The organism is Mycoplasma sp. 1578d (assembly GCF_024582695.1).
Classification (GTDB): domain Bacteria; phylum Bacillota_I; class Bacilli_A; order Mycoplasmatales; family Metamycoplasmataceae; genus Mycoplasmopsis.
Window position 1 is genome coordinate 288,358 of the sequence record NZ_CP102081.1, and the last position, 57,671, is coordinate 346,028.

The 57,671-nt window shown below is 27.6% G+C and carries 13 protein-coding genes (1 of these 13 running past the window's edge); 10 read left to right on the forward strand and 3 right to left on the reverse strand.

The genetic code is table 4. The annotated features are described in order from the left end of the window. Positions 1-69: the 5' portion of a 50S ribosomal protein L33 gene (gene rpmG, locus NPA11_RS01465; RefSeq protein ID WP_257043875.1), read on the reverse strand. 78 nt of this gene lie to the left of the window's left edge; only the first 69 of its 147 coding nucleotides appear in the window; the start codon lies at positions 67-69; its stop codon lies beyond the left edge, outside the window. Between the two features lie 97 nt (positions 70-166). Here rpmG and mnmG point away from each other — a divergent pair, with 97 nt between their 5' ends. The 10 genes from mnmG (at position 167) to NPA11_RS01515 (ending at position 56,467) form a co-directional block, all read left to right on the forward strand. Beyond that, positions 167-2,008: a tRNA uridine-5-carboxymethylaminomethyl(34) synthesis enzyme MnmG gene (gene mnmG / locus NPA11_RS01470; RefSeq protein WP_257043876.1), complete on the forward strand. Its 1,842-nt coding sequence runs from the start codon at positions 167-169 to the stop codon at positions 2,006-2,008. Further along, positions 2,008-2,442 carry a 23S rRNA (pseudouridine(1915)-N(3))-methyltransferase RlmH gene (locus NPA11_RS01475; protein WP_257043877.1) on the forward strand — a complete coding sequence of 145 codons (435 nt, stop codon included), beginning with the start codon at positions 2,008-2,010 and terminating at the stop codon, positions 2,440-2,442. The genes mnmG and NPA11_RS01475 overlap by 1 nt, the downstream gene beginning before the upstream one ends. A 253-nt stretch (positions 2,443-2,695) precedes the next feature. Continuing rightward, on the forward strand, positions 2,696-11,056 hold the full coding sequence (locus NPA11_RS01480; RefSeq protein WP_257043878.1) for a hypothetical protein: 8,361 nt from the start codon (positions 2,696-2,698) through the stop codon (positions 11,054-11,056). A 22-nt stretch (positions 11,057-11,078) separates the two neighbouring features. Further along, positions 11,079-19,490, forward strand: a complete 8,412-nt coding sequence (locus tag NPA11_RS01485) for a hypothetical protein (RefSeq protein WP_257043879.1) — start codon at positions 11,079-11,081, stop codon at positions 19,488-19,490. A 239-nt stretch (positions 19,491-19,729) separates the two neighbouring features. Then, positions 19,730-28,054 (forward strand): hypothetical protein, encoded by an 8,325-nt coding sequence (locus NPA11_RS01490; protein ID WP_257043880.1) that lies wholly within the window; start codon positions 19,730-19,732, stop codon positions 28,052-28,054. 18 nt (positions 28,055-28,072) lie between these two features. Further along, positions 28,073-36,505: a hypothetical protein gene (locus tag NPA11_RS01495; protein ID WP_257043881.1), complete on the forward strand. Its 8,433-nt coding sequence runs from the start codon at positions 28,073-28,075 to the stop codon at positions 36,503-36,505. Between the two features lie 195 nt (positions 36,506-36,700). Further along, positions 36,701-45,181, forward strand: a complete 8,481-nt coding sequence (locus NPA11_RS01500) for a hypothetical protein (protein WP_257043882.1) — start codon at positions 36,701-36,703, stop codon at positions 45,179-45,181. A gap of 14 nt (positions 45,182-45,195) precedes the next feature. Next, complete coding sequence (locus NPA11_RS01505; protein ID WP_257043883.1) at positions 45,196-53,790, forward strand: hypothetical protein; 8,595 nt, start codon at positions 45,196-45,198, stop codon at positions 53,788-53,790. Between the two features lie 233 nt (positions 53,791-54,023). Next, positions 54,024-55,736: an MFS transporter gene (locus tag NPA11_RS01510; RefSeq protein ID WP_257043884.1), complete on the forward strand. Its 1,713-nt coding sequence runs from the start codon at positions 54,024-54,026 to the stop codon at positions 55,734-55,736. Positions 55,737-55,831: 95 nt separating this feature from the next. Next, positions 55,832-56,467 (forward strand): hypothetical protein, encoded by a 636-nt coding sequence (locus NPA11_RS01515; RefSeq protein ID WP_257043885.1) that lies wholly within the window; start codon positions 55,832-55,834, stop codon positions 56,465-56,467. Between the two features lie 57 nt (positions 56,468-56,524). Here NPA11_RS01515 and rbfA read toward each other — a convergent pair whose 3' ends face one another. Together rbfA and NPA11_RS01525 are read right to left on the reverse strand one after the other, a co-directional pair. Then, positions 56,525-56,863: a 30S ribosome-binding factor RbfA gene (gene rbfA, locus NPA11_RS01520; protein WP_257043886.1), complete on the reverse strand. Its 339-nt coding sequence runs from the start codon at positions 56,861-56,863 to the stop codon at positions 56,525-56,527. Between the two features lie 77 nt (positions 56,864-56,940). Then, a complete protein-coding gene (locus NPA11_RS01525; protein ID WP_257043887.1) occupies positions 56,941-57,570 on the reverse strand; it encodes a hypothetical protein in 630 nt (209 codons plus the stop codon). Between the last annotated feature and the right edge of the window lie 101 nt (positions 57,571-57,671).

The window sequence follows — 57,671 nt, forward strand, 5'->3', positions numbered from 1 at the left end:
ATTGCTTTTTGTGGTAATATAGTTTTTTCTGCGACAAATTTCACAAGCGATTGCTACCTTATTCTTCATGTCATTTTATTATACAATAAACAAGCTAAAAATTAGTTTGAAATATTGGAGTTATTTAAGCCTCATTAAGACTGTTTTTTGTTAAAATAGAAATAATATGACATTTGACAAAGAAAAAGAATACGAAATTATTGTTGTTGGTGGAGGGCACGCTGGAGTTGAAGCGGCCTTTGCCTCTGCAAATAAGGGTCATAAAACTGCACTCATTATTTTTGATAAAACTCGAATTGCTATGATGCCTTGCAATCCTTCAATCGGTGGACCAGCCAAAGGAATTATCACTCGTGAAATTGACGCATTAGGTGGAGTGCAAGGTTATTTTAGCGATTTAGCCATGATTCAAATCAAAATGCTCAATGAATCCAAAGGACCAGCTGTACGTGCCATTCGTGCTCAAATTGATAAAGATAAATATTCTAGCTTAATCTTACAAGCCGCTGAAGCACATGCAAATTTAGATATTATTGAAGATACTGCAATTGAAATATTAGTTAACGAGGATAAAGAATTTATTGGAATTAAACTTGAAAATCAAGGCAATATCAAAGGACTAAAAGGAATTGTTACCACTGGAACTTATATGAATTCACGTATATTACGTGGAGAAGAGATAAAAATTTCTGGTCCAGATAATTTAAAAACAACTCCAAAATTAAGTAAATCAATGGAACAACTTGGTTTTGAACTTCAAAGACTTAAAACCGGAACTCCGTGTCGAGTATATGCAGATTCAATTGATTTTTCAAAAGTCGAAAAAGAACAACTTGATGACTCGCAACTTCATTTTTCAAACCGTTCAAATGTTAAACTTGATAAACAAGTATCTTGTTATTTAACTTATACCACTGAAAAAACTCATCAAATCATTCGTGATAACATTCATCGTTCAGCAATGTATTCAGGATTAATTGAGGGAGTTGGGCCAAGATATTGTCCAAGTGTTGAAGATAAAATTATGCGCTTTCCAGACAAAGAACGTCATCAAATTTTCTTTGAGCCAGAAACTGCTGATGGAACCATTATTTATGTTAATGGACTTAGCACTTCTCTTCCAATTGATGTTCAAGATCAAATGATTCGTTCAGTTCCTGGATTAGAAAATGCTCGAATCCAAAAATGAGGATACGCCATTGAATATGATGCAATTAATCCACTTCAACTTTTACCTTCACTTGAAACTAAAGTTATTAAAGGTCTATATACTGCGGGACAAATTAATGGAACTAGTGGATATGAAGAAGCAGCTTGCCAAGGACTTATCGCTGGAATTAATGCAGCTTTAAGTCTTGAAAATAAAGGCCAATTAATTTTATCTCGTTCTGAAGCATATATTGGGGTTTTAATTGATGATTTAGTGACAAAAGGCACTAAAGAACCATATCGTATGCTCACATCTCGTGCTGAATATCGTTTATTACTTAGAAATGATAATCCTGATTTAAGATTAGCTAAACACGGAAATGAAGTTGGGTTAATTTCTGATGAAACATATAAGAAAATTGTGGATAAATACAATTTGATTGATCAGAAAATTCAACAATTGAGCAAAGAATTTATTTCATCTAAAGATCCAGTAGCAACAAAATATGGAATTTTAAATGGAGTTTCTTTACTTAAAGTAATTGCTCGCCCTGATGTGGACCCAAGTTTAATTTTGGGTGATTTTCCATATATTTCTGAATTAACTACTAAAGTTAGACTAGATGGATATATTAAAAAACAAGAATCACATGCTCATAAAATTAGCAAGTTAGATAATTTTAAAATTCCAAGCGATATTGATTATACAAAAGTTCAAAATCTGGCTAGCGAAGCACGTCAAAAGCTTGAGCAAATTCGTCCATTAACTATTGGACAAGCTTCACGTATTAGCGGGATTAATCCGGCCGATATTCAAATGCTTATGTTTCATATTCAAACAATTTATGGTAAGAAATAATGAAAATTAATATTATTGCTGTGGGAACTTTAAGTAAAGAATTTCAATCTCTATATAATGATTATGTTAAGAAAATTTCCTTTTTTGCTAAGATTAATCTAATTCAAATCAAAGAACAAAAATTGGACAATATTAATCAGAAAATTAAAAAGGAAACAGAATTAATCTTAGAAAAAATACCCAAGAATTCCCAAGTAATTTATCTTTCTTTACAAGGCGAACAAGTTAGCTCAGAAGAATTCGGAGATTATTTTTTAGACACAGATAATATCACGTTTGTTATAGGCGGATCCAATGGAGTAAAGGAAGAAAAATTTAAAAATAAAATTTGTTTTTCTAAAATGACCTTTCCTCATCAATTATTTCGTGTCATGTTGGTTGAACAAATTTATCGCTCTTTTACCATTAGACACAATATTAAATATCATAAGTAAAATAATTTATTAGAAAAAATATTAAAATAATTACAGAACTTACTTAAAAAGTAAGTTCTTTTTTAAAAAGCTCAAATTTCTGTTAAAATTTATTTTTTGTTCTTAAATTGTTCTTATTTTTGAAAATAATTCTCTAACGTTAGATTTTATAAATTTTTGATCTTGTATCTAAATTGATAAAAATTAATAAACTATTTTTATTAATTTACCTAAAAATCATCGAAAACTCATAAAAATAACTTTGAGGTGTATTGTGAAAAATCCAAAAAAAGTACTCGCTTACTTAAGTGCGACAACAGGGGTAACTGCAGGTGCTAGTTTGGTATCTGTTGGTGTATTGTCCTCATTACACAGCTCTTACAGAGCTCCGATTAAGCAAACTTATTATTTTATGGAGCTCAAAAATCAAGTAATTAAGACTTCAAATGCATTAAAATTACTTTCACAAAAGAAACAAAATAACGACAAAATTCAAAATCTATCTTCAGAAGTTGATTATGCAAATCAGCTTTTAGAAAATCAAGACGCTAGCATTATCTCAATGCTTGAACAAAGAAACAAACTTAAAAAAGAAACTCTAAAAACACTTTTGAGTATAGAAACTGATCTTGACAAAGTTAGAAATTTAGTTGATCAATATTGTTCACTGGTTAAAGACGAAGATTTTCAAGAATCGGTTTCAACTTTAAGAAATAAAGTGATTGGTCAAATTTCTTTCCAAAGTAACAAATTAAGCACTCTTAATTCATTTTTTCAAGTACTGGATCCACTAATTTCTCAGGGAAATGAATTTTTAATTGGATTAGAAACCAAAATTTGAACTAGTCATGAAGAACTTATTAAAAATAATTCAACTAAATTTAGCACTCAGGAAAAAAGTGCTCTTCTTTCAACTATTGATCAAGTTTTAAATTTATTAGCCCAACCTACATATTCACGTGATGCAATAAATGAGTATGAAAAAGTTTATGATCAAATGGTCGATAAGCTTTCTCAAATTAAAGAACAAGAGAATCAATCACTTAATAAATTCTTAGAAAATGTGATTAGAGTTGAAAATGAATTAAATGATTTAGATATTGATCGTTCAATCATTGATAATTTTCTTCAACAAATTGATAATTACAAAAATATTGCTGTAAACCCAGCCCCAAGTTTGGCTATTGATAAAATTTTAGAAATTGATTATTTAAATGATTTAGTTAATAATCAATTAGACATTTTAATCAAAGCTTCACCAGATATTAATAGACTCAAGCAAACTTTATCCTTAAGTTTGGAAAATTTAAAATCATCTTGTTCGAACGAAAAGGTACAAAAATTACTTAATTTACAAGCTAAAAAGATTTTAAGTGAACCTAAGAATAGCAATATTGATATTTTAAATAGTATTTCTCGTACAATTAATTTAATTAGAGCAGCGAAAAACATTGAAAATTTAAATAAAACTATTCAAAATAAAATTAATCAAAATTTGAGTATCAAAAGTCTCGATCAAGCAACGGCTCAAGCCTTTAATTTAAAATTAAAGGATATTTTTGATTCAGACCTTAAGAATATAGATGAATATTTAATTAAACTTAACAAACTTTACAATGACATTAATGATAATGTTATTTTAACTTCGTTATTTAAAAACTCGATTAATAAATTAAACGATCAAGTTTTAGAATGTCTTGATAAAGGACTTAATGTAGATAAGAAAATTCTTTCTCAAATGTCTTTGAATATTTCAAATTTACTTAATTCAAATCCTTCAGTCAAGCAGTTAAATAATAGTTTAAGAACCCAAATTAACAAATTCAGAAAAATCAATCGTGTTGAATTAAAGAATTGATATGATTTTTCGCTTTCGATTCTTCAGGATAATAATGATATTGATTCTAAAATTAAAAATAAACTTAATTTTCTAAATTCTCAAGCTCTTGGATTTATTTCAAAAAAGACAATTCCTATGAGAGAAGAAATGCAAATTTTGATCAAACAGTATCGAGAAGAATATGCAAAAACCAATATTAGCAAGGAACTTTCCAATGTTTTACTAAAACACGTTCAAACCAAAGAACAAGTTTTTAATGTTTTTGCTGATGAAAACTCAAATATTGTTTCTCAATTTGGAAATCAGATTGTTAATCTAGTTGACGAATTACAAAAACAATCTAAAATTGTGTCTAAAAATCCTAGTTTATCTTCAACCCAAAAACAAGAAGAGTTAGCAAAAATACTAAATCAACTTGAAAATATTCAAGAAACTGCTCAAATTTTCAAAGATATTGAAGAACAAGTATGAATTGCGGATCAATTATTAGCATCTTCAAAAGATAAGAAGTTAGAGCAAGATTATTTAAAAGAATTTACTCTTGAACTTGTACAAATTAAAAGTAGAATACTTGATGCTTTAAAACAAACAACGAACGCAGATAATTTAAATGATTTATTTGCTCAATTAAACCAAGCGATTTCAAATTACAAAGATAAGCAAGTCGAATATTACAGTGGAGAATTCTTAAAAGATAATTTTAAAGAAATTAATAAGGTTTTTCTTCCTTATTCTTTAGGTGGATCTCCGACTCGTATGCAATTAAAAATGATTGAAAAACTTAACTCATACCAGCAAGAATTATCTAAATTTAACTTAACTAACGAAAAAAGAAATGATCTTATTGAGAAAGTTAAAACCTTAATGCAATCATTAAATTCTGCAAAAAATTTAGAGTTAAAACACAATCGATTAAAAGAGTTAGTAGCCAATAATCAAGATAAAGACTATTCTTCATTTAAACCCCAAGCAGAATTTGAAAAAGCAAAGACACTAGACAATAGTTTAGAAACATATATAGCCAATTTATCTGATTCTAAATTTGATAAAACACAAATCCAAACTAAATTAAAAGAAGTAAATGATGAATACCAAAAATTATCATTGAATATTTCAATTGCGTTTTTAAAGAAAATAAATCAAGAAATTCAGCTAAACAAAATTAGCAATTCTCAATTACAAAACGCAAGCCCTTACAAACAAATAAATGCTTCAATCGAGGGAATTGAATTTCAAACTAATAGCTTAATTAACAACTATGATAAAACTAAAGATCAAGTAGATGAATTAACAAACATTCTAAAAAATTATTTGCCCTTAGCCCAAGCACTCAAAGCAAGTGCTGATAAATTAGAAAGTATTAATCAAAGTGAAAATCCAATTACCTATGCTAGTTTAGTTAATTCAATAATTAATAAACCAATTTCTGGGGAATTAAACGAACCAATTAATAGTTTGATTAATTTTGGCGATTCTGCTCAAGTGATTGAATTGAAAAATCAAATTTTAACTAATGAATTAGCAAAAGTTCCTGAACGCCTCGAAGCAGAAAACAAGCTTAAATCATTAGAAAAAGTTTATTTACTCAGTGAACGCAATCACGTTATTTTTGACAGTGCAATTCAAATTTTTGACGATCAAATTGATGATTACAAAGAGAAAATATCAAAATTTTATGCAACCAATGCAAACTTATTGATGTTACGTGATGAAATTGATTTTTATATCAAAAGAGAAACGGCAAATAAACAAACAATTCAAAAACAATGAGACGATGTTGAGTCACTAAAAGAAAGTTTAAAATCAAAATATAATCAACTTGAAAAAGTTAATGGGTTAAACAATCCTAAATATACAAATGAAATTTTTGCTCAGTTTGAAACCCTAAAAAACAATCGTGATCAAAACGGGAAAAATATCACTTCAACTCAACAATTACAAGATAAGCTTAATCAACTTGAACTTGCATATTCCAAAGATCATTTTATTAATTCCTCAAATGAGTTAAATATTCAACTTGCACAATTTAACTCTTATTCAGATGATGTTAAAAACAATTATTCTAATGCTTGGAAAGATTTAATAACTAATTGGAATAATGCTATTAAAAATAAAGTTGAGCAATATCAACAAAGATGAGAATTGGCAAAAATTAATCAAGATTCTCAAAAAATATTAGCTTTAAATGCACTAATTATTGAATTAAAAGTTATTTTTGATTATTTAAACACTAATTCACAAAAATTTAAAAATGCTTTGTTATTTAAACTTAAAGAAAAAACATATTATTCAAGCGATTTTTATAATCAAAGTCCACAGAGTATTATTGCATTGAGAAACGAGTTGAGAGATTTTTATTTTGATAATGTTTCAATTGATCAAGTTCGTTTAAGTCAAGAACTAAAAATCAACCAATATAAAGATTCAATAAATAAACAACTTGATTTATTAAACTCAAAAATTGATTCAAATCTAAAAAATCAAATTAATACAAAATTACATGAACTTGTAAGTAAAAGCAAGCAAATTAATTCTAAAAATGAATTAAGCAATATTGATCAAGAATTATTAAATATTTGATTAAAAGATGAAGATCTCAAAAAACTTGCAATAGTTACAGATCAAGCCAAAAAATTGGTTAACGCAAATAATAATAGTATTTCTTCTGATCAAGCTGGAAAGAAATTAATCATTGATTTAATTTCAAGTTTTTATAATAATTATTCAAATAATTACTTAGCATTAATGCCTTCACAAATAAGTTCAAAAGAAAAAGAACTTGAAGGCAAAATAAATCTATTCAATAAATTTGACCAAGTATATCAACAAGTTAAAAATGCAAAAAATAGTATTTCCAGTGAATATGACAAGATTCCTGATGCTAAAACTAAGCTTCAAGCATATTATGAGCATTTAATTACTAACTTAAATACTGAACCAATTAGTCAAGATAAACTTTTAAATGTTGAAAATTCTCTTGCTTCATTAAACAAATTAATGACTCTTCAAATTGATAAAATCAACATTTACAGCAAGGTCTCGTCTGATCATACATACTCTAATTATGCATATAAAGATTCGCAAACCTTTAATTATGGATTTGCTCAAGATAGTCAAGATCTTAGTCAAGCAATTATTAAGAGTGTTCCGAGAGAACAAGATAATTCCACTGATATTGATACAGTCCTTTATCCAACTTTAATTAATGAAACTAAAAACACATACCGTTTATATATAGCTCGTAAAGATGCATTTAATTTAATTTATAAAAACAATAATCAAGGATTGAAATTTAAACAAATTGCAAAAATTAGTGAAAATAATCAAATTAATTCACAATATTTAGAATTAAAGGCAAAATTAGATGACTTTTACCACTCTCAAGCACAATTAATGGCAAATGCCAAAAGTGTGAATGAGTTAATTAATATTAATTCAAATGTTGCCGAGTTTGATCTTTTCTTTGATCAATATATGGAAATTGGCAATCTTATTAATCAAGCAAAAGCAAAGATTCAAGACATGAATAATTTTTCAAATGACGAAAATGTTCAAGATTCATTAAGCAAACTTAATGAGCAAATCGCTAAAGGTCAAACATATTACTTTAACAATAAAAACAACAAAGAAATCGAGAATAATATTTTACTTTTAGATACATATATTACTCGTGTAGATTTAGCTCAATCAGTAGCTGAAAAGATTTCTCAATTGGATGCATTTAATTCAAATCCAGGTGACCAAGATTTTCTAAGTGAGCAAGCTAAAATTCCACTTAAAAAGATACTCAATCAAGCCTTTCAAGATTTGAAAGAAAATCCAAATCTTGAAACTAAAGAAAGTTATGAATTATTATTAGAAAAATACGTTAATGGGATTTCGAATCATTCATATGCTATTGCTTTGATTAATTCAAAAATCCTCCAAGCTAATATTTATAAAGCTGATCAATATTTACAATCATATAAAAATAAGATTGCTTCAAACCCTGATTATGAGCCTTTAAATATTCAAACCTTATATACAAATCTGGAAAGCAAGATTGATCAAGCTTTAAAAGTTTTACATGATCAAAACCATGATGAAGCAGAAAAATTAAGAGCATCAAGTGAGGTTTATAATACCAACAATGGTACGTTAGATTTAATCTTTCATGCTCAAGAATCTAAAGCCAGAACAGCTTATCAAAAGAATTTAAAATTAAGGGAATTTATTGCCAATAATTTTGCTAATACCAAGGATTCTGTAATGTTAAAGGATTTTCAAAACATTGGATTAGATTTAATTAAAAGCATAGATATTTCTAATCCACAAAGATTAGAGTCATTTAATGAGAATTTAGTTAAAGCTCAAGACAAATACACTGATCAATTATTAGCAATTTTTAAATGAGAAGCAAATCGTTACAATTCATATAAGGAAAAATTTAACCAATTTTATACTTTCTTAAATGATTCGTCAAACAAGCAAGTAGATAAAAAGTTTATTCTTGAAGTAAGCGGAATTAGTCAAAGTGAATTAAATCAATTTTCAAATGCTGCTAATCCAAGTTATTTATTAGATAATTTTCATACAAATGCTCAGGATTATGCTTGAAAAATCAATCAAAGTGATGATGAAATTAAAGCTTGGCTCAAAACATTTAATCAAGACGAACCAATTCACACACTTGCTAGTGTAGCAAATGAATTTGCTAATTATTATTCTAATTTTATTTCAATTAAATCGATTCCTTCAATTTTAATTAAGTGAAGTAACTTGAATAGGGTTAAGGATCAATTAACTGAAGATTCGAATTCTATTAACATTCGCAAGTTTCTTAAAGAAACAAATTCTGAAACTGCGGAATTAAAATCTAAAATCGATTCGTTTCTTTCTGAAGTTAATTCGGTAACAGAAAAAAATCAAAATAGTATAAAAAATGAAACAAGCGAAGATAATGTTTCGTTCATTAATTCAACACCAGAAGATATTACTAATCAAAGAAATACATACTTTAATGCATACAAGAATATTGTCCTTGCTTTAGCAAAAGCAAAACAAAAATTGGTTGATTTAGTCTTTGAAAATTCAAAGTCAAACCAAGATACTTTACAAAAAGTGTTAACTAAATTCATCAAAGGAACCAAAGATTTTGAAGGCCGAGCAAATATCGATAATATCTTAAAATACATCACATCTTCAGAACAAACAAAATCAAGTCACGAAACTGAAACAGATAAATTTAATGCTGTAAAAAAAGAATATAACAAAGTAGCCAAGCCATCGCTAAAAAGTGTAAATGAATTAAATGATCTTTCAAAAGATAGTGCTAGTGATGTAGAGATTTATAACTCAATTACTAATGGATTTAATTTGGCTCATAAATTATTTGAATGAACTAAAGAGTCAAAAAATACTAATTTATTCTTTGATTTTCTAACTCAAAAAGAAGATGATAAAGCTAACTTTGAAAAAATTGTTGCTAAAGAAAGTACTACATTAGAAAAATTCAGAGATGCACTTGAAGATTCAAGTATTGTTGAAGAGACAATCAATATTAACGGAACTAATTATAAAGCTAAGAATATAACTTCGCACTTCAAAAATAATGAATCAGCTAAATTAGGTAACTTGTTTGAAAAATTTAACATCCTTAAAGAGTCTGATTCAATATTTAATACTGAAAATATAAAAGTTTTTATTTATAAATCAGCTAACGAAACTGATGCAAAATATGTCAATCCCCGTTTCACTGCTGAGCCAAGAATTAAAAAAGGATTTATTAATCTTTATTTTAAATATGAAAAACCAAGTTCGCTTACTGAAGAAAATAGTGCCTTCGCAAGTGTTAATAGTTTTGGAATTAAGTTTGAAAATGTTGGAATATCATTTAAGACATTAGATACTTTTATGATTACAAAAGAAAATATTAAAGATTCAGAGAGTTTACAAAAACCTCTATTTACCGCTGAAGAAGCTGGATGGAATAATCTTCAAGCCCCATCTCGTTTATTCAGTGCTTTTAACAAATATTCTTTAGTTAAAGCGATTAATGATAATACAGAATTTTATACTGAAAAAATAGATGAAGACATCAATGCTCCAAAGTCTGCAACTTCAAACTCTTCACCTGAATTTAGGATTAAGGTTAAACTAACTAAACCATATCAAACTTTCAGTCAATATGGCAACAAAATATACTGAAAAACATTAAATCCTAACTTTGTGTCAGACACAGGTCTTAAACATCAAAATACCGATAATTATGTGAATGGTATTATCGGTTGAAAAGATAGATCAACATACAAATGAGAAGAGAAATATCAATACAAATACAACGAAAGTAACGATAAAGACAAAAACTTATTATTCTTACCTTTTATCATTGGAATACCAATGAATAAAGATGGCGGCGAAAGGGTGTTGATGGTAATTTGTTGACAACCTCTAATTCGTTTTGAAAAGAATTTTACTAATAAACCACAAAATATAACACTTGGAAATTCAGAAGTTTTAAGACGCGTCTTTTTCTTTAAAAGAAGTTCAAAAGGATGATCAAACCAATCGACCGCAAGCGATGATGGTTTATTTACTCACATAATGAAACAAATTAAATATAGAGACCTTGATGGATTATCGTTTAGTTCGTTGAATGAAGTGGCACGTAATGGTGGATCACGTCTATGAAGTGCTGATCCTAATATTGTAATGAAGGAAGAAATTTCCGGTAAAGATCGGGGACCTGGAACCAAAGCTTTCTATGACGCCATCGGAGATGACGGATTCTTTAACATTAAATTTAAATTACATTAATTAATAAGTATTAAGGAGAAGTATGATAAAAAACAAGAACAAAAAATTCAAAACATCTTTTTTATATTCGAGTTTATTATTAGTGCCAGCAACATCGGCTGGCTTAGGGACAACTTTATTTACAATTCATTCAAAAGAAAATATGAATCAATCAACAGCGTATGGAAACTTTCTGGAAAGTGAAAGTTTATTTAAAATCTACTCTCCATACATTAACATTGATCAAAGACAAAAAGAATTAATTCAAAATTCATATAATCAAGCCAAAGAACATTGAAAAGCAAAAGATAAAGGATTAGTAGAAAAATTGGCATCTCTTGACAAAGTTCAAAAACTTGTTTTTGATTTTTATATTAATCATTTAAACGAGATTCAATTTCAAGACCAAGATCCTTTAGTTTTTTGGAACAAAATCATTTCCAATCAAGAAGACCGGATTAGAGAATTAGATTTAAAACAACAATTATTGAACCAAAAACAAAATTATCGAGTTCGTTTTTTTAATTTAATAAATACTACTAAAAATAAAGAAAAACAGCATTGTTTAAAAGAGTTGTCGAACCAAATCGATCAATTAGTTTCATCGCAAAACAAAATTTTTGATCCATTTATTAATTTACTTGAGACAACTGCAAATAAGTTAGATCATTTACCTTTTAATGCTCTTAAAAAAGATGTTAATTTAACACTAACTCCATTATATTCTCGAATTATTAGTTCAAATATTCATTTAAACGAAGTGGAAATTGCTTCTCAAAATACTAATGCTCAAGTTGCTAAATTAGATCAAATGCTTTCAAGTTCACAAAATGAGATTGATCAAATTAATCAATATTTAAATTTGATTAAACCTTTTGCAAACAATGTCGCTTATTCACAAAAAGAAAAAGATAATGTAAAAAGTTTTCTGGATTCAACTAAAATGGAAATAGATATGGCTTCAAATAAAGCTGATATCAATCAAATTTATAATAATGTATTGACCTTTTATCAACAAATTTCAGACACACAAAAAAGCGTTGAGGAAATTAAACAAGTTATTTTAAATCTCAGTACTTATGTTGAAAAATTTCATTCTTTACTTAATTACAACAAACAAAAAATTAATTCATTAATTATTAAAATAGGTTTAATTAATAATAAAAAAGAACTAATTTCTGCTAAAAGTGACTTGTTTACTGAATTTTATAATCTACAATTTGCAAATAAATTAATTGATGAATTAAATCAAAAAATTAACCAAGCACTTGAAAACCATATTATTAATAAAGAAAGATCTAATTGGTTTAATGCACAAATTATTGGTATTGTTAATAAAAGAGAGAATGCGAAAAAACTTTCACAGCAATTATTTAGTTTTTATACTTCTTTATCTAAAGAACTTGAAGATTTAACCTTAATAAATAAAGAATTAAAACTCATTCAAACACAAATTTCAAAAGTCAATGGACTTAAGTTTACTAGTGATAATATCAAAAGCAAACTTAACGAATTAAATAATGAGGTTGTTAAAACTTATTCAAATATACTAAATGTTTCGTACTTAAGTGCAATTAAAAAGCAGCTTAACGAAGAGTTGAGAAGTGTTTTAAGAACTAATTTAAAACAAATGATGAGTTTATTCGAAAGCCAAATTAAATTGGTTAAGAATTTAAATGATCCAAATAATAAAAATCTTTTAGCTCAAGCTAAATCATTTAATGATAATTCACTTGAAATAAAGAGCGATTTTAATCCAATTTCTTCAATTGAACTAATTGATAAAATAATTGTTTACAATAGCAAAATTCAAAACCTAGTTAACGTTAATAAACAAGCTCAAGCTCAAAGATTTGCATCTTTTAATGATGATGATTTAAAAGAAGTGTTTTCAAACAATGATGCGAACTATATACCTACAAAAAACGAACAAAAAAGAATTGATTTATACAAAAAATACAAAAAACAACTTGATGAAATTCGTACCCAAATTAGCAAAGGTCAAGGAGACTTTGCTTTAGAGAGCCGACTTGAAAATATTAGTCAAAAACTTTATGATATAACTCATACTAGCATATATTTTCGTAAATTATCACAATTCGAACAACAAGCCAGCAAAATCATTTCCCAAAAACAGAATCAAGCAATTTCGACTCTTATTAAACCTTACATTGATAATGCAATTGCTGCTCATTCTCAAGCAGAAGCTTTATTTGACAATCCCAACGCTACTTTAGAGCAAGTATTAAGTATATATCAGGATTTAGAAAAAGCTTTAAACAATTTAGATCAAATTGATACTAAAATTTTGGTTCAAGCCAAAATTGAAGAATTGAAAACAGCAATTGATATTAATTATCAAGACAATTATTCTAGTTTGAGTGCAAGAGCATTACTTAATCAATATAATCAATTAATTGAACAAATTCAAGAATCATTGAACCAAGACGAAATTCAAAAAATCGCAATTAAAGCTAATCATTTAATTTCGCTTATTCCTGATTTATATCAACTTGAACTCAATTTAAAAGAATTATCTAATGTTATTTCATTTAAAATTTCAGCTCCATATACTGGAACTCGAACGACTGAAATTATTTCTCTTGTTCAAGAAGAGCTTAAAAATGCAAGCGAAATGATAAATTTGATAAATTTATTTCCTAATATTTTGAGTTTACAAGAATTACAAAAGAGCCAAATTAAATTATCTAATTTCAAAAATGAAATTTTACAAATTTATAATCAAGAAAAAATTAACAAAATTAATCAAGAGATTCAAAATACTGCTTCTTCACAAAGTGGTGAAGCCAATGATATTTATAGAGCTAATTTGACAAACTTTGATAATTACGTTAATGAATCAACATCAACTGAATTAGCTGATAAAATGGAAATATTAAAAGAGCTTGCTAATATTTCTTCAGAGCTATTATCTTTGTACAATTTGTATAATGTTGATCAAACCAAAACTTTATCACTACATATTTCAAGCTTATTAGAAAATAATCATTTATCCGCTCAAGATACACGTGAGCAAATTCTTCGGAAAATTAATACTCTTAAGCAAGCTCATCAAATTGTTAAAGCTAAAAAATCTTTTTTAGATGTTGCTGAAAAATTAAATAACATTTTAAAAGAAAACCAAGATTGAAAAATATACCAAGAACTTAAGAATGATGCTGATTTAATATCAGAAAAAATAAAGTCAATTATTAATGACGATAGTTTCACAGTTGAACAAATTCAAGCTCAAAAAGATGAATTTGAAACCAAAATTAAAATATATAAAAATCAAAAAAATAACCTTTTTACTTCATTAAATCAAGCTATTATTCAAGTTGATAATAAACAAACGATTTTAGACAATAATATTGTTAAACTAAGTAGTTCTAATGAAACATATTATTTTAATAATTACTATCAACAAGTTAAAGATCAATATCAAATCGATAAAAATACTTCTCATTGAAGTAATGTTGATAGTAATGATATTATGAGTTATTTAATTAAGCTTGAGATCGGATACTTAAAAGATTTTGCTTTGAATAATCTTAGAGATATTCAATCGATTGCTAATTCAATTCAATCTAGTGATTTAGATTTAAAAAACAAAATTCAAAATAGCCAAACTTCTTTTGTGAATTGAGTAAAATCTAAAATTCAATTAGTTGATTCATCATTATTAGATATTGAGTCAATAAGTCAAAAGATTACTCAATTTTTAAAACTATTATCCCTCCAAAAACGAGTTTTAAATTATATCAACAAAAGCAAAGGTAGCTCGACTCAAAATCTAAAAAATACTATTAATGCTTCAATTGTGGATTTAAATAATTTAAATAATATCAATTCTTATTATTCAGAATTAAATAAAACTTATCTTGATAATGCTCAATCAGACGAGATTAAAACAAATATTCTAGAATTATTGGAAAACGATGATTTATCTAAAGGAGAATATGGGATTGTCAAAAGTTTCAACAATCAAATTGGAAGTACATTTGACCCAGTTTTTATAACTAAATTAAATAGTTATATTGATGATATAAAAAAATCAATAAATTCAGAGACTTTATCAGATAATCTGAAAAGATTGTTAACTAAAGTTAACTGAATTAAAGAAAAAACTCATTTAATTGCTGAACTGGCTATAAATGTGGGAATTAGTTTAAATGCTCTTAGTGGTATAAAAAGTAATAATCCATATTATTCAAAACTCAATGATTTTATTGAACAAGCTCGTGAAAATTATTTTAATGTATCTTCTGAAAAAAGCACTGATTATTACAGTAATCTGAATAATCAAATTCGTTTTACAACTCAAAAGCTAATCGCATTTGATGCTTTAGCTTTAAAGATCAAAGAAATTAAAGATATTATTAATAAATCAAGCTTTAATTTGAGAAGTTTAAATGGTCAAAGTGGATTAGAAAAGCGCAAAGAATTTAATGATTATTTAACTAATTTTGAAAAATTAGCAGTAAATGATCAATATAATCAACTAGCAATTGCTCGAATTAATGATTTATTCTCCAAAGCAAATGAATTCAAAAATCTCGTTCAGGCAGATGAAGATACTTTACTTTTTGCAACAAGTTTAGTAATAAACAATTTTGCAACTTCAAAACAAGATTTAAATGATGCACTTAAACTCGTTTGAGATAGTGTTCCAGAAATTAAAACAAAAAGTGTTCGAGAATACCAAACTTTAGTTCAAAAAAACATTAATAATATTTATAATCAAACAGCATTAATTAAAAATAGAAATATTTATCGTAATGAGAATGATATTAAAATTACCTCTCTCAAAGAAAGTTGATTTGCTCCTTTAGTACATAATGAACTAAAAACAGCTTTAACTATGTTTTTAGATAAACTCAAAGAGCAAAACAGTATTCAAAACACTTTAACAATAGCACCAGATCAATCAGGAGAGTTAAATATTATTCGTAAACAATTGAATCTTGCTCATGAAAAGCTTGAAGCTCTAAAAATTCTAGCAAGTAAAGTTTATCAACTTAATGATTTAACAGATAAAATTAAGAGCAATGAATCATTAGTGAATGATGCGAAAAATAAAGCTCTTGAGCTGATTAAAAAAGCCAAAGAATATTATGGCAATACTGATAAAATGAGCTTGAAAGGTGAAAATTCAATCGAAAGCATTACTGAGCAAGTTGAAAATGAACACCTTAGATTAAGTTTGTTACATACTTATGATAAAGTAAAAAATCAATGTGAAACAAACGATATTTTAAGTGATAATGAGAAAAATGTAATTAGAGCTAAATTAAATGAATTTATCAATTTATATAATGATCCAAATTCAGATTTAAATCAACTATTTAATACTTATTTTGGAAAAATAGAGCAATTTGAAACAAGTAAAGTTAAAAATTCATTAATTCAATATGTACTAGATAATGCAATTAAACTCAAAAAGGAATTTAATAGAGCTTTAAGTTATATCAGTTTTCAAGACTCTTCGCTAGATAATGCAGCAGTAGCTACCAAATTTAATCAAATTAATTCATTAATTAATGGCGAAAGTGGTGTAGTTGCCACGCTTGTTAATACCAACAATAATGAAGAAACTAAAATACATTTATTTAATGTTATCAAGAGTAATATTGATCAATTAATTAGTGCTAAAAGAGATCAATTAAAAGAACAATTAAATTACAATAATGAGCTTAAGAGTTATTTTAATACAACAATCAATAAACTTGAGTCAAACAATAAAATTATTTATGTTGATGGGTTTGAACAGAAAGGAATTGAAGATTTAAAAACAGCGATTAATAAATCAAAAGATCTTTCATATTCGCAAGTAAATGAATACTTATTGCCAGCTAAAGCAGTAGCAAAATCACAAGTTTTTAATTTATATATTAAAGTAAGGAGCCAACTTGAAAATATCCAAAGTGATTTAACCAATTATGTTAATGATTTTGATCCAAGCAAATCAGTATTTTGGCGAGGTGCAAGTTCAGAATTATCACTTTATAATCCTCTTTTGATCCTTAAAGAGAAAATTAACTATGCCTTAAGCTCATATTTTGGTGATGTTAAAAATTATTCAAGAAAAGTTGATTCCTTAATGAATTTAATTCAGCAAGGTTATCAGAAAAATATCGATAAGTTCGTTAAACTTGTAAAGGAAAAATTCACCGAAAAATTTGCCCCAAGCGGTTCAAGTAATGGAACAGGATTTTATGTTGCCTTAATTAGCAAATTAGATCAATTAAAACAAAACACACAAGGAACAAATTCGAACATATACAAACAAAATCAAGCTCAAGAACTCGAAAACCAATACGATAGTTTTAAAAGAGAATACGAAAAGGTTAACAACGTTTATGCTTCGTTAGAAAATAAAAAGGATTCAACATCTCTAGCTAATTTTGCTAATTTACTAGATAAATTGAATTATAGTTTCTTAGATTTACAAAAATCTGTACTAAATACTCTTTGACAAAAAATGTCCATAAATCCACTTGAAAATATTTTTAGTGATCTTTATCAAGATATTGAGTATGAAAATAATTCAGTTTATACTGATGATATAAAAAATAAATTTAATGAGTTGAAAGCTTCAATTCAAGCTAAATATGTACAAATTAATACATCAAACTTTTTTGATTTTGCTTCATTAGATCAGAATAGTGATTTACCACAAAAATTATTCGAATTAATTCAACAAATCAAAGAATATAATGACTGAATTAAGAAAAGCGAGAATAATAGCTTATTATTTAAGCAACTTGAAGTAAATCCAAACAAAGAAAATCCACTTAAACCAATTCAAGAGAGTTTAGATAAGGAATTTGATCAAAAATATAAAGCAATCATCGCTAATGAAGATATTACTAGAAAGAAATTCACTCAAACTTTTGAAGGTTTTGTTTCTAATAAAACTCAAGATGAGCTTGTTGAAATTGATAATAATGATAAGTTTTTACAAATGTTTAAGCAGTTTGCTTTTACGAATAAGGATGTAGAAAAAACAGGTGATTTAAAATCAATTTTCTCTCCATTAAAACTGAAAGTTTATATTAAAAAGTATAACGAAAATGGTTGATTTGATCTCATTACACCAACTCAAGAAGAAGTTGATCGTCAATCTCTTAAAGCTAAAATTGTGTATAAATATGAAACTAATAATTTTGATCTAGGAGAAGTTAAAGTTGAAAAAGAAGTAGTCATTACTTTTAAAACAATTGATACTATCTCTATTCCAAGAGAAACATCGAGCATCTTTATTAAAGATGGCAAAGATGTAGGAATTAAGGCAAAATATGAAGTGATCGATGTTGATGAAGCTGGATGAAATATTCCTCAAGTATCTGATGAGAAAGATTCTAATGCTCAAAATGTAAAAAATCAAGTTATAACTAAAGTTTATAATAAGATGAAAACTGCTCTTTTTGGTTTGAATGGAGATAATTCGCAATCTCTAAAAAATAATACTGATATTATCAAACTTAAAGAAGAGTATCAAAATTCATTTAAAAGCACCAACAAAAACATCAGATACACAGGTTCTCCAGGTAATTCAAGACTAAGTGTATATTTAGACAAAGATAATCGCAACAGTATCACTAAATATGGCTTTGATTTTGAAAATCAATTATCAATTCCGCTAACTTATAATGTTTCATTAACTTCAAACAAAGATTACGAAATTTTAAATATCATTCCACTTGATAATGAAAAAGGATTTTCTTTCTTACAATTAAATGGAGGTTTTATTACTGGATTTCCGACTTATGGAAAGAGAACTACTGTAGGTAAACCCGAAAGATATGAATACCTTTTACGTGGACGTGATGGAACCGATACCTTTGATATTTACAATAATTATGCTTGATGATGAACAACTACTCCAGACAAACTTCCGACAGGACTCAACTTAAATTTATACATCTTTAACATTGATTATGATCCGGTTAAACGTAAAGTTTATTTCTATAATTCCTGAACGCAAAATATTGTTCTATTGATTAACAAAAAAAGATTTGTAGAAGCTCTTAATAAGTACAAGGACGATAATTCGCTTAAGCAAAGTGAAAAAGATTTATTAAAATCCTTGTCAACTAAAATCGGGAACGATCCAAAAAAATATGGTCAATATCGAATATCTCCTGAAGATTTAGCGAAAACGTTTTCAATTTTTGCGTCATTTAGTGACCAAATATTTAAAAATACTCCGCCTTGAAATGGAAACTGATTGGTTTCTTATATCGCCGAATCACTTGGAGGAAATCCAATATTCCCAATTACCGGGGGAGAAAGCACAGTTTATCGAACCGACAAAGATAAACCTGAAACCGCAACTTTAAGAAACATTCCTGCTGCTGATTATCAACAGAAAAGCGGAGAATTAATCAAAGCTTCAGCAAGGCAAGCCCTGTATGCTGCTTGAATCAACAAATTCTGGTTCAAAATTCGCTAATTAAAGCCCATAAAAGTACAACAATTATCTAAACCTAGACAAGTTTTTTGGAAAAATAAATATTTTCTGTTAAAATAGTTTTTTGTTCTTATTTGTTCTTAATTTTGAAAATAATTCTCTAACGTTAGATTTTATAAATTTTTGATCTTATATCTAAACTGATAAAAATTAAACAAACTATTTTTATTGATTTACCTACAAATCATCGAAAACTCATAAAAATAACTTTGAGGTGTATTATGAAAAATCCAAAAAAAGTACTCACTTACTTAGGTATGACAACTGGGGTAACTGCAGGTGCTTCTTTAGGAGCTGTTGGTGTATTGTTGTCTTTACATAATACTAGTCAAGTACCCCGCCAACAAAAATACTATTTCATGGAATTAAAAAACCAAATAAACAAAACTTCAAATGCATTAAAATTACTTTCACAAAAGCAACAAAATAACGATAAAATTAAAAATTTATCTTCAGAAGTTGATTATGCAAATCAGCTTTTGAGAAACGAAAATGCAAGCATTGCATTGATGCTTGAGCAAAGAAACAAACTTAAAAAAGAAACACCTAAAGCACTATTAAGTGTAGTGAGTGATCTTGATCAAGCTAAAAATCTTATCAATGAATATTGTTCATTGGTTAAAGATGTTGATTTGCAAAACGCTATTTCAGCTTCTAAAGATAAAGTTGTAAATCAGTTATCTTTTGAACAAAACAAAGTTTCAGCTCTAAACTCATTTTTCCAAGTAGTTGATCCAATCATTGCGCAAGAAAATGACTTTTTAATCACATTAGAAACTAAAATTTGGACTAATCATAAACGGTTAATACAAGATAGTTCCAGTAAATTTAGTACTAAAGAAAAGAGTGCATTATTATCAACAATTGATCAAATTTTAAACTTATTAGCTGAACCTAATTACTCTAAAGACTCGTTAATTGAGTATGAAAAAGTTTATGATCAAATGGTTGATAAGCTTTCTTTAATTAAAGAGCAAGAAAACAAATTGCTTAATAAATTTCTAGAAAATGTGATTCGAGTGACAAATGAAGTTAGCGATTTAGACATTGATCGTTCGATCATAAATAATTTTTTGCAACGTATCGAACATTACAAAACGGTTGCAACAAGTCCCTGACCAACATTAGCAATTGATAAAAGTGAAGAAATTGCATATTTAAACACGCTAGTTAACAATCAACTTGAAATTTTAATTAAGAAAACTCCTGATACTAACAAGCTATTACAAACTTTATCACAAAGTTTGGAAAATTTGAAATCAGTTTCTAATGATTTACAATTGCAAAATTTAGTTAATTTACAAGTTCGAAAAATTGCAAGCAATCCTAAATCAAGTCATGTTCAAATTTTAAAGATTATTGCTCAAGCTAGTGATTTATCAATTACAATCAAAAATATTGAAAAATTAATTGATACTATTAAAACTAAAATTAATGTTCATTTAGCTGATAAAAACCTTTCTCAATCAGAAAATGAAGCTTTTAAATCCAGATTAGATGATATTATTGGCTCAAATTTTGATCATATTGATCAATATTTAACTGAGTTAAACTCATTATATAATGACATTTACGACAATGTCCTTTTAGGTTCGCTATTTAAGAATTCACTTAAAAAACTTAATGATCAAATCGAAGAATCGCTTAATAAAGGATTTAATCTTGATAAAAGAACCTTAACTCAAATGTCTCTTGAAGTGTCTGATTTTTTTAAATCTAATCCTTCGATCAAGGATTTGAATCAATTTTTAGTCAAGCAAATTGATAAATTGAGAAAAATTAATCGTGCAGAATTAAAGAATTGATACAATTTATCGCTTTCAATTTTGGAACAAAATGATGAAATTGATTCAAAAATTAAGGACAAGCTTAAGTTTTTAAATTCTCAAGCAATAACCTTAATTCCACAAAATTCAACCGCAATTAGAGAAGACTTGCAAAATTTAATCAAACAATACCGATCAGAATTTGACAAAACTAATATTAGTAAAGAACTTTCAAATGCATTAGTAAAATATTCTCAGACCAAGGATGCTATTTTTGAAGTTTTTGCTAATGATAAAAAACAAATTGACTCATCTTTTGGTAATGCTCTTCTTGCTCAGGTTGAAGAGTTATCAAAACAAGCTAAAATAATTGCTTCAAACCCTTCTTTATCAGCATCTGATAAAGAAAAAACATTTATGCAAATTGAAAAACAGCTTAAGCTGATTGAACAAAACGTTTCAATTTTTAAAAACCTTGAACCACAAATATCAAGTGCAGAAGCAACTTTAGCAACTTCAAAAAATAGAAAAGCTGAACAAAGATATTTACAAGAGCAAGCAGATAAAATTAACCAAGTCAAAGCTGTCATATTTCAAGCTTTAAAACAAATTTCAAGCGATCATAATTTATCTGATTTAACACAACAAATTAATCAAGCCATTAATGATTACAAAGAAAAACAAGCTCAATATCAAGGTGGGGTGTTTTTAACTGAAACCAAAAAACAAATTAATCAACTTTTTAATCCTTATTCACTTGGTGGAGCTCCAACTAAAATGCAACAAAGGATTTTAAATCAGCTAAATTCATACCAAACACAACTCAGCTCAAGTTCAATAAGTACCGAGAAAAGAAAAGAGATGAATGATCAAGTGTCTAGCATCCTTGAAGTAGCTAATTCTATAATACAATTAGAATTAGAGCATAATGCTTTAGAAAATTTAGTCTCAGAAAATGATGCTAAAGATTATTCTAAATTTAAACCTAATGCACATTTTACATCTGCAAAAAGTCTCATTGCTAAATCAAATAAATACATAGATAGTTTTTTGACTTCTCAATTAAATGAAAACAAAATTCAAACTCAAGTTAAAGAATTAAAAGATAAAAACCATGAATTATCTTTAGCTATTTCTCTTGCCTTTTTACAAAAGACAAATGCCCAGATTCAAGAATTAAAAACTAATGATTCTAGTTTAATCTCAACCGATCCATATAAGCAGATTAATTCTTCAATTGAAAAAATAAATACTCAAATTGAAAAGGTAATTAGCGATAACAATAAAACTATAGATCAAATTGAACAATTGGAAGAAAGTCTTAAAAACTATCTTAAATTAGCTGAGATACTTAAAACATTTATTGATAGGTTAAAAACTATTAAGCAAAGTGATAATCCAATTACATATAATGTTTTAGTTAATTCAATTATCAACAAGCCAAATTCTGGGACATTAAATGAACCAAAAAATACTTTAATTAATTTTGGAGATTCACTTTCAGTAGTTGAATTTAAAGTTTCAATTTTAAAAGATCAACTTTCAAAGGTCTCTGCACGTATAAATGCAGAAAATGAAGTTAAAAAGTTGGAAAAAATTTATGGACAAGACGAAAGAAACCGTACTATTTTTGATGATTCAATCAAAATCTTTGACAATAAATTATCTGATTATAAGATTAAAATAGCAGATTTTTATGCAAGCAATGCTAATCTATTATCATTAAGTGATGAAATTGATTTTTATCAAAAAAGTCAATTAGTTCATAAAAGCGAAATTGAAAAGACTTGAAATGATGTTATTGATTTAAAATCAAATTTACAAAGCGAATATAATCAGAAAAAAGTTTCTGATGGTTTGAATACGTCAAAACATACTGATGCAGTTTTTACTGATTTTGATGCTTTAAAAGACTCTAAAGATAATAGCGGTAAAAACACAACATCAATTAACCAATTAGAAGAAAAACTCGAACAGCTTGATTTAGCATATCAACAAGATTCATTATTATATGCATCAAGTGAATTAAAAAGTAAGATTAATTCTTCTGATAATTATTCAAATAATGTTAAGCAATATTCCAATTCTTGAAAAAGTGTTATAAATAATTGAAATAATGCCATTGAGCAAACTGTTGATAGTTATAAAGAAGTTTCGGATCTGACTAAAATTAAACAAGATTTTCAAAAGATTTCAGCTTTAAATTCACTTATTGATCAGATAAAAACTATCCTAGATTATTCAGAAAAACAAAAAACAAATGTAAATGTTTTGGATAAATTCAAAATTCAAAATACTTATGCAAGTTTTAAAGCAAGTGATTTTTATAATCAAAGTTCACAAAGCATTATAGCTTTGAGAGATGAATTAAGAAATTTATATTTTGACAATATTTCAATTGAAGATGCTAAATCAATTCAAAAAGAAAAGATCAATGCTTACAAAACATTAATAGATTCTAAACTTGAATCGCTAAAAAATAACATTGATAATAACTTAAAAACTCAAATTGATACTAAGTTACAAGAACTTTTGTCTTCAATTAATACAGTTAAGGATAAAAATGAGTTAATCCAAATTGATAATGAATTAAGTTCAATTCAACTTAAAGATCAAATTCTTCGACAATTGGCAAATACAACTCACAAAGCTCAAAGTCTAGTAAAAAACAATAATATTCCTACAGGAAAAGCAAGTAATGAATCGATTATCAATTTAATTACTAGCATTTACAATAGCTATAAAGATGAATATTTAAGTTTAAGTCCTTTAGAAATTAATTCTAAAGAGAAACAAATTAATGATAAGATCGCTTTATTTAATAAATTTAGCAAAATTTATACCCAAGTTACAAAAGCTCAAAGTGACCTTGAATCAAAATATCTAAAAGATAATAAAACAGATATTAAATCCAAAATGAATGAATATTTTGATGTTTTAATTGTTGATTTAAATAAAGAAATACCAACAATGAATAAACTTTTTGAAGTTGAAAATACACTCAATTCATTGAATAAATTGATCACTCTACAAGCAGAAAAATTGCAAATTCAAAATCAAGTGTTTAATGAAAATACATCTTATAATGACACATATTCAGGTGCACAAAAAACTGATTATGGATTTAAAGATGATGCACAAAATCTTGCTAAAGCAATTTTAAACAGTGTGCCTTCAAAGTCGCAAGATGCTACTGATATTGACGCAATTCTTTACCCTACTTTAATTAAAGAATTTGAAAATGCTTATGATTTATACAAAGTTCGTAAAAAAGCATTAGATCAAATTTATAAAAATTCTAATTTATCTAGTGAACAAGGGATTAAAAATAAAGAGTTTGCAAAACTATCTTCAAATGATAATGCTGATCAAAAATATAATGAACTAAAGGACCGAGGAGAAAAATTCTTCCATACTCAAGCCCAAGAAATTGCTAAAGCACAAAACATTACTCAAATAAATAATGCAATTTCAAGCGTTTCTGAAATTGATGTATTTTTTGATAAATACAAACGCATTGCAGAGCTTATTGATTCTACAAAAAGTCTAAAAACTAGTGCTAATGGATTAATTCAAAATGATAATGTTAAAGCTTCATTAGATATGCTTAATGAGCAAATTATTAAAGGACAAAACTATTATTATAACGAGAAAAATAATGCAAATCTTGATCAAAATATCTCATCATTAGAAACATATACTTTCCGTTTAAATGTAGCAATTCAAGTGGCTAATAAACAAAATGAATTAACTAACTTTAATTCTAATGAAGGGGATGAACAATATTTAGGCACTCAAGCTAAGGTTCCATTAGAAAATATTCTTAATCAAGTTTTTCAAGAATTAAAAGTAAGTTCTTTACTTGAAACTAAAGATAATTATGAACGATTATTAGAAAAATATGTTTCAGGCGTTTCGAATCATTCTTATGCAATTGCATTAATTAATTCTAAAATACTTCAAACTAACATTCATAAAGCTCAACAATATCTAAAATCATATAAGACTAAAATTAGTGCAAATTCAAAATATGAATCAGCAAAGATACAAGTTTTATATTCAAATTTAGAAAACAAAATCAATCAAGCACTACAAGTTCTACATAATCCAATTCATAATGAAAGTGAAAAAATAAAACTAGCTAGCGAACTTTATAATTCAAATGATGGAGCATTAGATTTAATTCTAAAAGCCCAAAGAGATAAATCAAAACATGCTTATCAAACACATTTAAATTTAGACAGATTTATTGCTAATAATTTTAGCAATTCAACCAATTCACCTAAGTTGAACGATTATAGTGATGTTGCATTAAATCCACTTAATAGTATTGATCTTTCTACTCCTGAAAAGTTAGAAGAGTTTAATGATAAGTTAATTAAAGCCCAAGAAAAGTATCAAGATCAAAGAGTAGCTTTATTCAAATGAGAAGCAAACCGCTACAACTCATATAAAGAAAAATTTGAACAATTTTATAATTTTTTAAATACCGAAAATACTGATGGAGCAAGCAAAAATCTTATTTTAGAAACTACTGGAATCACTCAAAATGATTTAGATAATTTTAATAGTGTAATTAATCCTACATCAGGCGATAAAGTTTATGTAAATGCACGTGAATATGCTCAAAAAGTTAACCAAGATGATCAAAAAATTAAATCATGACTTAAAGAATTTGAGCAAAATGATGTAATAAATTTACTTACTACTGTGGCAAATGAATTAAGCAATTATTATTTAAATTTAATTTCAATTAAATCAATTCCTTCAATTTTAATTAAAATTACTAATTTAAACAAGATTAAAGATGAATTGAATGACAACTCAAGTCAAAATCAAAGTCAAAATGTTCGTTCAGCGATAAAAGTTATCGATTCTCAAAATACTTTAGATAATAAAATTAATGAATTTATTAATTTATTATCAAATGTGTCGCAAAATGATATTAAAAGCGATGCAAATGAGAATAATATTTCTTTTTCTAATTCTAAGGATGATAATACAAAATCACAAAGAAATCAGTACTTTGAAAAATACAAAAGCATTGTTATTTCTTTAGCAAAAGCAAAAGAAAAATTAATGGATTTGGTATTTGGTACTTCGAATTCAGAACCAAATACACTTTCGAAAATATTAAGTAAATTTATAAAAGGAATCGAAAATTTTGCAGGTATAGCAAACATTGATAACATCTTGAAATTTATAATTGATAAAAAACAAAAAACTGAAAATTCTGATGAATTTAATGTAGTTAAAACTGAATATGATAAACTTGCAAAACCTTCTCTAGAAAGTGTTGAAGAATTAAATAATTTATCATCTTCAAAAGCTAGTGATTTTGATATTTATAAATCAATAACAAAAGGCTTTGATTTAGCTTTTAAATTATTTAACTGAACTAAAGATTCTAAAAATACTAATTTATTTTTTGACTTTCTGAATCAATCAAAAAGCGGAAAAGCAAATTATCAAGATATTGTGGCTAAAGATAACACTACATTAGAAAAGTTTAAAAGAACTATAGAAGACCAAGATATTTCAGAAGAGGACTTAAATATTGATGGTGTTAATTGCAAAGCAAAAAAAATTAATCAACATATGAAAGATGATACACAAGGAAAATTAGGTAGTTTATTTAATTGTTTTAACATTCTTAAATGTGACAATCCGGTTTTTGACACAGAAAATATAGATGTTTTTGTTTATAAATCAGCTTCAGATATTGAATCAAAATATGTCTCATCACATTTAACTGCTAAACCTGAAATTAAAAAGGGATTTATTAATCTTTACTTTAGATTTAAAAAACCGAGTTCATTATCTAAAGAAAATAGTGCTTTTGGAGAAATTGATAATTTTGGAATTAAGTTTGAAAATGTTGGAATTTCATTTAAAACATTAGATACATTTGAGATCACAAAAGAAAATATTAAAGATACAAATGCATTAAGTCAGACTCTTTTTACTGCTGAAGAAGCCGGATGAAATAATCTCCAAGCAGCGTCTCGTTTATTTAGTGCATTTAATAAACATTCTTTAGTAAAAGGAATTAAGGACAAAATCCCATTTTATACTGAAAAAATTGACGAAGATATAAACGCGCAAACATCTCAAACATCAAATTCATCTCCTGAATTTAGAATTAAGATTAAATTAACTGGTAAATATAAAGAATACACTCAATCTGGTGAAAAAATTTATTGAAGAACATTGAATCCAAATTTTGTTTCAGATACTGGTCTTCAACATCAAAATACTGAAAATTACATAAATAGTCTTATTAAAAAAGCCGAATGAGATGATTGAGAAAAATATCAATATAAATACGACACTTCAAAAGACAAAGACAAAGACCTACTATTTTTACCTTTTATTATTGGAATACCTATGGAAAAAGATAATGAAAAAGTATTGATGGTTATTTCATGGCAGATTCTAAATCGTTTTGATAAAAATAATAGTTCCAATACACAAAACATTTCTTTAGGAAACGAAGAAAAATTACGAAATATTTTTTTCTTTAAAAGAACTACAAACGGACAAAAAGATGACCAAACAAAAGATGACGAAAAATTCTTTCAATATGTAATTGAACGAATTAGATATAGAGATCTTGTTGCATTGTCGTTCAAAAATTTAGTTAATTCAGGTTTATGAAAAAATGATTCTAATATCGAGATGATAGATAAAATTTCCGGTAATGGTGGAGTTGGAACAGATGAGTTTTATCAAGCGATTGGAAATGATGGTTTCTTTAACATTAAATTTAAATTACATTAATTAAGTTTAAGGAGAAGTATGGTTAAAATGAAAAATAGCAAATTCAAAAAATCTATTCTTATTCCCACATTTTTAGCAAGTTCTACATTAGCTACTGGCCTTGGTGCAACATTATTTACAATTCATTCAAATGAACAGATTAATCAAGCAAACGTTTATGGGAATTTTCTTGAAAGCGAAAACTTGTTTAAAATTTATGCTCCGTATATTCAAGTTTCACAAACTAAAAAAGATCAAGTTTCTAATATCTATGAACAAGGTAAACAAGAATGAAATTCCAATGATAAGGACTTAAGTGAAAAATTACTTTTGCTTGATAAAGCACAAGAACAAGTTTTTAATTTTTACATTGATCATATGCATGAGATTCAAATTCCAGATCAAGGGTCTTTAGAATTTTGGAATAAAGTTATTGCCAATCAAGCAAATCGGATTAGAGAACTTGACTTAAAGCAACAACTTTCGCAACATTATGATCATAGTGCTAAGTTTTTTGCTCTCTTGCATACTAACAATAAAGAGCAAAAACAAGAATGTTTAAAAAACCTTTCAAACCAAATTAATCAATTAGTTAGCTCCCAAAATGATATTTTCAATCCTTTTATTAAACAACTTGAACAAACAGCAAATAAGTTAGATACATTACCCTTTAATGGATTAAAAAAAGATGCCCATGCATCTTTGACCCCACTATACTCAAGTATTATTAGCACCAATGTCAACTTAAATCAAGTTGAAATCGCGGCCCAAGATACCAATAATCAAGTTGCTAAAATTGAAAAAATGATCGCCGAATCGCAAACTGAGATTAATGAAATTAATCAATATTTAAGTTCAATTGAACCTTATGTAAATAATACTGCTTATACTCAAAAAGAAAAGGATAATGTTGCAAAATTTATTAATTCAGCTAAAACTAATTTAGATTTAGCTTTCACTAAAGCTGATATTAATCAAATTCGTAATGATGTGGTAACTTTTTATCAACAAATTTCAGATACTCAAAAGTCAGTCGATGAACTAAAACAAGTTATTTCTGAGCTTGCTGGATATGTCGAAAAATTCAATTCTTTACTTGATTTTAATAAACAAACAATTAACAAATTAATTATTCAAACCGGCTTAATTAACAACAAAAAGATGCTCATTTCAACTAAAAGCGATCTTTTTAGTGAGTTTTATGCCCTTAAATTTTGTGATCAATTACTTAATGATTTAAAACAAAAAAGTAACTTAGCATTTCAAAATAATATTATTAACAAGAGCAAGCTAAATTTAATTAACTCTCAAATAAATACTCTTGTTAATAAAGGATTAAGCACTAAAGATTTATCAGAGCAATTATTTGCATTTTATAATTCTCAAACCAAAGAATTGGAAAAATTAGGTGATTTAGATCAAGAATTCAAAATGCTCCAATCACAAATATCAGAAGTTAAAATCTTGAAATTTACTAATTCAGATATTAAAAGTAAGCTTAATGAATTGAATAATCAAGTGATCCAAACTTATTTAAATGCAAATAATTCAGTTTATTTAAGTTCAATTAAAAATCAGCTTCATGAAGAGCTTAGAACCATTTTAAAAAGCAATCTTAAAAACTTAATTCTTTTAGCCGAACAAGAAATTAAATCAATTAATGATCTAAATGAGCCAGACAATACAAAAATTGCTAAAAAAGCTCAAGAACTTAAAAAGATTTCAAATCAAATAAAGCAAGATTTTAATCCAATTTCATCAACAAAGTTAATTGAAAAAATTAAACTTTACAATAATAAACTTCAAAATTTAATAAATGATAATAAACATAATCAAACTAAAATATTTTCTAGTTTTACAAACGATCATTTAAAAGAAGTGTTTTCAAACGATCAACCTGATTATGTTCCAACATTAAATGAACAAAAACGGATTGAATTGTATAATGAACTGAAAAATCAACTTGGTGCTCTTCGTCCACAAGTTGATCAAGAAAGTGGAGATGTTGAATTACAGATTAAAATTGAAAATATTGCCGAAAAGCTTAAAAATTTAACTATTACTGGGAATGATTTTCGTAAATTATCAGTGCTTGAACAAGAGGCTCAAAAAGTCATTGACCAAAAACAAGCTGATCCAATTTCGGTTTTAATTCAACCTTACATTGATGCAGTTATTTCAATTAATTTGCAAATAGATGCTTTATTTAGCAATCCGAATGTAACTTTAAGTCATATTTCGAGCATTGAAAAACAATTAGAAAGTGCTTTAAAAGAATTAAGCCAAGTAGATATTAAAATTCTTTTTGATCAAAAAATCAATCAATTAAAAACTACAATTGATCTCAATTATCCGAGTGATCTTTCAAATTTAGGAGCAAAAGCATTAATTAAACAACATGAACAATTAATTAAAGATTCGCTAGATATATCAAATGCAAACAAAATTCGTAGTTCAACCCTTAGAATTAATCAATTAATTCAACTCATTCCAAGTTTAAAAGAGCTTGAAGAAAGCAAAACTAAACTATTAAATACAATTTCTGAAAAAGTTTCAGCACCATATATCGGTGATAAAACAAATCAAGCAATTTCAAGAGCAAGGGAAGCAGTTCAAAATGCTGACGATCTTATTAATATGTTGAATTTATCGTATATCCTTGTTAATAAACAAGAACTTCAAAATTCACAGAGCCAATTACTTAAGCTTGAAAAAGAAATTTTAAGTAATTATGTTGAAGACACAATTAATATAATTGATCAAGCTCTTAAAAATAATTTACCAACTCAAGACGGAAGAGCAAATGATTTTTATAAAGAGAGCTTAAATGAAATTCATGATTTTATTGCATATCAAAAATCGCCTGAATTATCAGCAAAAATGGAATTATTCAAAAATTTAGCTGATATTTCTTTAGAGTTATTAGACTTTTACAATTTATATAATTCAGAACAAAATAAAGATTTATCTGATTATATTGAGCAATTATTGCAAAGTAATAATTTATCAATTCAAGACACAAAAGAAGAAATTATTTCTAAAACTAATCTTTTAAGAAAAGAATTTTATATTATTAAAGCCAAAAAATCGTTATTAGATGTTTATCAACAATTAAAGGGTATTTTAGAACAAAATAAGAACTGAAAAATTTATCAAACACTTCAAAATGATATTGATGCTGTTTTAAATCAAAATAATTCCATTATTAATAATCAAGATCTAACTATTGAGCAAATTCAAGCTCAAAAAGATCAGTTACAAAGTCAAATTCAACTTTATCAAACCAAAAAAGAAGATCTTTTAACTTTATTTAACCAAGCCATAAATAATGTTGATGCTAAGCAAATTTTTTTAGACAATAATGTGCTCAAATTAATTAAAAGTAATGAAACTTATCAATTTAACACTTATTATAATGCAATTAAAAATGAATATCTAAGCGATAAAAGTCTTGAAAAAAGAAATAATGTCGATACCAATGATATTAAAGCTTATTTAAGTAAATTAGAAATTGGTTATTTAAAAGACTTAACCTTGAATAAACTTCAAGATTTTAGCGATATTTTAAATTCACTAAAATCAAAAGATTCGAATTTATTAAACAAAATTAAAAATGATCAAAATAGTCTTGTTTCTTGAATAAAAAACAAAATTCAATCAAGCAATTTTTTATTGCAAGAAGTTAAAGAACTAAACCAAAATATCAATCAACTTTTAAATCTAGTTAATTTACAAAAAAGAATTGTCAATTATCCTGAAAAAAATAATTCAACGCAAGAACTTAATGCAGCAATTCAAGCTTCAATTGTGGATGATAGTAGTTTTGAACAAATTAATGTTAAATACTCAGAATTAGTTAAAACATATCTAGACAAAGCCTCAAGTGAAGAAATTAAAGAAAATATTATTGCAATTTTAGAAAATAATGATTTAACTAAAGGGACCTATGGAATTGTTAAAATCCTAAATAATGAATTGGGATCAGATTTTGATTCAAATGTTATTAATAAGTTAAATAATTATGTCTCTAGTGTTAAAAATTCATTAAATTCTGATTTTGCAAATGAAAATATTAAAAAGATTTTTACTCAAGTTAATCAAATTAGAAATCAAATTCCCCAAATTGCTCAATTAGCAACAAATTTGGGAATTGTTCAAAGTACACTTGGTAATTTAAGTAATAGTGATTCAAATTTAATTAAAACACTTTCTTCAAAAATTCAAAAATTATTAACCCAAGCCAAAGATAGTTACTTTAACAAATCCACTATAGATAAAAATAACAATGAATACTACACAAATTTAAGCGATCAAATTGATATTAATACTAAAATACTAATTGCTTCAGAATCTTTAGCTACAAAACTTGATCAAATTCATAAAATTATCAACAAATCAAACTTTAATTTAAGAAACATAAGTGGTCAAAATGGTTCAGATAAATTAAAGCAAATTAATGATTACTTAACTAGTTTTGAACAATTGGCTATAAATTCAGAATCAGAGGATATAATCAATGATTTAACTTCCAAAGCAAATTCATTCAAAAATATTATTAAAGCAGATCAAGATGTTTTAATTTATACAAATAGTTTAGCGATTAATAGCTTTGCAAGTTCAAGTAATGATATTAATGATCTGATTGAAATTGTTTGAGATAGTATTCCAAATTCAAGCCCAATTCAGAATTTTTCATTTAAAGACAAATTGGCGAATTCATTATTGGATTTATCATCTAATAATTCAAAAAGCGTGAATGAATATAAAAATATCAGTGAACAAATTATTCATCAAATTCATACTCAAAAAACCCTTATAGCATCACGTAATAAATATCGTAACGAAACCAATGTTAAAATTAATTCACTTAAAGCTTTTTCTTTTGCTCCTTTAGTTCATAATGATTTAAAACATAGTCTAATTAACTTTTTGGATCAATTACAACATCAAAACAATATTGAAAATAGTTTGACTATTGCTCCTGATGATTCTGGTCAGTTAAATAGTATTCGTAATCAAGTTAATATTATCCAAAAGAATCTTAAATCTTTACAAGATTTATCTAAAAAAGTATATGAACTAAAAAATTTAAGCGATTCTATCATTAGCAAAGATTCACTAGTTAATGATGCTATTGTTCAAGCAAATGAGTTAATAAGTAAAGCAAAAGAATATTACAATAATACTGATAAAATGAGTTCAGAAGGCGAAACATCAATTTATGCTGTTATTCAGCAAGTTGAAAAAATAAACTTTAAACTTAGTTTATTAAATCAATATCAAAAAGTTAAAATTCAATGTGAAAATGATGATGTTTTAACTGAAAGCGAAAAGGATGTGATTAAATCTAAATTAAATGAATTTGTGACTGAATACAACAAACAAGACGCAAATTTAGAGCAATTATTTAGCAAATACTTTAGAAAAGTTACTAATGTAAAAGTGGGAGAACGAGTTAATGTTAAAAATTCACTTATTGAATATGTTTTAGAAAATGCAATTAAATTAAAAAGAGAATACAATAAAGCACTAACTTATATTTCCTTGCAGGATTCTCGAATTGATAATGCAGCTGTAAAAACTAAATTCAATCAAATTCATTCATTAATTCATGGATCAAATGGTGTGCTTGAAACTTTAGCTAATAAAAACAATAATGAAGAAACTAAAATTCATTTATTAAACACTATCACCAACAATATTAGTCAATTGATTAGTGTTAAACGAGAACAGATAAATCAACTTTTAAGTTCAAATAATGAGCTAAAAAGTTACATTGATTCCAATATTAAAAAAATTGATTCCAATTCATCAATTACTTATATTTTCGATTTTCTTCAAAAAGGAATTAATGATTTACAAGATGCAACATCAAAAGCAAAAAATCTATCATATTCAGAAATTAATGATTATTTAGCAAAAGCAATGGATGTTGCTCAATCACAAATCTTTGATTTGTATAACAGAGCTAGAAATGTGGTTAAAAATATTCAATTAGACATTTTGGATTTTGTTAATGATTTTGCTCCAAACAAAACAAGAGTAAGATCTGGTTCAGATTTTGACCCAGAAGATTATAAAGATCTTTTAGTAGTTAAAGATCAAATTGATAATGTTTTAAGAATAGATTTTAGCAATGTTTCGAATTATTCGATTAAACTAGATGCATTAATAGAAATAATCAAGGGAAATTTTAAAAATATTATTGATACTTTTGTTAAAAAAATTAAAGATAAATTTAAACAAAAATTTGAAGATTCAAACGGATTTTATGTCAAATTAATTAAAAAATTAGATGAACATAAGAAAAATATTCAAAATAAAACTCAAAACTTATATAAACAAAATCAAGTTGAAGATTTAGAAAATCAATATGATAACTTTAAGAGCGAGTATGAAAGTGTTAATGATGTTTACAAATCATTATCAAATAAAAACGATTCAACTTCATTATCTAATTTTGCCATTTTAGTCGATAAATTAAATCATAGTTTTTTAGATTTACAAAAGGCTATTAAAAATACAATTAACAAAACTTTGGAGAAAAACCCACTTGAGCCAATCTTTGCTGATTTATATCATACAATTAAGTACGAAACAGAATCAGATAACACAAAAGATATTAAAGAGAATTTCAATAAATTCAAACAATCAATTACAACTCTTTCTAATACAGTAAATACTGAAAATAATTTTGATTTTAAAAGTTTAAATCAAACTAGTAAATTAACCGATGATTTATCAAATTTAATTGGAAAAATAAATGAATATGCTGATTGGATTAAAAATTCAGATAATAATAAATTTTTATTCAATCAACTTGAAACAGATCCTAAAAAAAATAACGATTTTAAACCAATAGAAGAAAATTTAGATAAAAACTTTGATAAAAAATATAAGGTAATTATTACCAATAAGGAATACACTAGAAAGAAATTTAAAACTACATTTGATAGCATTGTAACTAATGATTCAAACGCAAACACTACTAAATTAGTGGAAATTGGTAGCAATGATAAATTTTTAGAAATGTTCGAACAATTTGCGTTCACGAATAAAGACATTAAAGATGATAGTGAAATAAAATCAGTTTTCTCACCATTAAAACTTAAAGTTTATATTAAAAAATACGATGAAAGTGGCTGATTTAATTTAGTTTCTCCAACAAAAGAAGAAGTGGATCGCCAATCATTAAAAGCAAAAGTGGTTTATTCATACGAATCAAATAACACTGATATTGGTGTAGCTCAAGTAGAAAAAGAAGTGGTTATCACCTTTAAAACTCTTGATAAAATCGAAATCCCAAGTGGAACATCAAGCATATTTATCAATGATAAGTTCAAAGTTGGAACTGAAGCAAAATATGAAGTGATTGATGTTGATGAAGCTGGTTGAAATATTGAACAAGTTGCAGAAGAGGAAAGCTCTAATGCAACAACCACCAAAGAAAAAGTTATTAAAAAAGTTATTAAAAAAGTTTATAACAAAATGAAAAACGCTATTTTTAATTCTAGTGGCATAAGTGAAAATCAAGTGTCATCGAATAATGTAAGAAATAATAAAGAAAATAGTGATTCAAACCAAAGAAAAAGTGCATATTTAGATAAAGACAATTCAAAAACAATAACTAATTATGGCTTTGATTTTGAAAATCAATTATCAATACCTGTTAATTACAATGTTTCTTTAACATCAACTAAAGATTACGAAATATTAAATATCATGCCACTTGATAATGAAAAAGGCTTTGCCTTTCTCCAAATTAACGGAGGATATGTTACAGGTTTTCCAGGATATGGAACTTGAGGGGATACTAGTAAACCAGAATCGATTGATTTATTTTTAAGTGGTCATGGAGAGAATCCTACTAATAATATTTATGGTAAAGAAAATACAAGTTACTGAACAACTCCTCAAGACAAACTTCCTACAGGTGTTAATTTTAATTTATATACTTTTAATATTGATTATGATCCAGTTAAACGAAAAGTATATTTTTACAATTCGTGAACTGAAAACATACTATTCTTAATTGATAAAGATAAACTTTTAGATAGTATTAAAAAATATAAACAGTGCAATTCATTAAATGAGACTGATAAAAAATTTTTATCAGAATTAGAAACAAAATTAAATACTGACACATCTCATTATAGAATAGAACCTGAGGAATTAGCAAAAACATTTTCAATTTTTGCCTCATTCAATAATTCGATTTTTATGAATGATAAAAATGATGCAAATTGATTAGTGGTTAGTCAACATCAATCACTAGGTGGTATTCCAATTTATCCAATTACTGGTGGTCAAAACACTGTATATCGAACCAATAAGGATAAACCTGAAAGTGCTAAGTTAAGAGATGTACCTACTAGTGATTTTAATAACACAAGCAATCAATTGATCAAATCATCAGCACGTCAAGCGCTTTATTCGGCTTCAATTAATAAATTCTGATTCAAGATTCGTTAATTATTTGATTTAAAAACAGATAATATCTAAATGCACTTATTTAGTTTATAAGTGCATTTTAATTTCTGGAAAAGTTTTCACAAATTCCAAAATCGCCTTTTTAGATTGTTTATAATATAGATATCTTATATAATAGTAAGATAATAAATTTTTAATTTAAAATGATAAAATTTTGAAAAAACTTTGAGGTGTATTATGAAAAAATCCAAAAAAGCACTCGCTTCTCTAGCCATTAGCGTTGGAATTACAGGTGGAGCTGCTTTAGTTTCGGCTGGTGTGTTATTATCTTTACATAATCAGTATAAAGTCAAACCAACTCAGACATATTTTTTTACAGAGCTTAAAAATCAAGTTACCAAAACTACTAATGCATTAAAAGCTCTTTCACCTGAGCAAGTTCAAAATGAACAGATTAAAAATTTAAAGAATGAAATTGATTACGCCAATCAACTTTTAGCTAATGAAAAATCTTCAATTGCTTTAATGCTTCAACAAAGAAACAAACTTAAACAAGAAACTCCTAAAGCACTTTTAAGTGTAGTCAATGATGAGCAAGAAGCTAAAAATTTAGTTGAACAATATTATTCATTAGTCAAAGATGTTGATTACCAAAGTATAGTAAATAACTCAAAAGATAAAGTAATTCAAGAACTTTCATCACCGACAAATAAAAAACAAGCTTTAAATGCTTTTTATGAAATGATTGATCCATTGATTGCTCAGCAAAATGACTTTTCGTTTGAACTAGAAACTAAAATTTGAACTAATCATGAACAATTAATCAAAAACAGCTCAACTCAGTTTAGTGCACAAGAAAAAAGTGCGCTTCTTTCAACTATTGAGCAAATTTTAAACTTACTTCACCAACCACAATACTCACGTGATGCAGTGGTGACATATGAAAAAGTTTTTGATGAAATGGTTGATAAACTCTCACAAAACAAAGAAAAAGAAAATAAATCACTCAATAACTTTTTAGAAAATGTAATCAGAGTTCGAAGTGAAGTTAATGATTTAAAAATTGACGATTCTCTAAGAGCGAATTTTCTAGAGCGAATTGATAATTTTAAAAATATTGCTCTAAGTGATTCACCAAGCTTAGCTCTTACTAAATCTGAAGAAATTGTTTTTTTAAATGATTTAGTTAATAATCAATTATCCACTTTAATTCAAGAATCGCCTGATATTGATAAATTACGTCAAACACTTTCACAAAATTTAGCAAATCTTAAATCAACCCAGTTTATTCCAGCTGTGCATGATCTAGTTCAAATGCATATTGAAAAGATTTCTGCGAATCCAACCGATACTCAAGTTGATCTTTTAAATAGTATTGCTCAAGTTAATGATTTATCAAGTACAGTTAAAAACATTGAAAAATTAATTGACACTATTAACATTGAAACTAATAAATATTTAAATGAAAAAAATCTAGCCCAAGCTGATGTCCAAGCTTTTGATAAGCAACTTGATACTATTGTTAAATCCAATTTTGAAAATATTAATGATTATTTAACAAAATTAAATCAATTACACAATAACATTTACGACAATGTCCTTTTAGGCTCAGTCTTTAAAAACTCACTAAAAAAACTTAATGATCAAATCCTTGAATCAATTGATAAGGGATTTGATGTTGATAAAAACGCATTAAGTCAAATGTTATTGACCGTACAAAACATTCTTAACTCAAACCCTTCAATCAAAGATCTTAACGATACTTTAAGGGTACAAAGTAACTTACTTAGAGAGACCAACCGGAAAGAACTTAAGAATTGATACGATTCGGCTGTTTTAATTCTTGACGACACTACCAATGACATTGATGGAAAAATTAAAGATAAACTCAAGTTCTTAAACTCTCAAGCAATTAAACTCATTCCACAAGATTCAACTGCTATTCGTGAAGAATTACAAATTCTAATTCGTCAATATCGCGAAGAAATTGCAAAATCTCACATTAGCGAAGGGTTACAAAAAACTTTACTTCAATATTCACGTACCAAAGATGATCTGTTTGGTGTTTTTGGTGCTACTGATGGTAAAATTAATTCGCCTTTTGGAGCTAAATTACTTGAACAAGCTCAAGAACTTGCTAAACAAGCTAAAATTATTGCTCAAAATCCAGGTCTAACTCAAGCTCAAAAAGAAGAAAGATTTGTTCAAATTCAAAAACAACTGATTCAACTTGGAGAAAATGCTCAAAAATTCAAAGAACTTGAAGCTCAAGTAGCTCTTGGAGAAGAAACGATTGCTTCATCGAATGGTAGAAAGGCCGAACAAGTTTATTTAGAAAAAGAAACTCTTGCGATTAATAAAATCAAAAACAAAATTCTTGAAGCCTTAAATAATGGCTCAAGTGCAAATGATTTAGACGATCTTAAAGATCAAATGACTCAAGCAATCAAGGATTATAAAGATAAACAGGCCGAATATCAAGGTGGCCAAGCATTAAAAGATTATTTTAAACAAATTAACGATGCTTTTGCTCCATATTCACTTGGCGGTGCACCAACTACAATGCAAAAGAAATTGCTTGATAAGCTTAGTGAGTACCAAAAGCAACTAGCTTCAACTACTCTAACCCCTGGACAACGTGATGTCCTTAATGAGCAAGTGCTCAAGTTAATGGAAGTTGTTCAATCAGCCAAAGATTTAGAAGTCAAAAACAATGATCTAAAAAGCTTAGTTAACAATACTCAAAATAATAATTATGGCTCATTCAAACCAACTACTCAATTTACTAATGCAACCAATTTAACTAATGAAGTGGATACTTATTTAGTTGATTTATTTAACCCAGATTTTGATAAAGGCAAAATTGCCACCTTTGTTCAACGTTTAACTACTCAAAACTCTGAACTTGAGCTAGCTATTTCAATCGCCTTATTACAAAAAACTAATGCCACTATTCAGGCAAACAAGATTACTGATACTAATTTACTTAATACAAGCCCTTACAGTGACATTAATAATTCAATTGAAAGTATTAATACTCAAGTTAATCAATTACTTAATACTCAAGACAAAACTCAAGCTCAAATCGATGGACTTGAAAGTTCGATCAAACACTATTCAAGGCTAGCTTTAGCTCTCAAGGCTAGTGCAGATAAGTTAAAAGACCTTAATGACCAAACAAATCCAATTGCTTATGAAGCGTTAAAAAAATCAATTATCAATAAACCAAGTAGTGGAACTCCGAATGAACCAGCAAATAGTTTAATTGTTTTTGGTGATACCCCTTCGACAATAGATTTTAAAACTCGGATTTTAACTTCTGAACTTGATAAAGCTAATATAAGAGTACAAGCTGAAAATAATATCAAGCTTTTAGAAGCTGTTTACACACAAGCACAGCGTAACCACGCTATTTTTGATGATGCAGTTAGTGTATTTGATGCTAAAGTGGCTGATTATAAAAAACAAGTAGAACAATTTTATGCAAGTATAGTTAACTTAACCACCTTGCGTGATGAAATTGATTCTTACACTAATCGTGAAAAATCCATTCGCGATGCAATTCAAGCAGCTTGAGATAAAGCAATTTTACAAAAAACCACTTTACAAAATGACTATAATAAACTTAAAATGGCTGATGGAATTACTACTATTACCCATACTACTAAAGTATTTACTGATTTTGGAACCTTGGTTAATGCTACTGATCAAAGTGGTAAGAAAACTACACTCACTCAAACCCTACTTGATAAATTGCAAGAACTTCCTCTTGCGTATGCCAAAGATTCATTTATTCATACTGCTGATCAAATTAATACTAAATTAGATCCATTCGCTACTTATTCAAGTGATATTACCACTCCTTATAGCAATGATTGAAAAACCATTATTACAAATTGAAAAAATGCTCTTAAGGATACTGTTAACACCTACAATGATGCTTCAGATCTAGTTAAAATTAAACGAGATTACCAAAAAATCTCAGCTTTAAATTCGCTTATAGCTCAATTTAAAACCATTTTTGATTATTTAGATAATACTTCTAAATCAGACACAACTAAAAAGAATGTCCAAGTTTTAACTACCCAACGCCCAAACAATACTTTATTCACTAAGTTAAATGATAAAAATACTTACCAAAACTTAAGTACAACTGATTTTTATAACAAAACTCCTCAAAACATTCTTACTTTAAGAAACGAATTTAGAAACTTTTATCTTGATAACGTTTCAATTGAAGATGCCAAAGCTTCACAAATCACTAAGATTAAAGATTATAAAAAGAATGTTGATGATAAAATTGATGCAATTACTAATATTGACCCCCAATTAAAAACTCAAATTGATAATAAACTTCAAGATCTCTTAACACAAACTAATGGTGTACAACAAAAAGATCAACTCATTACCATTGATGATGAATTAAGTAAAATTCAATTCAAAGAAGAAAATCTTAAACAACTCGCAATCAAAACTCAAAATGCTAAAACCTTAATTCAAAATAATAACAGTGTCCCAAAAAATGAAATAGGAAAAAAATCAATTATTACATCAATTCAAAATATTTACACCAATTATCAAAATGATTATTTAATGCTTGATGCATTAGAAATGATTAACAAAGATAACCAACTTGAAGAAAAGATTGCTCTATTTAGTAAATTTAATCAAGTTTACACTCAAGTGCAAACTGAAAAAAATAATCTTACTATTCAATATGCTGAAGGTACTGGAGCACAAGGTACTGCTCAAGCTGGTTTAACAAAAATGCAAGGCTACTATGATCATTTAACTCAACAATTAAATACATCTTCAATCACTCAATCATTAATCTATACTGTTGAACATAATTTATCAACCTTGCAAAAATTAATTCAAGTTCAAGGTGATAAATTAACCATTCAAGCCCAAGTGCTTAGTGATACTGATTATAATAATTACACTTATAAAACTGGTACTGCACCAGCAAATTATGGATTTGATACTGATGCTAAAAAACTTGCTGATGCTATTTTAAAAAGCATCCCTGATAATAGTAAAACTGATACTCAAATTGAAACAGAATTAAATCCTAATTTAGTCAATGAATTCCAACAAGCTTATGATTTATACCTAGCACGTAAAAACGCCCTTGATTTCCTTTACAAAGATGGACAAGTTGTAGCTCAGAATGGAATTAAAACTAAAGAAGTTGCGCAATTAAAAAATGGTAATAATGTTCAAAGCAAATATACAAAACTCAAAGAAAAAGCCGATGATTTCTTCCACAAACAAGCTCAAGCGATTCAAAACGCAACTGATAAAGCCACAATTGATAGTTCAACTTTACAAGCTGTGGAATTTGATGTTTTCTTTGATAAATACAAAAAAATTGCTGATTTAGTTGATTTAGGTACTCAAGCTAAAAATACAATTAATGCAGCAGGCACACCAATTTCTAGCGATACTAATGTTACTAATTCAATTACTAAATTAGATGATGAAATTACTAGATCCGAAGGATATTATTACACTTCTAAAAACGACCAGGAACTTGATCGAGCTATTTTCTTACTCGAAGCATACACTGCTAGATTAAAATTAGCTCAAGCTACAGCTCAAAAGCATCAAGAATTAAATAATTTTAATACCATTTCAACTAATGGAGAGTTTTTAAGTACTAATGCCAAAACTCCACTTTCCAATATCATTAATCAACCATTTACTGATTTAGCTAATGATCCAAATTTAGAAACCAAAGAAAATTACGATAAATTACTTGAAAAATATATTACTGGTTCATCGAATACTTCGTATAGTATTGCTTTTGTTGATTCAAAAATTCTTCAATCTAGCATTCAAAAAGGTCAAGAATATTTGACTAGTTATAAAGCAAAAATTGCACAAAATCAGGATTATGAAACTCCAGAGATTAAAAATTTATACAACGAACTTGAAGCTAAGATCACCGAAGCCACTAATGCCTTAGAAAAAAACCAACATGACGAACCAGAAAAAATAAGATTAGCTCACGAAATTTATAATTCAAACAATGGAGCACTTGATAAAATCTTAAATGCCGAACGTGAAAAAGCTAAAAAAGCTTATGCTTTACACTTATCATTGGATAAATTTATCACTAACCATTTTGCTGGATCGAACACTTCTCCAAAAATGCAAGATTATAAAACAATAGCATTGGATCCGCTTGAAACCATTGATATTTCAACTGCTGTTAAATTAGAACAATTTAACACTAATTTAACTAATGCACAAGATAAATATCAAGACCAAAGAGTTGATTTATTCAAATGAGAAGCTAATCGCTACAAATCATATAAAGAAAAGTTTGATCAATTTTATAATTTATTAAATAATAATCAAACTAATGGTGCTAATAAAAACTTTATTCTCGAAGTGACTGGAATTAATCAAGGAGAGTTAGATAATTATAATAATACAATTAACAATCCTCCGACTAGTGATGCCTTGCATACTGATGCTAAGAATAATGTTGATCGGTTAAACCAAAACAATGCTGATATTAAAAATTGAATTAAAACTCAAACCCAAAATACTGCAATTGAACAAATATCTACTGTGGCTGATGAAATCTTTAATTACTACTCAAATCTTATTTCAATTAAATCAATTCCTTCAATTTTAATTAAATTTACCAATTTAAATAAAATCAAAGAAGAGTTAATGGATAGTGCTAATATTGAGAATGTTCGTAAATCACTTAAAACTACCCATTCAGAGACAAATATTTTAAGTAATAGAATTAATGCATTTATTAATGAAATGGGTAATGCAACCAATAATGTTCAAACCACAATTAGAGCTGAAGTAAATGAAAGCAATGATTCATTTAGTAATGGAACTCCAGCAAATATTTCAGCTGCAAGAACTACATACTTTAATAATTATCAAACAATTGTTACCGCTCTAGCAAAAGCCAAAGACAAATTGCTTGAATTAGTGTTCGGAACCGGAGCTAGCGACCAAGACACACTTCAAAAAGTGCTTGCTAAATTTATTGATGGAGCTACTAATTTTGATGGTAGAGCAAATCTTGCTAACTTTTTAAAATATATTGCTTCACAAACCCAAGCAAGTCCAAATATTGCAGCTAATCAAGATAAATTTACTGTTGTTAAAAATGAATATAGAAAAATCTCTGATCCTTCTAAACAAAGTGAAACCGCTTTAAACAATCTCCAAAAAACTACAGCAAGTGATATAGATATTTTTGGAGCAATTACTAAAGGATTTGACTTAGCTTTAAAACTCTTTGATTGAACTACTGATCCAAAAAACACAGATTTATTCTTTGATTTTCTTACTGAAACTGTTGATGGAACCTTTAATTATGCCAACATTGTTGCCAAAGCTTCAACAACACTAGAAAAATTTAGAGACATTATTACTGGCAATACCCTTAATGAGGAAAATCTTACTATTGATGGAACTGCATACAAAGGTAAAAAACTTAATGGTCAAATCGATGCAAATGGTAATGGATTACTCGGCAATTTATTTAATCAATTTAACATTTTAAAAGGAAATGATAAAGATTACTTTAATAGAGATAATGTTGATGTATATTTAATTAAACCAACAAACCAAAATAATGCTCAATATGTCACATCACGTTTAACTCCTGATCCAAAAAAGAAAAAAGGATTTGTTAACCTTTACTTTAAATTCCGCAAACCAAATAATGTCACTGATACTACTAGTGCCTTTAGTAATGTTGATACTTTTGGAGTTAAATTTGATAATGTGGGTATTGAGTTTAATACAATTGATTTTCTTACTCTTAATAAAGAAAATATTCGAAATGCTAGTGCTTTAGATCAAACACTCTTCACAGCTGAAGAAGCTGGATGAAATAATTTAGAAGCACCATCTCGTATATTAAGTGCATTTAACAAATACTCACTTGTTAAAGCTATTGGTGATAACACTACATTTTATTCAGAAGATTGAACAAAAAAAATTGACGAAAAATTAACTGGTGATCCAAATCAATTAACAAATTCAAGTCCAAGTTTTAGAATTAAACTTAATATGAAGAATCAATTTAGAGGTTATATACAAAATTTTAATGATAGAAACTTTCAAATTTTTTGAAAAACACTAAACCCAAATTTTGTCTCAGATACTGGAATTCAATATCAAAACAGCCCCGATTATATTAGTGAATTAATTTCGAGTGCCGATCAAACAAATTACAAGTGAGCACAAACTCACCAATATGTTTATAATCCCCAAAAAGATGCTGGTAAAAATCTCTTATTCTTACCAATTGTTATTGGTGTCCCAGTTTTCAATACACATTCAAGAAATGGTGACCCATTTTCAATCATGGTTTTAACTTGACAAATTTTAATGCGTTTTGATAAAAATCCCACTTCAAATTCTCAAAACATTAGTTTAGGAAGTGAAAATGTACTTAAACGAGTATTCTTTGTGCAACGTACCAATAATGGTCGTAGCGGAAATGCTCCGACAGTTACCTCTGAAGGATTTATAAACTATGTAATGAGTAAAATTAAAGTTAGAGATTTAGAAGATTTAAGCTTTAAAGATTTAAGAAGTTCACGTCTATGAAATGCTGATCCATATGTTGAAGTAAATGATAAAGATTCAGGTCTAGGCGGAATCGGAACAGATGAATTTTATAATGCTATTGGACCAAACGGAAAATTTGAAGTTAAAATCAAGCTTCACTAATTAAGGAGGAAATCATGAGAAAGAAAGCAAATAACAAAGTGAAAAAAGCAATCCTTTTTTCAACACTAATCACAGTACCTAGTGCTGTTGGTTTGGGTGTGACATTATTCATGATTCACTCAAATGAACAAATTAATGCTGCCACAGTATACGGGAATTTTTTAGAAGGTGAAAATTTATTTAAACTTTATTCTCCGTTTATTCAAGCTCCAGAAAGTGAAAAAGATCAAGTTGCAAAAGCTTACGAACAAGCTAAAACACAATGAAAATCAAAAGATAAAGGATTAGTTGACAAATTAACCCAACTTGATAAAGCTCAAGAAATAGCATTTAATTTTTACATTGATCACATCAATAAAATCCAACTTAAAGACCAAGAGCCATCTACTTTTTGAACTAAAATTGTTTCTAATCAAGAAGCTCGAATTCGTGAGCTTGATCTAAAAGAACAACTTACCCAACATAAAAAAGATCAAAGAATTAAATTCTTTGATGTTTTATATACAGCTAATAATGAACAAAAACAAGAATATTTAAAAAATCTTTCAGAAGAAATTAGTAATTTAGTTGTTGCCCAAAATCAAGATTTAATGCCATACATTCAACTTTTAGAAGCAACAGCTAACAAAATTGATAATCTTCCTTTTCAAGGACTTAAAAAAAATGTGACAACTTCATTAACCCCACTATATTCACGGATTATCAGTGCTAATGTTCGTTTGAATGAAATCCAAATTGCATCACAAGATACTAAAAACGAAGTCGCTAAACTTAAACAAGTTCTTGATGGATCACAAACTGAAATCAATGAGATTAATGAGTATTTAAAACAAATTGAACCTTATGTGAACAATACTGCTTATACTCAAACAGAAAAAGATAATGTTAAAAATTTTCTTGAATCAACTAAAAGTAATTTGGACTTAGTACTTACTAAAGCTGATATTAATCAGATTCACACTAATGTAATTACTTTTTATCAACAAATTTCAGATACCCAAAAAACTACAGCTGAAATTCAAAAAGTTATTCGTGAATTAAGCTCATATGTTGATAAATTCAACCCAATTCTTAAATTTAATAAAGATGCAATTAATCAATTAATCTCTCAAGTAGCCACTATTAGCGATAAAAAAGAGCTCATTTCAGCTAAAAGTGATCTTTTCAGTCAATTTTATGCACTTAAATTTACCAATCAATTAATTAGTGAATTAAATCAAAAAGCCGCCTTAACTTTACAAAACAACATCATTAACAAAACAAAAGCAACTTTAATTAAATCGCAAATTCAGATTATTGTTGATCAAAAATTACCAATAAAACAACTTTCAAATGAGTTATTTGCCTTTTACAATACTCAAACTCAAGAACTTGAAAATTTAACTTATTTAAACAATGAATTAAAACTCATTCAATCACAAATTGAACAAGTTAAAACCTTTAAATTTACTAATGAAGATATTAAAAACCAACTTAATGAACTTAAAAATCAAGTGGTCAAAACTTATTCAACTTCAGTAACTGTTCCTTATTTAAGTGCAGTTAAAAATAAACTCAATGAATCATTAAGAAATATTTTAAAAAGCAATTTAAAACAATTAATCACTTTGCTTGAAGAGCAAATTCGAATTGTTAAAAATTTAAATAACCCTCTTAATGCTATTGTTGTGGATGAGGCTAATAAACTTAACAAGACTTCCCAAAAAATGGTGATGGATTTTAATCCAATCCCTTCAGCTGAATTAATTGAACAAATTAAAATCTATAACATTAAGTTGCAAAATTTAATTAATGCCAATAGACAAACTAGTGCCGAAGATTATTCTAAATTTACTGATGATTATTTAAAAGAAGCTTTTTCAAACAATGATCCAAACTATGTTTTTAGTCAACGCGAGCAAAAACGGATTAATTTATACAATAGCTATAAAAAACAACTTGATGAGCTTCGTGCACAAATTAACAATGGTAATGGAGACCCTGCTTTAGAGTTTCAAATTGATGAGATTGCTAAAAAACTGCAAAATCTAACTGATACAGCTAGTGATTTTCGGGCTTTATCTTTACTTGATAAGCAAGCTGATCAAACTATTAAAGAGAAAAAAACCAGTGCCAATGCTAATTTATTTCAACCATTTATTGACGCTGTTGAAAAGGCTCGTACACAATTAGATGCATTATTTGAAAATCCAAACGCTACATCTGATCAAGTTCAAGAGGCACACAAAGCTCTTTCTAACGCATTAAAAGATCTTAATGAAGCTGACACTAAGATCTTACTTGAACAAAAAATTAGTGAATTTAAAAATGCAATTGATAGTAATTATCAAAACAATCTTTCCAGTCCAGGTGCTTCAGCTTTACTTAAAAGATATAATGAATTACTTGAAAACGCTAAAGATGTTTCTGATGAACAAAAAACCAGCAATGCCATTACTCGAGCTAATCAATTAATTGCTATAACCCCACATTTATATCAAGCCGAAATTAATAAAGAACGTTTATTGAGAATTATTGCTGAAAAAAGTTCAGCCCAATATACAGGCACCAAAACTAATACTGCTATTGTAGCTGGTCGTGATGAAATCCAAAAGGCTGATCAATTAATTGCTCGTTTAAATAACAATGATGTTCTTCCAAACCCTGAAGCATTTGAAAATGCTAATATTGAGTTAAATAAACGGGGTGATGAAATTTTACTTGCTTATGAGCAAGAAAAAATTGAAAAAATCAATCAACACATTCAAGGAACAGCCAAAGTTCAAACTAATGGAGCTAATAATACATACAAAAACTCACTTGAGAGCGTTAATAATTATGCAAATATCCAAAAATCACAACTTAACTTAGAACGTGCCAAAGCTGCTGGTGAAAAAATGGAACATTTGAAAGATTTAGCTGATCTTTCTTCAGAATTATTAGGTTCATACAATCAATATATCGGAGATAATTCAGCTAAATCATTATCTGATTATATTGCAACTGTATTAAGTACTAATGATCTTTCAGTTGGAGATACCAATGATCAAATATTGGCTAAAGTTAATGCTTTAAGCAAAGCGGCAGGAATTATTCGAGCTAAAAAAGAATTTTTAGAAGTAGCACAAAAATTAAGAGCAGTGTTTGAGAAAAACAAAGATTGAAAAATTTATCATTCACTCAAACCAGATATGAATACAATGTATCAACAAATTGATGCTCTTATTTTTGATAATGATCTTACTGTACAACAAATTGAGGCTAAAAAAATCAAGTTTGAAAGCAAAATCAAATTATATGAAACTAAGAAAGCTGATCTTTTGAACGAGTTTAATCAAGCAGTTAATAGTGTTAATGCTAAACAATCAGAAATTGATGCTGATATAACTAAACTTAAAAGCAATCATGCTACATATAGTTTTGATACTTATTATAATGGCGCCAAAGCCACATACACAAACGATAAAGAACTCGCCCAAAAACCAAATGTTGACACCAATGATATTAAAGCTCATGCCAATAAATTAGAAATTGCTTACCAAAAAGATTTAGCTCTAAATGCATTGAAAGAAATTGAAACAAGTGCTAATGCAACTAATTTTGGAACCACAGATTTACATAATAAAATCAAAGCTTCACGTACTAGCTTTGATAGTTCAGTTAAAGCAACATTAGGTTCAAGTGATCTAACCTTAAGTGATCTGGAACAAATTCACAAAAAAATTAAACGCTTTGCTCAATTATTTGACTTACAAAAACGAATTGCTGATTATGTTAATGCTAATCCAAGTCGAGTTGCTTCATCAACTACTTCAATTGAAACTATTAAAAATGATACTGAAAGCTCGTTAGTAGCCGTTTCGGACAATTTTAACGAAATTGATAAAAAATACAAAGACTTAGACGCAACTTTCAATCGAGAAGCCGATATTCAAGCAATACGTGAACGTATTATTGATAAATTAGAAAGCACTGGAGTAGCTAAAGGAATTGTTCCATTGCTTAATGATGAACTTGGAGCTTCATATGATAATGATGTTATCACTAAACTTAATAGTTATGTAACCAATGCTAAAACCACTGCTAACACTAGCACCTCACGTGATGAATTAACCCAGCTTTCTAATAAAATTGATGTCATTCATGATGAAGTACATGCTATTGCAACATTAGCCAAAAATGTTGCTAGTGCTCAAAACGTAATTACCACTCATGTTAATGCTCAGAATTCAAATCTAGTTAATACTTATTCATTAAAACTAGCTACATTAAATGCTCAAGCTAAAAATAGCTATTTCAAAGAAAACTCAGCTCAAGGTCAAAATAATATTTCTTTATATAATCAATTAAGTAATCAAATTACCTTTACTATCCAAAAATTCAATGCATCAGTAGAATTAGCAAATAAGCTCAATGAAATTAAAACCATTGTTAATAATAACAATAATAGTTTTAATTTACAAAGCTTGAACGGACAACCCGGTATAAATAAATTAAAAGAAATTAATGATTATTTGGAAAGTTTTGAAACAGCCGCAACTAATGATGATTATAATCAAGCAGGTGTTGATAAAATTAATACACTAAGTTCCAAAGCCACATCATTTAAGAATTTAATTAATGCCGATCAAGAATCATTGACATACGCTAATACGCTTGCAACTAATAATAAACTTACTTCAAATGTTGATTTAAATGACGTGCTAGCACTAGTGTGAGATAGTATTCCACGGGCAAGTGTTTACAATAATTCAGTACTTGGAAAAGATACTGGAAACACATATTTAGTAAATGATCTTTTCAATTTAAGTGGTAATAATGTTCAAACTGCTCAACAATACACTGAATTAGCCGATAAAATTCTTACCGAAATACGTACTAAAACTAAAACTATTCAAATTCGGAACGCTTATCGTGATGCTTTACATACTCGAATTAGTAATCTTAAAAAAACTCCACTTAATGAAGTGATGTATAATGATCTAAGAAATGCTTTATTTCCGTATTTAGATAGTTTAGATGCACAAAATAATACTGCACAAACATTCACCACCTCACCAGATGAATCTGGTGATTTAAACCAATTAAGCTCTAAAGTTGATATTATTTTAAACAAGCTTGATGAGTTAAAAATGCTTGCTCAAAAAGTGCATGAATTAAATGATGTTGCCAATAAGGTTATTAGCACTGATAATTTAGTCACTCAAAACAAAACTCAAGCTCAAACATTAATTACTAAAGCTAAAGAATATTTTAATAACACTGACAAAATGAAGCTTACTGGCAATGATTCAATTGCAAACCTGACTGCCCAAATTCAAGAACAGAATTATAAATTATCTGTCCTAAGTTCATATGAACAAGTTAAAAATGATCTACAAAATGATAATATTTTAACCCAAAATGAAAAAGCAGTAATTCAAAGTAAATTAAATGCATTTAGTGCTGCATTTGCTATGCCTAATGCCAATGCTCAAAATTTATTTAATACTTACTTTAGAAAAGAGACTGATCTTCCGGCTGGAGCTATGGCCAGTGAGAAAAACTCGTTGATTAAATATGCACTTGACAATGCTATTAATTTGAAAAAAGAATACAATCGTGCTTTAAGTTTTGTTGGTTTACAAGATAATAATCTTGATAATGCTAATGTCCAAACTAAATTTAATCAAATTACTACTTTAATTAATGGAGCAAATGGTGTTACAAATACCCTAGAAGCTCAAAACAATGATGAAGCGAAAAAAGTACAATTGCTTAGCACCATTAAACAAAATATCAATCTTTTAATTGAGGCTAAGAAAGATCAAATACAAGAGCAGCTTACTGCTGATAATCAAATTAAAACCTTCTTTGATCAAACAAATGCAACCATTAATTCAAATAGCTCACAAGGAAGCTATGTTGATGGGTTTGAACAAAAAGGGATTACTGATCTTACCAATGCTCAAAATAATCGGGCAAATCTTTCGTACTCAGAAGTCAACGTGTATCTAGCTAATGCTAAATCAGTTTCTGAATTACAAATTTTTGATTTATATACTAAAACTCGAAATTTAGTGGAAAATATTAAAACCAAAGTATTAGATTATATTAATGATTTTGCTCAAAGTAAAGCAATTGTCCGTGCAGGTTCTGAATTAAATGATGCTACTTATAATACTTTAAAAACGCTTGAAAGCACAATTAATCAAGCTTTAATGAATGATTTTGATACTACCAATAATTATTCAAGTAAAATTAATTCTCTAGTAGGAATTATTACCGGAAATTATCAAACAGTACTTGATAATTTTACTAATGCTGTTAAAGCTAAATTTGCTGAAAAATTTGGAGCCGCTCAAGGAGCTAATCCAGCCGGATTTTATGTAGCTTTATTCAATAAATTAGATTCACTCAAAACTCAAATGGTAAGTGGAAATCAAAATCTATATGCTTATAATCAAGCAGAAGAATTAGAAAATAAATATGATACTTTCAAAAATGAATATGAAAGTGTTCTTGCTGTATATAATCTAATCACAAATAAAAAGGATTCAGGAACATTAGCTAATTTTGCTACCTTAGTTGACAAACTTAACAAAAGCTTTTTAAGTTTTGAAGAAGCAATTAAAAATACTTTAACAAAGGCTCTTACTTTTAATCCACTTATTGATGTTTTTGCTGATATATATCAAAACATCACATATGCACAACAATCAAATAATACCGATCAAATTAAAACTACCTTTGATACTTTTAAAAATAGTATCCAAACTTTAATTGATAATGTGCACAATGAAAATACCGTTGCTAATCCGTTTGATTTCACCGCTCTTAATCCAAATAGCAATCTACCACAACAATTATTTGAATTAATTGGCAAATTAACCGAATATAAAGATTGATTAAAAGAACCAAATCACAAAGAAATGCTTTTAACCGGACTCGACACTAACCCATCTAAAACTAACCCATTAAATCCAAGCGAACCTAATTTACAAGCACTAGCAACTTTTGATAAAAAATATAAAGTTATTACCACTAATTCTGAATATACACGGAAAAAATTCATCCAAAAATTTGACCAAATCGTTCAAACAACAGCAAATGCTAATACCACTGAAAAAGTGGAGATCGAAAATAATGAAGCCTTCTTAGCAATGTTTGATCAATTCGCTTTTACCGATAAAGATGTTAAAGATCCAACTGATGTTAAATCGATCTTTTCACCATTAAAACTCAAGGTATATATTAAAAAATATAGTCCTAATGGCTGATTTGAAGAAATTGCTCAAACCCAAGATGAGGTTGATCGCCAATCTCTTAAGGCCAAAGTCGTTTATTCATATGAATCAAATAACACTGATATTGGTGTTGCTCAAGTAGAAAAAGAAGTTGTTATCACTTTTAAAACTCTTGATAAAATTGAAGTTCCAAATGAAACTTCAGGTATTTTTATTAACGGAAATAATGTCGGAATAGCAGCAAAAGTTGAAGTGATTGATGTTGATGAAGCGGGTTGAAATATTCCGCAAGTTGCAAATGCAAGTGCAAATAATGCCACAACTGTTAAAAATCAAGTTATTTCTAAAGTTTATAACAAAATGAAGGCTGCTATTTTTAACCTAAACAGCACTAATTCAACATCAAATACTGGAACAATTACTCCTAATGGGGCTTACCTTAATAGCTTAAAAACCACTAATGATGTGAACTTGCAAAACATTAGATACACTGTAGAAAATAACCGAGCACGGCTTACTGCTTATCTAGATAAGAATAATCGTAATCGTGCCAATGCTAAATATGGGTTTGATTTTGAAAACGAATTATCACTTCCGATCACTTATAACTTATCATTAACATCAACAAAAGATTATGAAACATTAGAAATTATCCCGATTGATAATGAAAATGGTTTTGCTTTTATCCAATTAGATGGTGGATTTATTACCGGATTACCTGGACGTGGTAAAGATAGTACTAGCTTAAAATATAAACCCGAGTGATATGATGCTCTTTTACGTGATCAAGGAACTGGTTTTGCTAATATTTATAATAATCCCAATAGTTGATGAGAGACTGCACCGGACAAATTGCCAACCGGATTAAATTTAAACTTATATGCATTTAATATTGATTATGATCCAGTAAAAAGAAAAGTGTATTTTTATAATTCATGAACTGAAAACATACTTTTTGTTATTAATAAACAAGAATTTTTAGATGGACTCAATAAATACAAAAACAGTAATGAATTAAAACAATCTGATAGAACATTTTTAACTGATCTAGCAGGCAAACTTACTCCAAATCCAGCAAATTATCGCCCTACACCAGAAGAATTATCAAAGGCCTTTTCAATTTTTGCATCATTTAATGGCAAGGTTTTTGATAATAGTGATTCAACTCACTGACTTCCAACATCAAGAACAGGAAACTTTGGCGGAAACCCAATTTATCCAATTGCTGGTGGCCAAAGTACTGTCTTTAGAACTACATTAAACAATCCTGCTAGTGCTACTTTAAGAGAATTGGCACGAGCAGATTTTGCAGAAACTAATAATCTTAACAAATTGATTAAAGCTTCAGCACGCCAATCACTATACTCAGCCTTAATTAACAGATTCTGATTTAAAATTCGTTAATTAAGTAATTCAAAATAAGAACTAAAAAGTTCTTATTTTTTGTTTTCTTAAACTTAATAAACTGATAACAAGTAAAAAGACAAAGCAAAAATAATCTTTCTCAATGTGGAAATATTTTCTATTTTAAGTGTTAAAAACAGAGAAAAGTATAAAACTTAAGTATAATTTTATTATATTAATTAGCTAAGTAATTTGGTTAATTAATTTAATAAATTAAAAAGAGGTTATATAAATTGAATAACTTAGAACAAACCAAAACAAAAGATTATTCAAAACAGTCAATCATTCTTTGGATGATTGTTATGCTTGGATATCTTTTATTCGTAGTAGACTGATTTATTATTGCTAAGGTAAGTGGGAAACCGACCGCAATTGGATCAGCTACTCTAAATCCTGGATGAAGCTCGAGCTTCTTTGTTGCATCAGCTGGGCAAATCGCTGCTGGAGCTACTAATTGAACTATAACTTTATTACGGGTAGTGGGTTCAATCCTTTCAGGAATCTTGGTAGTAAAATGGGGACATCGTAAAGCAGTTATCTTTATGATTGCTGTCATGTTACTTTCATTTCCAATTTTATTTATCGGGACACCACTTGGTGGTTCAAACCAATTAACATTAGTTCGCGCTTATAATCCTACCGAAGTAGCAAAAGCTAGTGTGACATTAACTGGAGATATTGCTGCTAAAAATCCTACAGCCGGAACTTTACTTGGACCAGTTGCTGATTTAAATAATGGATATTTATTGCTCGCAGATGGGACTCAAGCTAAAGCTGTAATTGGACTTGATGGAAAAGTAATCGGAACATCTACTTCAATTGCAGGATATGCATTATTTATTATTTTTAGAACCTTTGTTGCCGTGGGCGGAACCACCTTGATTGCATATTCGCAACCAATTATTGCAACTATGAAATCTGATCGAACTAAATCGCTATTAAATAACTCGAATCAATGAGGATTTAACGGTGGAGTTATTGTTACTTTCCTTCCGTTCCTTGCTGTTTCGTTTACTACTTTTGCACAAACATATTGATTAGCATTTGTCTTGGGAACTTTAATTTTAATCTTTAGCAACCTAGTAGTGTTCTTCTTTTTATCAAGACCAATTGCACACCTTTGACCACAAGCTAAAAAACCGGATGATGAAAAACTTGATATTAAGGGATTATTATCTAAAAAAACAACTTGAAAATATATCTCAATGTTTGGAATTTGATTAATTCTTGTTGTTATTCCTTTAACAGGAACATACTGAAATGCATTAAAACAAATTAGTCCAATTGGATTTGAAAAAGAGATAACAAGTGGGGGACTTACCTTTAATAGTGCCTTTTTAGGTTTAGTCTGAGTTTTAGGATTGTTATTTGGATTTAGCTGTATTGCCGCTTTTGCTAAAACTATATACAAACGAAAAGCATTTTTAACTTTAACTTATTCAGCAAGTGTATTTTTCCTTATTTTAGTAGTTATTACTGCAGCAACCTTAGGAACATCAAGTGTTACCGGAATGACCTTAATTGCTTTATTTACCTTTATTGGTGGTGGATTTGCTTGAGGAGCTTCAGGAATTACCCTTGTGCTTCCACATGAATCCAAAGAAATTGACAAACGTTATATTGCTTTAATCTTTGGATTTATTTGAGGATTTGGATATTTAATTTACACTATTTTTGATGCAAGCAACACTGTTATTTACGATCTAGGTAAAAATTCAGCCCTTCCACTCACTGATCCACACAGACATTATATTGGAGCTACTATTGGATTAACCTTATTTATTCTAGTGTGTTCTAGCGTGGTCTTTATTATTAAAAAATTACCGGAAAGTTACTATAATAAAGATGGTCAATTAGTGGAATTAACCAAAACTTGAAGATGAAATGATTGAAGATTTATTGTTGCTAATAAAGCCAAAAATCGTCATGCTGAAATTTTAAAATAAAGTAAACTAAAAATATAAAATCACAAAAACAGGAGCAATCCTGTTTTTATTTGATAATTTATCACTTATTAGTTAATTGGTTTTATAATTTAAGTATGTGAGGTAGAAAAAGAAGAAGAATTTTACAACTTGAAGAATGATTAGCCGATCGAGAAAGAATTATCAAAGAACATGAATCTTTATTATCAAGCAAAGAGACAGCAATTAGAGAATTAAACGATCACATTCAAGCCCAAGAACAAGAAATTCAAAAATTAAATAAAAAGTGAGCTTATTTTTTTGAATTAGGTCGGACTCTTAATTTAGTAAATCCTTGAATATCTACTTATGTAGAATTATTAAATAAACTTAAAAGCAAATATGGTTTAACTAATTTTGAAAATTATAGTGAATTGCATATTAAAGATTATGTTCAAAACGAAAAGATTGATGAATTAGGCGTTTGAAAATATCAGCGTCATCATATCGATGAGTTTGTCGTTAGTGGAGCAACAATCATTCAAAATGAACAATGATATCATCAAGGTTTATCATTAATTGTTTCTTTTGAAGAACATTGTTTATTGCATTACATAATTGTAATGGCAGGATTCACTAGCCCAAATGATGGAATGTTGTTTCAAACTAAAACAATTCAAAGATGAGATCAAATTGTAAAAGAGCAATGTGAAATTTTTGGAATTAAATACGTAAAGAATTGAACTAAGTATTTATCAAGTAATGAAAACTAAACAACAAATAAAAACTGAATTAGTTATCTAATTCAGTTTTTATATACCATAAACAAACTACTTTTCTTGCTTGAGTTGATTTAAAATAGCATCAATTTTCATTCCGTGATTGGTTACTTGATCAAGTTCAAAGGTAATTACAGGAACTTTACGTCATGATAAACTTTTAGCCAACACGGAACGAACAAAACCAGAAGCATTATTGAGTGCTTGAATTCCTTTTTTAGTGTTTTTAGCTAGTGAAACAAATACTTTTAAGTGCGATAAATCAGCAGAAAGCTTTGCATCGACTACCACTGGATCAATCACATTGACATTATTAATGTCTCGAGATAAAATATCAGCTACTAATTGCATAATTTGGGATTCTTTGCGAGATAAATTCACGTTATTCATAGTTTAATTATACTTTTTTTAAAATAAGAAGCATTATGATTCTTATTTTAAAAATCATAAATAAGACGAGAAAGATTTTAAATATTTAAAAGTTCTGTTGGATCAATTTTAAATTGAAGCATATTTGCGGTAGACCTACCATTATCTCCACCTTTTCTTTGCATTGTGACCCTCCCTATTTTTATAGAACCTCTAGGACTTATTTTAACTTTCCCATCAGAAAGATAATAATTTATTACTTGGTTTATATTTTTTAGAGTTCATTTTGAATTTTGATTTATTTTTTGTACAACTAAAACTCATTCTGCTGAGAATTCTCCTCTTCCTTTCAAAATATCTGAAATGATGGTCAATTTATTATTGTCCAATCAATCTAATAATGTATTTCTTTCACTTTGAGAAAATTCATCCATAAACATTCTTCGTTTATCTTTAGTATCTTGATTGTAAGGAGGTAACTCACCAGTAAAGTGTTGCAATATTTTATAAACATTTGAAGGAATGTTACACAATTTGTGATAGCTTTTTAATCATCTTTTATCAACTTGATTAAAGCCTTTTTTATTGCTTACTAATTTAATTTGGATATTTTCGTAATTTCATTCTTCTTTAAAATTCATTTGAATTCTTAAGTTAATATCCACTTTATACCCATTAACGATAACAAGAGCTTTGAGATCTTGTATTTTTTCTAATGGATATTTCATTATTGTTAATCATTCTTTAGCTTGAGTGTCATTTTGTCAATTATTAAATTTATTTACAATATTCCTTTCGTTTTGAAAACCATCTTTTGCGGTTTTAGAGC